This is a genomic window from Ancylomarina sp. YFZ004, from assembly GCF_054254355.1.
On the sequence record NZ_JBTCHQ010000009.1, the window covers coordinates 57,672 to 115,342 of the forward strand.

45 protein-coding genes, 4 tRNA genes and 1 riboswitch (2 of these 50 cut by a window edge) are annotated in these 57,671 nt (G+C 35.4%); of the genes, 27 read left to right on the top strand and 22 right to left on the bottom strand.

What is annotated here, in order from left to right:
* The 3 genes from ACXR6G_RS14185 to ACXR6G_RS14195 all read right to left on the bottom strand — a co-directional run.
* Positions 1-849 carry the 5' portion of a PSP1 domain-containing protein gene (locus tag ACXR6G_RS14185; protein ID WP_458362099.1) on the bottom strand. Its footprint begins 303 nt before the window's first position, so 849 of the gene's 1,152 nt are visible here — the first part of the coding sequence; its start codon is at positions 847-849; its stop codon lies off the left edge, out of view.
* A gap of 338 nt (positions 850-1,187) precedes the next feature.
* Positions 1,188-2,312: a DNA polymerase III subunit gene (locus tag ACXR6G_RS14190; RefSeq protein WP_458362100.1), complete on the bottom strand. Its 1,125-nt coding sequence runs from the start codon at positions 2,310-2,312 to the stop codon at positions 1,188-1,190.
* Positions 2,313-2,546: 234 nt separating this feature from the next.
* Complete coding sequence (locus tag ACXR6G_RS14195; RefSeq protein ID WP_458362101.1) at positions 2,547-2,981, bottom strand: NfeD family protein; 435 nt, start codon at positions 2,979-2,981, stop codon at positions 2,547-2,549.
* A 426-nt stretch (positions 2,982-3,407) separates the two neighbouring features.
* On the opposite strand from ACXR6G_RS14195, the gene ACXR6G_RS14200 reads away from it, so the two are divergent.
* Genes ACXR6G_RS14200 through ACXR6G_RS14225 form a run of 6 tightly spaced genes read left to right on the top strand, consistent with a single transcriptional unit; the run spans position 3,408 to position 9,962 of the window.
* Entirely contained in the window at positions 3,408-4,622 is a 1,215-nt protein-coding gene (locus tag ACXR6G_RS14200; RefSeq protein WP_458362102.1) for an acyl-CoA dehydrogenase family protein, read from the top strand.
* An 18-nt stretch (positions 4,623-4,640) separates the two neighbouring features.
* Positions 4,641-5,633 (top strand): isopentenyl-diphosphate delta-isomerase, encoded by a 993-nt coding sequence (locus ACXR6G_RS14205; RefSeq protein WP_458362103.1) that lies wholly within the window; start codon positions 4,641-4,643, stop codon positions 5,631-5,633.
* Positions 5,634-5,675: 42 nt separating this feature from the next.
* On the top strand, positions 5,676-7,001 hold the full coding sequence (locus ACXR6G_RS14210; RefSeq protein ID WP_458362104.1) for a hydroxymethylglutaryl-CoA reductase, degradative: 1,326 nt from the start codon (positions 5,676-5,678) through the stop codon (positions 6,999-7,001).
* Positions 7,002-7,008: 7 nt separating this feature from the next.
* Complete coding sequence (locus tag ACXR6G_RS14215) at positions 7,009-7,944, top strand: GYDIA family GHMP kinase (protein ID WP_458362105.1); 936 nt, start codon at positions 7,009-7,011, stop codon at positions 7,942-7,944.
* 17 nt (positions 7,945-7,961) lie between these two features.
* Positions 7,962-8,999: a diphosphomevalonate/mevalonate 3,5-bisphosphate decarboxylase family protein gene (locus ACXR6G_RS14220; RefSeq protein ID WP_458362106.1), complete on the top strand. Its 1,038-nt coding sequence runs from the start codon at positions 7,962-7,964 to the stop codon at positions 8,997-8,999.
* A gap of 9 nt (positions 9,000-9,008) precedes the next feature.
* Entirely contained in the window at positions 9,009-9,962 is a 954-nt protein-coding gene (locus ACXR6G_RS14225; RefSeq protein ID WP_458362107.1) for a GHMP family kinase ATP-binding protein, read from the top strand.
* 79 nt (positions 9,963-10,041) lie between these two features.
* Here ACXR6G_RS14225 and ACXR6G_RS14230 read toward each other — a convergent pair whose 3' ends face one another.
* The 3 genes from ACXR6G_RS14230 to ACXR6G_RS14240 form a co-directional block, all read right to left on the bottom strand.
* On the bottom strand, positions 10,042-10,422 hold the full coding sequence (locus tag ACXR6G_RS14230; protein ID WP_458362108.1) for a hypothetical protein: 381 nt from the start codon (positions 10,420-10,422) through the stop codon (positions 10,042-10,044).
* A gap of 170 nt (positions 10,423-10,592) precedes the next feature.
* Entirely contained in the window at positions 10,593-11,447 is an 855-nt protein-coding gene (locus ACXR6G_RS14235; protein WP_458362109.1) for a Cbp1 family collagen-binding glycoprotein adhesin, read from the bottom strand.
* Positions 11,448-11,774: 327 nt separating this feature from the next.
* The gene (locus ACXR6G_RS14240) at positions 11,775-12,629 is read right to left on the bottom strand and encodes a Cbp1 family collagen-binding glycoprotein adhesin (protein ID WP_458362110.1); all 855 of its coding nucleotides are present in this window, start codon (positions 12,627-12,629) and stop codon (positions 11,775-11,777) included.
* A gap of 298 nt (positions 12,630-12,927) precedes the next feature.
* On the opposite strand from ACXR6G_RS14240, the gene ACXR6G_RS14245 reads away from it, so the two are divergent.
* Positions 12,928-15,465, top strand: coding sequence for an ATP-binding protein (locus tag ACXR6G_RS14245; protein ID WP_458362111.1), 2,538 nt, complete (start codon positions 12,928-12,930; stop codon positions 15,463-15,465).
* A 6-nt stretch (positions 15,466-15,471) separates the two neighbouring features.
* On the opposite strand, the gene ACXR6G_RS14250 is transcribed toward ACXR6G_RS14245, so the two are convergent.
* The 3 genes from ACXR6G_RS14250 to ACXR6G_RS14260 form a co-directional block, all read right to left on the bottom strand.
* Positions 15,472-15,711, bottom strand: coding sequence for a hypothetical protein (locus ACXR6G_RS14250; protein ID WP_458362112.1), 240 nt, complete (start codon positions 15,709-15,711; stop codon positions 15,472-15,474).
* Positions 15,712-15,737: 26 nt separating this feature from the next.
* The gene (locus ACXR6G_RS14255) at positions 15,738-17,063 is read right to left on the bottom strand and encodes a sigma-54-dependent transcriptional regulator (RefSeq protein WP_458362113.1); all 1,326 of its coding nucleotides are present in this window, start codon (positions 17,061-17,063) and stop codon (positions 15,738-15,740) included.
* 239 nt (positions 17,064-17,302) lie between these two features.
* Positions 17,303-17,498: riboswitch (cobalamin riboswitch) on the bottom strand.
* Positions 17,499-17,542: 44 nt separating this feature from the next.
* On the bottom strand, positions 17,543-19,918 hold the full coding sequence (locus ACXR6G_RS14260; RefSeq protein ID WP_458362114.1) for a transglycosylase domain-containing protein: 2,376 nt from the start codon (positions 19,916-19,918) through the stop codon (positions 17,543-17,545).
* Between the two features lie 219 nt (positions 19,919-20,137).
* Here ACXR6G_RS14260 and topA point away from each other — a divergent pair, with 219 nt between their 5' ends.
* The 6 genes from topA (at position 20,138) to porN (ending at position 28,661) form a co-directional block, all read left to right on the top strand.
* Positions 20,138-22,567 (top strand): type I DNA topoisomerase, encoded by a 2,430-nt coding sequence (gene topA, locus ACXR6G_RS14265; protein ID WP_458362115.1) that lies wholly within the window; start codon positions 20,138-20,140, stop codon positions 22,565-22,567.
* A 257-nt stretch (positions 22,568-22,824) separates the two neighbouring features.
* Positions 22,825-23,742, top strand: coding sequence for a PorP/SprF family type IX secretion system membrane protein (locus ACXR6G_RS14270; protein WP_458362116.1), 918 nt, complete (start codon positions 22,825-22,827; stop codon positions 23,740-23,742).
* Positions 23,743-23,787: 45 nt separating this feature from the next.
* Entirely contained in the window at positions 23,788-25,122 is a 1,335-nt protein-coding gene (porK, locus tag ACXR6G_RS14275; RefSeq protein WP_458362117.1) for a T9SS ring complex lipoprotein PorK/GldK, read from the top strand.
* Between the two features lie 31 nt (positions 25,123-25,153).
* Entirely contained in the window at positions 25,154-26,101 is a 948-nt protein-coding gene (gene porL / locus ACXR6G_RS14280) for a type IX secretion system motor protein PorL/GldL (protein ID WP_458362118.1), read from the top strand.
* A gap of 30 nt (positions 26,102-26,131) precedes the next feature.
* Positions 26,132-27,685, top strand: a complete 1,554-nt coding sequence (gene porM, locus ACXR6G_RS14285; protein ID WP_458362119.1) for a type IX secretion system motor protein PorM/GldM — start codon at positions 26,132-26,134, stop codon at positions 27,683-27,685.
* 127 nt (positions 27,686-27,812) lie between these two features.
* Positions 27,813-28,661 carry a type IX secretion system ring subunit PorN/GldN gene (porN, locus tag ACXR6G_RS14290; protein WP_458362120.1) on the top strand — a complete coding sequence of 283 codons (849 nt, stop codon included), beginning with the start codon at positions 27,813-27,815 and terminating at the stop codon, positions 28,659-28,661.
* Between the two features lie 45 nt (positions 28,662-28,706).
* On the opposite strand, the gene ACXR6G_RS14295 is transcribed toward porN, so the two are convergent.
* Entirely contained in the window at positions 28,707-29,789 is a 1,083-nt protein-coding gene (locus ACXR6G_RS14295) for a mannose-1-phosphate guanylyltransferase (RefSeq protein ID WP_458362121.1), read from the bottom strand.
* Positions 29,790-29,966: 177 nt separating this feature from the next.
* Between ACXR6G_RS14295 and ACXR6G_RS14300 the strand changes: the two genes are divergently transcribed.
* From ACXR6G_RS14300 to ACXR6G_RS14345, 10 genes are all read left to right on the top strand, one after another.
* Positions 29,967-30,707 (top strand): MlaE family ABC transporter permease, encoded by a 741-nt coding sequence (locus ACXR6G_RS14300; RefSeq protein WP_458362122.1) that lies wholly within the window; start codon positions 29,967-29,969, stop codon positions 30,705-30,707.
* Positions 30,704-31,456: an ABC transporter ATP-binding protein gene (locus tag ACXR6G_RS14305; RefSeq protein WP_458362123.1), complete on the top strand. Its 753-nt coding sequence runs from the start codon at positions 30,704-30,706 to the stop codon at positions 31,454-31,456. The genes ACXR6G_RS14300 and ACXR6G_RS14305 overlap by 4 nt, the downstream gene beginning before the upstream one ends.
* A 105-nt stretch (positions 31,457-31,561) precedes the next feature.
* Positions 31,562-32,464: a DUF4296 domain-containing protein gene (locus ACXR6G_RS14310; protein WP_458362124.1), complete on the top strand. Its 903-nt coding sequence runs from the start codon at positions 31,562-31,564 to the stop codon at positions 32,462-32,464.
* Complete coding sequence (locus ACXR6G_RS14315; protein WP_458362125.1) at positions 32,464-33,207, top strand: amidohydrolase family protein; 744 nt, start codon at positions 32,464-32,466, stop codon at positions 33,205-33,207. Before ACXR6G_RS14310 ends, ACXR6G_RS14315 begins: the two co-directional genes overlap by 1 nt.
* Positions 33,208-33,412: 205 nt before the next feature.
* A complete protein-coding gene (porW, locus tag ACXR6G_RS14320; RefSeq protein ID WP_458362126.1) occupies positions 33,413-36,976 on the top strand; it encodes a type IX secretion system periplasmic lipoprotein PorW/SprE in 3,564 nt (1,187 codons plus the stop codon).
* 160 nt (positions 36,977-37,136) lie between these two features.
* Positions 37,137-38,696: a T9SS response regulator signal transducer PorX gene (porX, locus tag ACXR6G_RS14325; protein WP_458362127.1), complete on the top strand. Its 1,560-nt coding sequence runs from the start codon at positions 37,137-37,139 to the stop codon at positions 38,694-38,696.
* A gap of 41 nt (positions 38,697-38,737) precedes the next feature.
* The gene (tsaE, locus tag ACXR6G_RS14330; protein ID WP_458362128.1) at positions 38,738-39,160 is read left to right on the top strand and encodes a tRNA (adenosine(37)-N6)-threonylcarbamoyltransferase complex ATPase subunit type 1 TsaE; all 423 of its coding nucleotides are present in this window, start codon (positions 38,738-38,740) and stop codon (positions 39,158-39,160) included.
* A gap of 115 nt (positions 39,161-39,275) precedes the next feature.
* The gene (locus ACXR6G_RS14335; protein WP_458362129.1) at positions 39,276-40,499 is read left to right on the top strand and encodes an alanine dehydrogenase; all 1,224 of its coding nucleotides are present in this window, start codon (positions 39,276-39,278) and stop codon (positions 40,497-40,499) included.
* Between the two features lie 250 nt (positions 40,500-40,749).
* Entirely contained in the window at positions 40,750-42,657 is a 1,908-nt protein-coding gene (locus ACXR6G_RS14340) for a tetratricopeptide repeat-containing sensor histidine kinase (RefSeq protein ID WP_458362130.1), read from the top strand.
* 12 nt (positions 42,658-42,669) lie between these two features.
* Positions 42,670-44,559 (top strand): tetratricopeptide repeat-containing sensor histidine kinase, encoded by a 1,890-nt coding sequence (locus ACXR6G_RS14345; protein WP_458362131.1) that lies wholly within the window; start codon positions 42,670-42,672, stop codon positions 44,557-44,559.
* Between the two features lie 83 nt (positions 44,560-44,642).
* Here ACXR6G_RS14345 and sucD read toward each other — a convergent pair whose 3' ends face one another.
* Entirely contained in the window at positions 44,643-45,518 is an 876-nt protein-coding gene (sucD, locus tag ACXR6G_RS14350) for a succinate--CoA ligase subunit alpha (RefSeq protein ID WP_458362132.1), read from the bottom strand.
* 54 nt (positions 45,519-45,572) lie between these two features.
* Positions 45,573-46,745, bottom strand: coding sequence for an ADP-forming succinate--CoA ligase subunit beta (gene sucC / locus ACXR6G_RS14355; RefSeq protein WP_458362133.1), 1,173 nt, complete (start codon positions 46,743-46,745; stop codon positions 45,573-45,575).
* 284 nt (positions 46,746-47,029) lie between these two features.
* Between sucC and ACXR6G_RS14360 the strand changes: the two genes are divergently transcribed.
* Positions 47,030-47,473, top strand: coding sequence for a hypothetical protein (locus ACXR6G_RS14360; RefSeq protein ID WP_458362134.1), 444 nt, complete (start codon positions 47,030-47,032; stop codon positions 47,471-47,473).
* A 526-nt stretch (positions 47,474-47,999) separates the two neighbouring features.
* On the opposite strand, the gene metK is transcribed toward ACXR6G_RS14360, so the two are convergent.
* Together metK and gldA are read right to left on the bottom strand one after the other, a co-directional pair.
* Positions 48,000-49,256: a methionine adenosyltransferase gene (gene metK, locus ACXR6G_RS14365; protein WP_458362135.1), complete on the bottom strand. Its 1,257-nt coding sequence runs from the start codon at positions 49,254-49,256 to the stop codon at positions 48,000-48,002.
* A gap of 436 nt (positions 49,257-49,692) precedes the next feature.
* Positions 49,693-50,592 (bottom strand): gliding motility-associated ABC transporter ATP-binding subunit GldA, encoded by a 900-nt coding sequence (gene gldA, locus ACXR6G_RS14370; protein WP_458362136.1) that lies wholly within the window; start codon positions 50,590-50,592, stop codon positions 49,693-49,695.
* Positions 50,593-50,853: 261 nt separating this feature from the next.
* Between gldA and ACXR6G_RS14375 the strand changes: the two genes are divergently transcribed.
* Both ACXR6G_RS14375 and ACXR6G_RS14380 read left to right on the top strand, forming a co-directional pair.
* A complete protein-coding gene (locus ACXR6G_RS14375) occupies positions 50,854-52,809 on the top strand; it encodes a flavodoxin-dependent (E)-4-hydroxy-3-methylbut-2-enyl-diphosphate synthase (protein ID WP_458362137.1) in 1,956 nt (651 codons plus the stop codon).
* Positions 52,810-52,947: 138 nt separating this feature from the next.
* Complete coding sequence (locus tag ACXR6G_RS14380) at positions 52,948-53,733, top strand: hypothetical protein (RefSeq protein ID WP_458362138.1); 786 nt, start codon at positions 52,948-52,950, stop codon at positions 53,731-53,733.
* A 7-nt stretch (positions 53,734-53,740) separates the two neighbouring features.
* On the opposite strand, the gene ACXR6G_RS14385 is transcribed toward ACXR6G_RS14380, so the two are convergent.
* A complete protein-coding gene (locus tag ACXR6G_RS14385) occupies positions 53,741-54,373 on the bottom strand; it encodes an HAD family hydrolase (RefSeq protein ID WP_458362139.1) in 633 nt (210 codons plus the stop codon).
* 98 nt (positions 54,374-54,471) lie between these two features.
* Between ACXR6G_RS14385 and ACXR6G_RS14390 the strand changes: the two genes are divergently transcribed.
* Positions 54,472-54,545: transfer RNA gene (locus tag ACXR6G_RS14390), tRNA-Ile, on the top strand.
* Positions 54,546-54,728: 183 nt separating this feature from the next.
* Here the strand turns inward: ACXR6G_RS14390 and ACXR6G_RS14395 are convergent.
* The 7 genes from ACXR6G_RS14395 to ACXR6G_RS14425 form a co-directional block, all read right to left on the bottom strand.
* Positions 54,729-55,751, bottom strand: a complete 1,023-nt coding sequence (locus ACXR6G_RS14395) for a DUF6588 family protein (RefSeq protein ID WP_458362140.1) — start codon at positions 55,749-55,751, stop codon at positions 54,729-54,731.
* A 239-nt stretch (positions 55,752-55,990) separates the two neighbouring features.
* Entirely contained in the window at positions 55,991-56,242 is a 252-nt protein-coding gene (locus ACXR6G_RS14400) for a GIY-YIG nuclease family protein (protein WP_458362141.1), read from the bottom strand.
* Between the two features lie 235 nt (positions 56,243-56,477).
* Positions 56,478-56,729, bottom strand: a complete 252-nt coding sequence (locus ACXR6G_RS14405; protein WP_458362142.1) for a GIY-YIG nuclease family protein — start codon at positions 56,727-56,729, stop codon at positions 56,478-56,480.
* 182 nt (positions 56,730-56,911) lie between these two features.
* Positions 56,912-56,984: transfer RNA gene (locus ACXR6G_RS14410), tRNA-Met, on the bottom strand.
* Positions 56,985-57,041: 57 nt separating this feature from the next.
* Positions 57,042-57,114, bottom strand: a tRNA-Met gene (locus ACXR6G_RS14415).
* Between the two features lie 52 nt (positions 57,115-57,166).
* A tRNA-Met gene (locus tag ACXR6G_RS14420) sits at positions 57,167-57,239 on the bottom strand.
* A gap of 252 nt (positions 57,240-57,491) precedes the next feature.
* Positions 57,492-57,671, bottom strand: the 3' end of a protein-coding gene (locus ACXR6G_RS14425; protein WP_458362143.1) for a hypothetical protein. Its footprint extends 3,264 nt past the window's final position; 180 of the gene's 3,444 nt are visible here — the last part of the coding sequence; the start codon falls outside the window, past its right edge — the gene reads right to left on this strand; the stop codon is at positions 57,492-57,494.

Here is a 57,671-nt window from a genome sequence, read left to right on the forward strand (position 1 = left end):
GTAAGCAGTACCGTCATTACATTCCAAAGGAACGTTTGTTGCTGGAAAATCCTTACGTGCATCGATGTAAACATCCATTTCGTAATTCAAGCAACACTTTAGTTTCCCGCATTGGCCAGCTAGCTTTTGAGGGTTTAAAGATATTTCTTGATAACGAGCTGCATTGGTTGTAACTGAGACAAAATTGGTAATCCAGGTAGCACAACACAATTCTCTTCCACAAGGGCCAATTCCACCAATACGCCCAGCTTCCTGACGTGCACCAATCTGGCGCATTTCAATTCGAATTCTAAATTCTTCGGCTAAAACTTTAATAAGTTGACGGAAATCAACTCGTTCATCGGCAATATAATAGAAAATGGCTTTGGTCTTATCACCCTGATATTCAACATCACCAATTTTCATATTCAACTGTAGTTCAGCTGAGATTTGGCGAGCCTTAATCATGGTTCTATGCTCAAGAGCGATGGCTTCATGCCACTTTTCTATATCAACAGGTTTGGCTATACGGTAAACTTTTTTTGCTTCGTAAGTTTTAGGATCGAGCTTTTGTCTTTTCATTTGCTCCACCACTAAATCACCAGTTAGTGAAACAATACCAATATCATGTCCGGGAGATGCTTCAACAGCAATTATATCGCCACGCTTCAGTCTTATTTTATTATTGTTTGAATAAAATCCTTTACGTGTATTCTTAAATTTAACTTCTATAATATCGGGACATAAAGCGCTTTCAGGAACATCACCTAACCAGTCGTAAACATCAAGTTTACCTGCCAAAAGGCGGTTGTCTGTTTTACCTTTCGAGCAACCTCCACATTTCCCTTTTGGTTCCTTTTCTTCTATCATATGTGTATATATTGAGTGCAGAAACTCATTAAAGCACGGTGTTATGTACTCAAATGGCTTGCTTCATCTTTGTATAGGGTTCGAATAATTGTCGAACTGAAAATTCTACAATCGTGTCTGCAAAATTAGCTAATAAAATGGGACATCTGTCAGATATACTGAGAGTCTATACCAAAAATAACTCCTAAAGTTAATTAATTTTTTAAAGGACTGTAGAATCAGGAAGAATATATGGAAAATGAACTTCTTATTATGATGATTATCTGATTAAAAGAACCTTGGGTGACTTTAGGATATGTACTATTTTATTAGATCGCCTTTTTATTATTTTAATGATGTTAGGGGCGTAATAATTTAACCCAGCGTAAACTTAAATCCAGGAAAATGATTTTTGCATTACCATTTCGTTCAATATCATTATAAGCTTTGGTTAGTTCATCAGCAATTGGCCAAACATTATCTTCGTTGATGAAGGGTGAGAAGCGTTGAGAAAAATTCATTTCCTCCCCATTTAGGAAAACCATTTCCTCTTGCTTCAGGTTTAGAATGAAGTTTTCACGAATCATCTTCAGACAGTACTGAAGAAAACTCTTTTGTCTTTCACGACCAATTGCACTAATTTCTTCAGCCCAAGTCATCAGGTCAAGCACATTTCGTGCATAACAAATACGCATAATGCTTACAAAACGATCGAAGTTAAAGGCATTTTCATCGGAATTCTTAATTAGGATTCGTGCCTTTCGGTAACTTCCTTCTGCTAATCGAACCAGGTTATTCAATTCGGTGTCCGATAAATTGTACTCCGTTTTGATAGCTAGGCTAAGTGCGTCCTTTTCTATCCTAGGAATTTTCATCATTTGAGCTCTTGAACGAATGGTCTGAAGGATTCGGTTAGGTTCTTCTGAAACCAGAAAGAATATGGTTTTAGTCGGCGGCTCTTCAATCAGCTTTAGAAGTTTATTGGCACAAGAGATATGCATTTTCTCTGGTAACCAGATAATCATAATTTTGTAATCCGATTCATAGGTCTTAAGATTCAGTTTTTTAAGAATCTCACTACTCTCATTCGAGTAGATCATACCCTGAGCATTTTCTACACCAAGGTTAGCATACCAATCATTAAGATCGAAATAAGGATTGCTTAGAACCTGTTTCCTCCAGTTTTGTATATATGTATCACTAACTGGATTACTGGCGCCTTTACCTTTTACAACAGGAAAAACAAAGTGTAAATCTGGATGAACGAGTTTTTGATATTTCTTGCAAGATGCACATTGCCCACATGAATCATTGGCTTGTTTGTTTTGGCACGAAACATATTGAGCAAAAGCAATAGCCATTGCTAATTTGCCTACACCTTTTTCACCAACAATAAGTTGCGCATGACTCACTCTATTAGCGTTTACCGTTTGAATAAAGCGAGACTTCGTAGCCTCTTGTCCAATAATATCTTTAAACTGCATGTATTTTAGTTTGAATCGTTAAGCCAGTGATCGTGACATTTTCAAATAGATATCAAAGGTAAAAAAAATAGAGCTTGTTCGGATATGTTTTTTCAGTGATAAATAAGCATTAGATGATTCATTGTTTGCTTAGGAAATGAAAAAATAAAAGGCCGAACAAAATGCTCGACCTTTTTTTCAATATATGAGGGGTTAGGGTTATTTCATACTGGAAGTAAATACAAGTTCAATCATTTATTTTACAGTTAATATGATACTATCATAACTTACTACGGTAACAATTTGTCCCTTTGAAATTGCTTTTCCATCAAAAGAGACCGCTTTCCAGTTGTCACCATCAACTTCTACACGACCGGTTATTTTAGTTGAATCAACAGTTTCAACAACTCTTGCTTTCTTACCTAGTAAAGCATCAGCATTTGTTGAGACATAATCTTTAGCTTTAAAAATGAACTTCTTTGCGAAAGGTCGAATGAAAATGAGGTTTAGTAAAGTAAATCCAGCAAAAAGTAAAAGTTGCTGAGTGACATTTAAGCCGAAATACGCGCCTACTCCTGTTACTAAAGCTCCAACTCCAATACAAACAGCAATAAAGCTTGTCATGAATATTTCAATCATAAAAAGGAGTACTGCCGCTAGTAACCAAATATGCCAAATCTCAAATTCCATAGTGAATATCTTTAATTATATGTAAATTTAGATTATACAGTTAATAAAAACTACTGTCAAATCTGTCAAGTTTATCTGAATTGCTGTGTGTCCCATTTTTACTGACATTTCAGCTTTAGTACGAATTGAATTTGAAGGTGTAATAATTCCTTTTTTGTTTTTTTTATTTTCGATTTACTGTTAATAAATCGAATTGTCCATTGAGGATGTTTAATAGAATTAAGTTTCAAGAATATTGATTTAAGCCTATTCGATGGAATGAGGCTATAGATTTAAGTCAAATGTTCAAAGTTTAGTTCCTTCCCAATAGAGCTTATTTTTATCAAAATTAATTCTAAATAATTTTTAGAGATAGAGGATTTTATATAGGTTTGCTAATTAAAAGACCTTCGAGTCTGTTATTGAATAAAAAGAGCAAAACAATTTATGAATCCTTACACAAACAAAGAACACGAAGAACTTAGATTTAGAGTTAGAGGATTTGCTGAAACGGAAGTGAAAGTTTTGGCTGCAGAATTAGATGAAAAAGAAGAATTCAGTTCGCATTTGACCCAAAGAATGGGAGATTTGGGACTTTTTGGAATTTATCTTCCACAGGAATATGGTGGACAAGGAAAGGATTATTTATCACTACTAATTGCAGTTGAAGAACTGGCTCGTGTTGATGCTTCACAAGCTTCAACTCTTGCAGCACATAATTCTTTAGGCATTGGGCCTATTTTTTATTTTGGGTCAGAAGAGCAGAAATATAAATATTTGCCTCAATTATGTACCGGTAAACATGTTTGGGCTTTCGGTTTAACTGAAGCCAATGCCGGTTCTGACTCAAGAGGAACACAGAGTAAGGCTGAATTAATCAATGAAAATTGGATTATAAATGGATCTAAGAAATTTATTTCTAACGGTTCTTCAGAATCTTCACTAGGCGTTACGCTTCAGGTAATCACAGATAAGGAAGATGGTAAAAAGGAATTATCTGTTATCTTAGTTGATCGGAATACACTCGGATTTAAGACTCATCCTATGAAAGGGAAAATGATGTGGCGAGCTTCTGATACGGCTGATTTGACCTTTGAAGATAGCCAAGTGCCTAAAGAAAATCTATTAGGTGAGCTGGGACAGGGAGCTAAAATTATGCTTAAGACTCTTGATTCAGGTCGTTTGACCATTGCAGCAATGGCACTAGGCTTAGCGCAAGGAGCATACGAAGAATCTCTAAAATACGCTGAGCAACGTGAACAGTTTGGTAAGCCTATTGTGAAATTTCAGGCCATCGCTTTTAAGTTGGCTGATATGGCAACAAAAATTGAAGCGGCAAGAGCTTTATTGTATCAGGCCTGCTGGTTGAAAGATAATGGGCATGAGTTTGGAAAACAATCGGCAATGGCAAAGCTTTACTGTTCGGAAATAGCAAGAGAGGTAGCCAACGAAGCGGTTCAAATTCATGGAGCACACGGTCTTTTGAAATCTTCGATTGTAGAAAGGTTCTATAGAGACCAGCGTATTCTGGAAATTGGAGAAGGAACCTCTGAGATACTTCGATTAGTTATCTCGAGACATATAACGAGTGAAAAGGACAATAAAATAAAATCTAAGGAGTCTGACGATAAAGCTAAACTGGCTTTTTGTGAAACTTCATAACTGAATACAAATAAACGAATGACTGACAGAAAACGAGACCATATTGATTTGGCTTTCCGTTCGCATATGGAAAATGCTTTGGCTGATAAGCGGTTTTATTACGAACCTCTTTTAAGTGCTCATCCTGACAAGGAGCTAAAACCTTTTGAGTTCTTGGGCAAGCAATTGCGAACACCAATTTGGGTTTCGAGCATGACTGGCGGAACAGAAAAAGCTGCTAAGATCAATTTGAATTTGGCTCGTGCTTGTTCTCAATTCGGAATGGGAATGGGTTTGGGCTCATGTCGTTCTTTACTCGACAGTAAGTCTCATTTTGCAGATTTCGATATGCGTGCTGTCATTGGCGATGATTTACCTCTGTATGCCAATCTCGGTATTTGTCAAATTGAGACATTGATAAAAGATAAGGCTCTTGATAAAGTTGAGGCTATGCTCCTTAATTTACGAGCTGATGGTTTAATCGTTCATATCAACCCGATGCAGGAGAGTATGCAGCCGGAGGGAGACTTATTGCAACGTTCTCCTATAGAAACGATACAGGAGTTGATGGAGGAGATTAAAGTGCCTCTTATCGTAAAAGAGGTCGGTCAGGGAATGGGACCCAGAAGTATAGAGGCTCTTATGAAACTACCTATTCAAGCTTTGGAATTTGGAGCTTTTGGTGGAACTAATTTTGCAAAGATAGAGTTGATGCGTCATCCTGAAAAGGCAGGACAGGTGTTGGACGCTTTGAGTGAAATTGGACATAATGCTGAAGAGATGCTCGAATGGGCAAACGATATTTATGAGAATAGTAAAAAGATTCAGTGTAAAGAATTGATCATTTCAGGAGGTATTACCTCTTGTTTGGATGGCTATTACCTAATGAAGAAAAGTAAGATGCCTGCGATTTATGGTCAGGCTTCGGCTTTACTAAAATATGCTCAAGCTGAGTATGTCGAACTCGAATCTTATATCGAGAGCCAGATAAAAGGTCTTCAACTAGCTGAGGCTTATTTGGATCTTAGATAGTGAGAGATGATTGAGAATTTAGTGTATTAAATTAATATCCTTATGGACAATAAGATAATAAAAGGTTTTTCGAAGCTTTCACGTCTTGAGAAGTTGAAATACTTGGGTGAGATTAGTGGGAAAGGTGAGCAGATTGAAGCTGATTTGGATTATTTCAGATTGAATGATCTCGAGCAACAGAATTTGTTGGATGAGATTAGTGAGAATACCTTATCAAATTTCTTTTTACCCTTTGGAATCGCACCTAATTTTGTGATCAATAATAAGGTGTATCATTTACCGATGGTAACTGAAGAGAGCTCTGTGATTGCAGCAGCTTCACGCTCGGCAAAGTTTTGGGCAGAGCGTGGTGGTTTTCATGCCAAGATTGTTTCTGTTGAAAAAACGGGTCAGGTTCACTTCATGTGGAATGGTAAAAGCGATCGTTTAAAGCAAGCTTTTTCTGAGTTGAAGAAAGAGTTGATGTGCGCAACACACGCTCTTACAACCAATATGCGACGTCGTGGCGGAGGAATTCTCGACTTGTCTTTAATTGATATGAGTCACGAACTGGAGAACTATCACCAATTGCATGTGAGTTTTGATACGCTTGATGCTATGGGGGCTAATTTCATCAACTCATGTTTGGAGATGATGGCCAGAACACTGGAAACTTTCATTCAGAGCCAAGACGATTGGACTAAGGAAGAACGTGAGTGTGAGATTGTGATGTCCATTTTATCTAACTACACGCCTGACTGCCTTGTGGAATGTTGGATTGAGTGTGATATAAATGAATTAGATGGTGTTTTTGAAGGAATGACTGGTGAAGTTTTTGCCAACAAATTTTTAAAGGCAACTCAAATTGCTGAACTCGATGTTTACCGAGCATGTACACACAATAAAGGGATTATGAATGGTGTTGATGCGGTGGTATTGGCAACAGGAAATGACTTTAGAGCCGTTGAAGCGAATGCTCATGTTTGGGCATCGCAAACAGGAAAATATAAGAGCTTGACCAAGGCTGATATTAATAATGGACGATTTAGATATGAACTGAAATTACCGCTTGCTTTAGGTACGGTTGGTGGTTTAACGAAACTTCATCCTCTAGCGAAACTAGGATTAGAACTTCTGGGCGATCCTTCAGCCAAAGAGTTAATGATGATGACAGCTGCTTCAGGTTTAGCAAATAATTTTGGAGCCATCCGCTCACTGGTAACAACAGGAATCCAACATGGGCATATGAAAATGCATTTGTCAAACTTGCTGAATACTTTTAATGCGAATAAGGCTGAAAAGTTGATGGCTAAAACCAAATTTGCTGAAACAACCGTGAGTTATAGCGAAGTTGAGAATTTTTTAAATACCATTAGAAACACAAAATAAATAGGATTTGGAACAAGCACAGTTTTTTTATTCGAATGGGAAACTCCTGATAACAGCTGAGTATTTGGTGCTTAAAGGTGCCTTGTCTTTGGCAGTTCCAACGCAGTATGGTCAATCGCTAGCTGTTTATCCCAAAACAGATAAGGGGATGACCTGGCAAGCTTTTGAGAATGATAAGAAATGGTTGAATTTTCAACTTTCATTGGATGAAATAACAAATCCGATACAAGAATTACCATCTGAAAAAACCTTTATTGCTGAGCTTTTGAATCAGGCTTTAATTCTAAATCCTAATTTAATAAATGGTTCAGCTTTTCGATTTGAAACCCATCTGAATTTTAATCGAAATTGGGGTTTGGGTTCTAGTTCTACCTTGATAAACAATGTGGCACAATGGGCTCAAATAGATGCTTTTGATCTGCTCAATAGAGTTTCAAAAGGATCGGGATACGATGTGGCCTGTGCACAGAATGACACACCCATACTTTTTCAAAGACTAAAGAAAAAGATTTGGACTGAAGCCTGTATTTTTTCACCTGAATTTAAAGATCAGATTTACTTTCTGTATCTGGGAAAAAAACAAAAGACAGAGAATGAAGTCAGGCGATTTTTAACTCAAAAGAAGGATTACGCTCAAGAGGTTCAAGAAATATCAAGCTTATCATTACATCTATTAGATGCTGAAATAGCAATTGACTTCGATAAGATAATTGAGGAACACGAAGCGATTACCTCAAATATATTAGGAATTCCAAGCATAAAGAAACTCGCTTTTTCTGATTTTGAAGGATCCATAAAATCCTTAGGTGCTTGGGGTGGTGATTTTGCAATGGTCCGTAGCGATTGGGATATAAAAACATTAACAAACTATTTTCGATTGAAAGGCCTAAATACACTTATCCCATGGGATAATATGGTGCTCGAAGATGAAGGTGATTTGTAAATAAGAAATTGAGAAGAATGGAAAATACGATCATATGGGAAAGTCCATCTAATATAGCTTTGGTTAAATATTGGGGGAAAATGGGTGTGCAATTACCTTGCAATCCTTCTTTAAGCATGAGTTTAAACGCATCAGTTTCTCGTTTCGAACTCACTTATTCTCCGAAGAAAGCGGGTGAGAAAGATCTCATCTATCTTTTCGAAGGGAAAGAGAATAAAACTTTTGAAGAGAAATTGAGTAAATTCATTGATTCAGTTTCAAATGATTTACCATGTTTGACTAAATACCAACTTGAGATTTCGAGTTCTAATACCTTTCCACATTCAGCTGGTATTGCAAGTTCAGCCTCTGCAATGAGTGCTTTGGCTTTGTGCCTTTGTAGCATGCAAGAGGCCATTGATGAGATGGAGACGCCTCGTGATTTCTTCCTTCAAAAAGCTAGTCGAATTGCTCGTTTAGGTTCAGGAAGTGCATCTCGATCAGTGTTTGGTCAGTATGCCATTTGGGGTGATATGGAAGGCTATACAGAGAGCTCTAATTATTTTGCCATCCCTTTTAAAGGAACGATTCATCCAACTTTTCAGGATTTGCAGGATACGATTCTGATGATTGATTCATCTGCCAAAAATGTTTCGAGTACGGCAGGTCATGCACTGATGAAAGATCATCCATATTCTGATGCTCGTTTTCAGCAAGCACGTTTGAACATTTCAGAATTAATACAAGTCCTGGAGCAAGGCGATTTCAATAAGTTTACTGGTATTGTAGAAAATGAGGCGCTTAGTTTACATGGGTTGATGATGAGTTCAAATCCATCGTATACTTTATTAAAACCTAATACTCTAATCGCTATAGAGCGTATTAAAAATTTTAGGGAACAAACTCAAATTCCACTTTGCTTTACATTGGATGCTGGGCCTAATATTCATCTCTTGTATCCAAAGGCTAACGAAAATATCATTCAGAACTTTATTAAGCAAGAATTGATTGAGCTTTTGGAAGATGGAAAATATATACAGGATGGTATGGGGAACGGACCTAAGAGAATTAAATAAGACATTGTAATGAATCATAGACCCGAACAATATTACGCTAAAATTTTACTCTTTGGGGAGTACGCCGTTCTATTTAATTCCATGGGATTGAGTATTCCGTATACCCATTTCAAGGGAGAGTTGAGTTTTATCGATGAGAATAAATATACCGATAGACTTTTTGCTCGCCGATCGAATCTTGAGCTTCAAAAATTCTGTGCATATATTGAAGAGAAAGAGCTTGATAGTTTTATTCAGATAGAAGCCTTAAATAAAGATGTTGCAAAAGGTTTATATTTTGAATCGAGTATTCCTGAGAGTTATGGATTAGGGAGCTCAGGTGCCTTATGTGCGGCTATTTATAAAAAATATGCAATTCAGGCTATTCCCAATAATCGAATTATTAGAACTGAGCAGATTACCGAATTGAAAACTTTATTTTCTCAATTGGAATCGGGGTTTCACGGGCAAAGTTCGGGTTTAGATCCTTTGAATTCTTATCTAAAACTGCCGCTTCTGATTCACAATTCTAAGAAAATTGAATTAGTGACACTGCCAGGTCGTAAGTTTGGTCAGGATAGTGCTATTTTCTTGGTTGATACCGATAAACAAGGGAATACAGCACCATTGGTTAAGGCTTTTCTTAAATCTTGCGAAGAGGAAGAATATTCAGAACAGATCAAACAGGAATTTATTCCACTTAATAACAATTGTATTCAAGAACTAATAAAAGGCGAGTCTACGCCTTTCTTTAATAATGTTGCTAAGCTATCTAGCTTTCAGTTACAACATTTCAGATCGATGATTCCAGATGAATTCCTTTCCGTTTGGGAGCTTGGTCTCGAAAATAAGATGTTCTCGCTTAAACTTTGTGGTTCTGGAGGCGGAGGTTTTCTATTGGGATTCACACAAAATTATAGCCAAACACAAGAGCTTCTTAAGAGTAAAGGACACAAAATTGTTACGGTTTATCAGAACAATTAGAGTATCTGTTATTCTAAAAAAAACAAATCCCGATCTGCTAATGCAAATCGGGATTTGTTTTGTGAAGTTATTTCCTGAATTATTTCAAGTTTGCCTTTCTTCTACGTTGTGCTTTGAAATAAAGAAATTGAGCTCGCAAACTGTATATTCCTCCTGCAATTACGAAAAGGAAAATGATTTGTTTGCGTCCCAGGCTAAATTCAGTAGCAAAGCCTTTTGATAGCATGAAAACTGACATGCCTACAAGAAGAAGTGTTAAAACACCTGCTAAGTGACCAATTACTGAATTCTCATTTTTAATACCATTAGTAAAAGAGAACAGAATTAGTCCAAATACAGCTGGGATTAGAGCTGTGAACTGCATGTCTCCTAGTTCTACATACCTCATTATAAAGCCAAATGATCCGAGTAAGATAAGTAGTAGAGCGTAAAATTTATTGATATTATGTGCTTTGTTCATAATTGAATGCTTTTATTTATTTAGAATAAATAAAAATACTAAATAATTCAATTAATACAACAACGGATCTCGTATTTGTGAATTGAGATTACCAAAGGCTTAAAAATAAGAAAGGCTGTTCGTAATGAACAGCCTTTCTTGGACAACCTTAAAACTCAACCATGAATTGATTATCGAGCCTTAACTACTAGGAATTTTGAAGACTTCCAAAATTCGTCAGCATTAGTAATGGTAATACCTTTACCTTCTTCAAACTTATAAGAGCTTGCAGAGTGAACAGTAACCATAGTAATCTTCTTTCCTTCAACAGGAATCAAAGTAGTCTCAGTGATATCAATTTTCTTAAATTCTTTTGTATCTGCATTCTCGTTTAAAACAGTAGCAGCACCGATTCCGATAAAACCAGCTTTCTTAGCGATAACATTCTTAGCTTTTAGCTCAGAAGTAGAACCTACTACATAATAAGCAGTGTTCATTGAATTTGTTCTTTCGCTAATAGTTTTAGCTTGATCAGCATTTTCTGTAGTCAACTCGTTAACTGCAGTATCTAATTTAGTAACGTCAGCGTTTAATCCTTCAACTTTAACGTTAAGGTTAGCAATTTGCTCTTTCATAGCTGCGATATCAACTTCTTTCTGAGCAACATCAGCTTTCAAACGATTAGTTAATTTTCTCAATTTAGAGTTTTGGTACCAGCTGCTCTTAAGTTTCTTGTCTAACTCAGCAATTTTAGCTTTGTTCTGCTCAAGTAAGTTGTTGATAGCAGTGATGTTTTTTGAGATTTTTTGTTTTTGAGATTTTGTAGGAGTCTCAGAAGCAACAGCTACAATATTTTCTTTTTCTTTAATGATCTCAAGATTCTCTTCAATAGAGTTTAAAGTAGAGACGAACTCATTAATAGAAACTTCTTTCTGCTTAAGAGTTTCAGTAAGTTGTACTTTATCAGCTTTTAGTTGTTCAAGTTCCTTTTGGTTACAAGAAGCAAAAAAAGTTAAGATCAATAATGCAATAATAATACGTTTCATAGTCATGTTCTAATTATACAATATTCAAAATAAATTCAAGTTTGTATAGTATAAATACTGTGCCAGAAATAAATTTTGAAAAATTATGTTTTAAAATTTACGATAAAAGCCACTGCTTGTAGGCTTTGTGTGGTGTATGTTGTTTTTGTTGGAATAACCAAGGTTCTACTTGTTTAATAAAACTGTGGAATATTTCCCCACTGGTGTGGTGTGATTACTCAATTATGTAACACATTTGCTTTACTAAACGAAGAATATATGTTAGGAGAGATGAAAGACCATCTTATGGAATGGCCTTTCTTTAATACACTTTTCAGTAGGGTTTGATTATCGAACTTTAACAACCAGGTATTTTGAGCTTTTCCAAAATTGTTCAGCATCAATAATTGCTAATCCTTTTCCCACTTCAAATTTAAATGAGTTTAGTGGATGAGTTGTAACAAGTTCAACTTTTTCACCTGTAATAGGGATTAATGCTGTTTCTCTAATATCAATTTGTTTGAACTCTTTTGAATCAAAATTTTCGTTTAAAACAGTAGCTGAGCCAATGCCAATAATACCACCTCTTTTAGTAATGATTTGTTTCAATTTTAACTCTGAACTAGAACCAATGACGTAATAAGCGGTGTTCAAATTATTTGTTTTTTCTTCAATCGTTTTTGCACTCTCAGCATTCTGAGCACTCAAATCAGTAACTGATGTATTCAAATTTTCAACTTCAGTCGTTAAACCATCAACTTTAATATCCAAATCAGCAATCTGCTCTTTTAGAATAATAATATCAGCTTCCTTTTTTGCGATATCAGTTTTCAAACGAGTTGTTAACTTTCTAAGCTTCGAATTTTGATACCAACTGTTTTTAAGTTTTTTATCTAATTCAGCAACTTTTAAACGATTTTGCTCAAGAATATTATTGATAGAATTAAGTGTACTTGAAATTTTTTGTTTTTGAGATTTGTCAGGATTTTCAGAATTTACAAGAACAATTTTTTCTTTCTCTTTAATAATATCAAGGTTTTCTTCTATCGAATTTAGAGTTGCTACAAAATCATTAATGGCAACCTCTTTCTGATTGGCTACGTTTGTAAGTTGTAGATTATCTTCTTTAAGTTGTTTGATCTCTTTTTGGTTACAAGCAACAAAAAATGGAAGGATTAATAGGGCAAAAATAATACGTTTCATATTTTTCTATTCTTTAGTTATGTGATTCTAGTTTAATTCTTGATACCTGTATTGTAAATACTGTGCCAAAAGAAATTTGCTTATCTTATTTTGCACCATCAATACTGTAAATTGCTTAAAATGTGGCAGATGAGATTTTAATGAAGTGATTTAACTTCCACTTTGAGTCTTGAACTTAGATTTGAATTGGGGAATTATTAGCCAGAACTGAGTGAGAAATCCTCAATTGTAGAATTTTAACATCGGTTTATATATAAAATCCTCTAAATTTGTATTTTACAAACATTTCGAACCTCATATGGTAAAAAATAAAGATCAACACATCAAAGTAAAAGTGATTGCAGGTTATCTTGTATTACTAGTAACGATAGTTAGTGCTGGGTTTATTGGTCACTCAAGCTATAAAAGGTTGATGAATTCAGTTTCTCAACTCTCCAAGCCTGATGCTGAAATTTCTCGTATGAACCACCTTCTTACGGATCTTTCTGAAGCTGAAAATCATATTCGAATTTATTCTTTGACTAAGAAAGATCAGTATTTGAATTTGTTTGTAAAAAAGGTTGAGTCTATTAAATATGATCTGGATTCTTTGCGTTCAAGTAATATTAAGAATGCACATTCAATCCAAATGATTGATTCGATGATCTTTTTGATTGATGTTCGTTCCAAAAAATTAAATGCTTTTGCTCGAATAAAAAAGGTTAAGGAGAGTATAAATTATACCGAACAAGCTTTAAAAGAATTGAGTGATGCCTCAAATTATTCTCGAGCAGAGCTTGAGAACTCTATAACCAAGCGGACTATTGTTGATACAATAATGAAAACCAAGAAAAAGGTAGAAGAACCTAAAAGTTTCCTTGGAATTAAATTTGGAAAGAAAAAAGAATCCGAGTACGAGGTTGTTGATCGTGTGATTGAGCGTCAAGAGGTGGGTATTGATAGTAGTTTTATCTTAAAGCAAGATAGCCTTTTCAATAGTTTTAAGGAAGAATTAGAGTCATCTCGTAGGAAAGAGCAAAAGGCTCGTGAAAGATTAATGCATGAGGAACTCAAATTAGTTGATGAAAACTCTATCATATTACAGAAGATAAAAAAGCTACTAACTGAGCTTGAACAGCAACAAATCAGAGATATTACACAAAAGGTTACCCAAACCGAGCAGTTAGCTAAAGACTCCATTATACTCATTACCATCGTTATTATTGTTGGGTTTATTTTTGGTGTATTATTCATCCTTTTTACCCTGCTCGATCTTTCAAAATCAGATTATCTAAAAAAACAACTTATCCTTGCCAAAGGCAAAGCTGAGGAATTAGCTAAGGTGAAAGAAGAATTTTTAGCATCGATGAGTCATGAGATTAGAACACCATTAAATGCTTTGATTGGTTTTTCCCGCCAGCTTGAAAAAACCGAAATGAATACTGAGCAAACAAAGTATGTTGAGGTGATAGAGAACTCTTCAAATCATCTTTTAGGTTTGGTTAATGATATTTTAGATTTAGCGAAAATTGAAGCTGGTAAACTAGTGATCGAAAAGCAGAGTTTTGAACCAAAGAAATTGATTCATGAGGTTTTCAATCTGCTAAGCGAAACGGCTAATAAGAAGAACTTAGAATTTTCATGGACTTACGAAGGTGAAGATCAATATTATTTTGAAAGTGATCCTTTTCGTTTAAAACAGATTCTACTGAATCTTGGTTCCAATGCCATTAAGTTTACAGAAAAAGGTGCTGTAAGTATAAAGGCTGTTATGGAAACAAATGCAGATAAAAACATTCTTAAAGTAAGCTTAATGGATACTGGGATTGGTATCTCTTCAGATAAATTAGAACATGTGTTTGAAGATTTCAGTCAGGCAGAATCGTTCTCTGCAAGAAAATATGGTGGAACTGGATTGGGCTTATCAATTAGTCGTCGATTAGCTAGAATGTTAGGTGGCGATTTAAGTGTCAGCAGTGAATTGGATAAAGGATCTGAGTTTTGTTTAAATCTTCCAATTGTAAAAGGAAATGTAATAGGTGAAGAGTCTGTATTGAAGGTGATAAATGTAGTGCCCGACGCATTGAAGCAAAAAAGAATATTGGTGGCTGAAGATGATGAATACAGTTCTCTTTTGCTGCAAACAATTTTTAAAGGTTGGAATCTAAATGCAAACTTTGTTGACAATGGTTTGAAGGCTCTTGAAAGCATGAAAGATACCAAGTATGATATCTTATTAACCGATATTCATATGCCTGAAATGGGAGGTGTGGATCTTTGTAAGCATATTCGAACCAAGCTAAAATTAGATATGCCTATTATTGCTCTAACAGCGAATGTCCGTCAAGTAGATTTAAATAAATACATCAAAGAAGGCATGTCAGCTTACTTATTGAAGCCTTTTGAAGAAGATACATTACTTCAAATCCTGTGTGAGCAATTGAATCTCGAAGTTGAAATAAGCCCAATAGAGGAAGTAAAATCAATATATGAAACCAATCATCTATTATTTGAATTATCTGAGATAGAGAAATTCACTGGGGGGGATAAAGGCATAGTTAATCAGGTCTTGACTAGTTTCGTTCGAATAGCTAAAGAAAGTTTGCAGCTCCTAAAGGAAGCAAGTAAAGAAGAAAATCATACTCAGTTAGGCGAAATAGCCCATAGAATGTTGAGCTCTTATCGTCAACTTGGAATAGTTTCAGCAAGCGAGATTTTGATAGAATTAGAAAAAATGATTCATCAAAATCCTGATGAGCTAATGAATCTTGATGAGGTGAACAGTTTTATCGATAAACTAGATGAAATATCAAATCAAGTTTTTGAACAAATTGAAGACTTGCAAAAGAACTCTTGATCAATTTTATAGTTTTCCTCCTAAAAACATTCTGAAATATTTCGTGTGTGAGTAGAATGGAATATAGAAATCCCAACTTGATTTTTTGGTTAGGTAGGTCAAGAACAAACCATCAATTAGAGGTCTGAAGAATAAAAAATAGACTATCATGAATTGACTAATGTCGAATTCGGGTTTGTAGATAAGAATGAATGGAGCACAAACCGTAAGGTAATAAATTGTATAATCTAGGAATTTTCTTGTCATTCTTTGTTAAGATTTTAAAGGTGAAATCAGCCCTCAATACCGTATTGCTTCATTTTAGTATAAAGTGTTTTTCTATCGATATTGAGTAAGCGAGCTGCCTTCGATTTATTGTTGTTGACTTCTCTCAAAATATCTATAATTTTATCTCTTTCTGTTGAAGCCTGAATGAGTTTCAGATCTGTTGTATTATCAGATAGGGTAGTGGTCTCCTGATAGTGGAGGATTTCTGTAGGTAAGGCAGATGTTTCAACACGATCCCCTGTACTTAAAAGTAAGGCTCTTCTGATCACATTTCTAAGTTCTCTTAAATTTCCAGGCCAGCTGTAATCTTTTAACTTTTGAATAAATTCATCAGAAAAATTATTGATGTTCTTATTGAGTTCCTTATTGGATAGGCTTAGAAAATTATCAGCAAATAATTTGATATCTTCTTTTCTATCACGAAGAGCTGGAACCGAAATTTTGAATTCGTTTAACCGGTGATATAAATCTTCTCTGAAATTAGCCTTATTAACCTCTTTAATTAGATCTTCATTAGTGGCAACGAGGATTCTAACATCGGTATCAATATCATTATTACTGCCAAGCTGTCGGATTTTTCTTTCTTGAATAGCTCTTAATAGTTTGATCTGGATTTCGTAGGATAAATTTCCAATTTCATCCAGGAAGAGTGTTCCTCCTTTGGCAAATTCGAACTGACCTTTTTTATCACTAATAGCACCCGTAAATGAGCCTTTATTGTGACCGAAAAGTTCACTGCCGGCTAATTCATTCGACAATGCACCACAATCTACTGCTACGAAATTTTTATTCTTTCGGGCACTGGCCTCATGAATTCTACGTGCAACAATTTCTTTCCCTGTTCCACTTTCACCCTCAATAATTACAGACATATCAGTAGGAGCAACCAGACTTATATACTGATCTATTTGAACTGAATTCGGGCTTTTACCACGGATAAATTCAATTTTCTTCGTTTTATCAACAGTTTTAGATTTTGCTATTGCAGAATTGATAAGTACGAGTATTTCTTCAGGATTGAGAGGTTTTGTTATGTATTCGTAAGCTCCTAGTTTAATAGCATTCACGGCTGTTCGAATTTCAGCATAAGATGTCATGATGATGACGGGCATGTGAGGATTCAAACTCTTTATCTGCTTGAGAAGATCAAGACCATTGATATCTGGTAAGCGGAAATCACTAATAACTAAATTCGGCTTAAAACTGCTAAATTTTTTTAATCCTTCATTGGCAGAAAAGGCGATATCTGATTCGAAACCTTTCTTATTAAGTAGGCCTTGAAGCATGATACAGATCGTAGGATCATCGTCTATAATGAGGATTTTATTCATAATGAGCTTATCGGGATGCTAAACTGTGAAAGTCAATTTAAACAAAATTAATTAAAAAGCTTTGATGGAATACTATGAGTTTGAAAAAAAAACAAAGGATTGTAAGCTTGCTATCGCAATTTTACAATCCTTTTAACAGTTACTTATGAATTTTCACGAGCAATCTATGGCAAAGATCAACTCTGCTTGCGTCAAAAAAGTGAAAGGTTACAGAGACTTTCTGCTTTTCTTACCCGAAAGCTAAACTCATGATTAAGGCAGGTCTTCTGGCTTTTCTCAATTTTGAACACCTTCCCGTTTGATAGAAACAGTGGTCTTTCGTTCAAAATACAGATTCGAAAAATTTCGAATCGAGAATTACAGCTGCGGGGACAGCTCCTGTTTTTAACAGGATTCCCTATTATTCCTTTCGGAACCCAAATCGTTCTGCAAGTTTAATCAAAAATTGATCATTTGCCAATATTACCAGATGACTGATTTTAAAAGAAATCTTCTTCTTCACTTTCGATTAAACCTTTATTCCTGGGATTTGCGGATTGTGTGTTACAATCCAAATCAATATTGAAGCCTTCTGGCTTTTCAAATTTGCCTTTTGATATATTTAAAGATTCATCAGCATATACTTTTTGCATATATAGTGCCCAAATAGGTAAAGCCATATTGGCTCCTTGTCCCAGTCGAATACCTTCGAAGTGGATGGCTCTGTCTTCAGCACCAACCCAAACACCAGAAACAAGGTTGGGTGTAACTCCCATAAACCAACCATCAGAATGGTTTTGAGTGGTTCCGGTTTTCCCCCCAATAGCGTTGCGAAGGTTGTATTTCCATCCCAGTCGCCCACCTGTTCCTTGCTTCACTACACCTTGGAGTAGGTTGGTCATTAAATAAGCTGTTTTAGCACTCATCACCTCATGCTTTTGTGGGATAGAGCGAGCAACTTCGTTTCCTTTACTATCTTCAATTCTTGAAATAAAACGAGGTTTAATGTAAACACCTTTGTTGGCATAAGTTCCATAGGCTCCGACCATTTCTCTAACCGTAATTTCTGATGTGCCTAGGAATATTGATGGTACAGGATCAATTCGACTGATAATACCCATTTTTTTAGCCATATCGACTATGGTTTGAGGTTTGAATTGTTTCAAGACCCAGCCAGAGATATTATTTACAGAATGGGCCAATCCCCATTTAAGTGTCACCATTTCTCCCGTTCGAGCACTGGTTGAATTTCTAGATGTCCATGTTGTTCCGTTACCCAAATCAAAAGTCGGTGCAATATTTGGAACCTTATCGCATGGTGTTAATCCTTCTTGCATGGCAACCGTATATAGGAATGGTTTAATGATAGAACCAACTTGACGTTTACCAACATTTACCATATCGTACATAAAGTGTTTGTAGTTTGGTCCACCCACGTAGGCTCTAACCTCACCTGTTTGTGGAACCATTGACATAAAACCAGCACGAAGAAACCCTTTATAATAAAGCATAGAATCGTTAGGTGATAATAGGGTATCACGTTCTCCCTTCCAAGTGAAAATTCTCATTGGGGTCGGTGTTTCAAAAATACTTTTTATAGAATCAAGAGAAATATCTTTGTCCTTTAAAACACGATATCTTTCACTTCTTTTCATCGATAGGTATAAGTTCTTTTCTACGGCTTCATCGTCCAAATCATTTGAAAATGGAGGGTTTTTGTGATATTTCTTCTCTCTGTCGAAAGCTGACTGTAAATCAAGCCCTAAATGTTCTCTGACGGCTTGCTCTGCATATTTCTGCATACGAGAATCAAGCGTCGTATATATTTTTAGACCATCCCTATAAATATTATAGAATTCACCATCTGCTTTTTTATTTTTATTGCACCATCCAAAAAATGGGTTGTTCTTCCACTGAAGGGAATCTTCAATAAATCGTTGTTTATTCCAGGAAGGATATCTGCTTTCGACAGGTTTTCTTGCTGTAAGGCTTGTTCTTAGATACTCTCTAAAGTAAGTTGCGCTGCCTCTTTTATGGTCAACCTTTTGGTAATCCAGGTTAAGAGGTAAAAGCTTTAGTGAATCGTATTGCTGTTGCTCAAGATAATTGTATTTTACCATTTGACTGAGCACAGTATTTCGTCTATCTCGTGTCAATTCTGGTCGTCGCAGTGGGTTGTAATATGAAGAGTTCTTAGCCATTCCAACTAACATAGCTGATTGTTCAATGCTTAATGAATCTGGAGTTGTATTAAAATAAACACGAGCAGCCGACTTAATTCCTATAGCTTGATTTAAAAAGTCATACTTATTTAAATACATGGTCAGAATTTCCTCTTTGGTATAGCTGCGTTCAAGTTTAACGCTGATAACCCATTCGCGAAATTTTCGAAACACCATATCAAATTTGCTACTGAAGCGCTCTCTTGGAAAAAGCATTTTAGCCAATTGTTGCGAAAGTGTACTTCCTCCTCCAGCATTTTTGTTGGCGGTAACCAATCCTTTAGCAACACGAGCAAGACCAATTAAATCAATCCCTGAGTGGTCGTAGTATCTAACATCTTCGGTTGCCACTAAAGCATGAACCATATCAGGAGATAAATCCCCGTATTTTACGAAACTTCTGTTTTGGAAATAGAATTTTCCAAGAAGAACCTTATCTGCAGAATAAATTTCGGTAGCCAAACTATTTTTTGGGTTTTCAAGCTCCTCGAAACTAGGCATAAATCCAAAGTTTCCATTTGATATACCCATAAATAAAAAGATTACACCTAAAACTACTAGAGAAAACATAGTCCAGAATGCAATGATATATTTTTTAAAATTTTTAGATCCTTTAATTTTGTTGTCTGTATTGTTAAGATCTGACTCAGTCATATTATCTAAAATTAATTGTTGTTCGGCTTTGTTTGTATGCAATTGGTTCGTAAAAATAGTAAATAAAACAACAAATCTTATGAGTTAGTTTTACTTCAAAATAAGACACCTAAAATGAATTGTTTTGAAAATTAGTATCATAAAATTTGGAACTTAGGGTTCATATGTTTTTACTTTGCACAAAATTTTAGAGCACGATTTTCCATAAATATTGATGCGATGGTAGAGAATTTAGTTATTGTTGAGTCCCCTGCAAAGGCAAAAACAATTGAGAAGTTTTTAGGTGATAGTTTTCTTGTGAAGTCCAGTTTTGGGCATATCCGAGATCTTGACAAGAAAGATTTTGGTATTGATATTAAGAATAACTTTACGCCTAAATATGTTGTTTCGACGGACAAAAAGAAAGTTGTAACAGAACTAAAGAAGTTGGCGAAGGAAGCAAAAACGGTTTGGATAGCTTCCGATGAGGACCGCGAGGGAGAAGCAATTGCTTGGCATTTGTTTGAGGAACTTAAATTAAAGAAAGAAAATACAAAACGTATTGTTTTTCATGAAATTACAAAAGATGCGATTCTGAATGCCGTGGAGAATCCACGTCAAATAGATGAGAATTTGGTAAATGCTCAACAGGCTCGTCGAATTCTTGATAGACTAGTTGGTTTTGAGATTTCACCTGTCTTGTGGAAAAAGGTAAAACCTTCTTTATCAGCTGGACGTGTACAGTCAGTGGCTGTTCGTTTGACTGTTGAAAGAGAACGTGAGATCATTGCTTTTGAATCGAAATCATTCTATAAAGTTGTGGCTCATTTCTTGGTCGTAGACAAAGATGGTTCAAATAAAATATTGAAATCTGAGCTGCCAAAACGTTTCGATACAAAGGAAGAAACACTCCTGTTTTTGAAGTCATGTAAAAATGCAGAATATCATATCAATGATGTTGTGAAGAAGCCATCTGTAAGAAAGCCGGCTGCACCTTTTACAACTTCAACTCTGCAGCAGGAAGCAAGTAGAAAACTAGGGTTTTCAGTTTCTCAAACGATGACAGTTGCTCAGCGTTTGTACGAGGCTGGACATATTACCTATATGAGAACAGACTCGGTAAACTTGTCTGAGACAGCTTTAAAGACAGCTAAAGAAGAAATTACTCGTTCGCATGGTGCAGACTATGTGAAGATTAGAAAATATAGTACAAAGAGTAAAGGTGCTCAAGAGGCTCACGAGGCCATTCGTCCAACATATCTTAATAAGGATCGTGTAGAAGGTGAATCAAATGAGAAGCGTCTTTACGATTTGATTTGGAAACGTACTATTGCTTCTCAAATGAGCGATGCTTTGCTCGAGAAGACAAATATCAAAATCAGTATTTCAACAAATGAACAAAAATTTGTTGCGACTGGCGAGATGATTAAATTCGAAGGTTTCCTTAAGGTTTATCTGGAATCGACTGACGATGAGGAGCAAAAACAGGAACAATCCCTTCTTCCACAAGTTAATGTTGGTGATAAGTTAGAAAGTGATTTCATTAAAGCGATTCAGAATTTCACTCATCGTCCTCCACGATTTACCGAGGCAAGCTTGGTTAAGAAGCTTGAAGAACTGGGAATTGGTAGACCATCTACATATGCGCCTACAATTACTACAGTTCAGAATAGAGGATATGTAATTAAAGAATCACGTGATGGTGTTCAACGTCAGTACGAGGTTTTAAATTTGATCGACAACTCGATTGAAGAAGAGGTGAAAAGCCAAATGACTGGAGCAGAGAACAAGAAATTGTTCCCTTCGGATATTGGAATGGTTGTTACCGATTTTCTGGTTAAACATTTCTCAAATATCATGAACTACAACTTTACAGCTGATGTAGAGAAGGAATTTGATGAAATTGCTTTAGGTAACTCAATCTGGTATGAAATGCTTGGGAAGTTTTATTTCCCTTTCCATGAAAATGTTGAGAAAACACTTGAAACATCTGAACGTTCTACAGGAGAAAGGATTCTTGGAGAAGATCCAAAAACAGGCAAAGTTATTCTTGTTCGTATCGGGCGTTATGGGCCAATGGCTCAGCTTGGTGAAAGTGCTGAGGGAGATGAAGAAAAACCAAAATTTGCTAGTTTAAGAACAGGACAGCATCTGGAAACAATTACCATAGAAGAAGCTATTGATTTATTTAAGTTGCCTAGAGATTTAGGGCTTTATGAAGATAAAAAAGTTATTGTCGCAATTGGGCGTTTTGGACCCTATGTTCGTCACGATAGTAAATTCTCATCACTAGAGAAGGATGTTGATGATCCAATGACTATAGATTTGGAGAGAGCAATTGTCTTAATTGAAGAAAAACGTGAGAAGGATCGTTTGAAGCACATTAAGTCTTTCGAAGAAGATGTTGAACTTCAGATTTTGAACGGCCGTTGGGGACCATATATAGCTTATCAAAAAGAAAATTACAGATTGGCTAAGGATACTGATCCAACATCTCTTTCTTATAAAGATTGTTTAAAAATAATTAAGGATACGCCTCAGAAGAAGAAAAAAACAACTGCGGCAAATAAAACAACTGCAGTAAAGAAGAAAGCTCCAGCTAAGAAAAAAGCGACTGCTAAAAAAACGACCGCAACTAAGAAGAAAACTGTTGCCAAGAAGAAAGAATAAATTTTTATTCAAATATTGAATAGCTTAAGAATTCAACGATATATTTCGTTGGATTCTTTTTTTTTGTATTATATTGACAAGCAAATACGAAGAATTTAAAGAAAATTGTATTTTTATATTTAGCTTGTTTGCATGTAAAATATGTGTTTTGTTTGACTAATGCAGTCTCTACTTTGATGAAGCTTGTTTTAGATGGATATTATTACTTACTTTACAACAACCAGATTATCATTAGTACAAAATCTGTTTTTATTTTTATGAGAAAAATATTTTTCATCATATTGGCTGTCGGGATAAGCTTTATGTCTAAAGCTCAGCAAGATCCTCAGTTCAGTCAAAACATGTATAACTTACTCACTTTTAATCCTGCATTTGCAGGAGTTGGTGATGGAATGACAGGATCTATTATCAACCGCCAGCAATGGATAGGCTTTGATGATGCGCCTGTGTCTACGGCTTTTAACGGAAACATTCCATTAAAAATCGGGAATAAAATGCATGGTTTGGGTTTAACAGTAATGAGCGATAAGTTAGGTGTTGAGAACAAAACCAATATAAAATTTCAATATGCTTATCAATTTAAAATATTTAATGGTATTTTGAATGCAGGTTTAAGTGTTGGATTACAGAATAATGCTTTGAAAGGACAGTGGATAGCGTTGGATGATGGAGATGATCTTTTAACTGGAGGAAGCATTGATGCAAGTAAAATGGTTTTTGATGCAGGTTTAGGCTTTTATTATAGAAGTAAAACATTATATTTAGGTGTATCAACAACTCATATCAATAAGCCAAACGTGGCTTACAATGAAAGTATTGAGACCTATTTATATAGACATTATTACTTTATGGGGGGATATAAGCATGCTTTAACCCACCAGATTGATATTATACCGTCGTTTTTTGTTAAAACAGATGCGATAAGTACACAATATGATATCAATACGAATGTTGTGTACAATAAAAAATACCGTGGTGGCGTTTCCTATAGAGTAGACGACGCTTTTGTTTTTTTAGTCGGAATATTATTAAAGAATGGTTTAGATATTGGTGTCGCTTATGATGTTTCAGTATCAGATATTAAGAAGCCTTCTTTAGAATTTATGTTGGCTTATCATTTTACACCAAGTCTAATTAAGCGAAAGCAGAAATATAAGAGTATTCGCTTTTTGTAGAAGAAAATGTATTAAAAATCAGTGTATAGCACGAATCATAGAGTTATGAATAAATTTGTTGTTTTTATCGGAGTTGTTTTTCTATTAGCATTGTCTAGTTGCAGTCGTAGAAACGAAGGTGGCGAATTGGTAGGAGCTTCTCAAAGAGGGAAATATATGGAACCTATTCCTCATGGTATGGTTCTTATTCCTAGTGGAAGTTTTACACAAGGAATTAATGATCAGGATGCAACCTGGGCATTAAATTCACAATCGAAGCGTGTCTCTATCGGGGCTTTCTGGATGGATGAAACTGAGATTACAAATAATGAGTATCGTCAGTTTGTTGAGTGGGTACGTGACTCAATAGCTAGAACCAAATTAGGTGAACAATTTGAAGAATACTTGAATACTGAAGATGAGAATGGAAATCTTATTGAACCTCCAACACTGAATTGGAATAAAGAAATTGAGTGGGATAATGAGGAATATTCTGAACTTCTTGAAGAAATGTATGTCCCTGAACACGAAAGATTCTCTAGCAGAAAAGAAATTGATGCTAGAAAACTAAACTTTTCTTTTCAATGGGTAGATTTTAAACAAGCTGCTCGTTTATCAAACCGTTATAACAACGAAACAGGTGAATACGAAGGACTAGTTGATGATTATCAGGGTGGACGAAAGAGCATTGAAGATAGATCATCTTTCATTATTAAAGAGAGATTGAATATTTACCCAGATACTTTAAGCTGGATTCACGATTTCACATATTCTTACAATGAGCCCTTGGCAGAGCAATATTTCTGGCATCCATCATTCGATGATTATCCTGTTGTAGGTGTGAGTTGGAAACAAGCTCGTGCATTTTGTCGTTGGAGAACAGAATTCCACAATTCTGCACTAAGAAAATATGGAAAATATTCCGTACCAGAATACCGTTTACCAACAGAGACAGAGTGGGAGTACGCTGCTCGAGGGGGTATTTCTCTAAACCTATACCCATGGGGAGGTGATTATACACGTAATGATAAGGGATGCTTTCTGGCTAATTTTAAGCCATTAAGAGGAAGCTATGCTGATGATGGTGGCCATGTTACTTTACCTGTTGGAACCTATGAGGCGAATGGTTATGGCCTTTACGATATGGCTGGTAATGTTGCTGAGTGGACATCTGCTGTTTATGCAGAGTCAGCATATAGCTTTACGCACGATATGAATCCAAACTATCAGTATAATGCACTACCAAGTGATCCTCCAGCTTTAAAAAGAAAAGTTGTAAGAGGTGGTTCATGGAAAGATGTTGGCTACTTCCTTCAATGTGGAGTTTCTAGTTACGAATATCAAGATACGGCTAAATCATTTATTGGATTTAGATGTGTTCGAACTCGTCATATCAAATAATTGAAACTAATAATATCCTAAATAAGTTATTATGAATATTACCGAATTAGTCGAATCTCCTAGGTGGAAAAGATTTATGGGTTATGTGTACGGTTGGGGTGCATCTGTTGTACTCTTGGGTGCACTTTTCAAAATCCAACACTGGGCACATGCAGGTACCTTACTAACTGTGGGTATGCTTACCGAGGTGATCATCTTTTTCTTTTCAGCTTTTGAACCACCACATGAAGAGCCAGATTGGAGTTTGGTTTATCCTGAATTGATTGGTTTGGATCCTAGAGAACGAGCAGGTGGTCTTCAGGTTGAAGGTTTAGACGAATTACAATCATTCCTAGAGAATGTGAGTATTGATTCAAATAAATTAACAAATTTAAGTCAAGGTTTAGGTAAGCTTTCTGATGCTGCAGAGCGTATTTCAGATATGTCAGAAGCTGCTGTAGCCACTGAGGGATATATTGAAACATTAAGAAATGCGAGTGAATCTGTAAGCGTTCTTTCCGAATCGTATAATTCGTCTTCTCAAAATATATCTGAATCGGCGACACAATTGAGTCAATCATACAGCCAATTGGCATCTAATGTTTCAAGTAACGGTCAAGAATTCTCTGATAAAGTTCAAGAATCAGGTGATAAGTTATTGAACACCTACGATGAATTTAAGTCTAGTTTAAACGGCAACTTCACACATATCTCTGAGAGTGGTCAGAATTATGCAGCGTCTATGTCGAGTTTGAATGAAAAACTTTCTTCTCTAAATTCTGTGTTTGAATTGCAATTGAAGCATTCTAATGATCAAATAGATGAAGGACGAAGAGTTCAAGAAAATTTCAATGAAATTGTTGAGAACCTTAATGTGACTCTTGATAACACAAAGGTATATCGTCAAGAAACTGAGGCATTGAATGAACGTTTATCTGCATTGAATTCAGTGTACGGTAATATGTTGAGTGCTTTGGATATTAGTAAGAATAAAAATTAATACTGACTAAGTTTTCTATTTTAAGCTAATATGGGAGCATCGAATTGTAAAGAAACACCAAGGCAGAAAATGATCGGAATGATGTATTTATTCCTGACTGCAATGTTGGCTATAAATGTATCTAACGAAGTATTAGATGCTTTTACTATAATTGATAATGGTTTAGCACAAACTGTTCGAACTTTTGAAGAAAAGAATCAAATTATATACAATGATTTCGAACAAGCATTAAGTGCTAATACCAATAAAGTACAGAAGTCATATGACAAGGCGATTGGAATTCGATCTATGTCAGATGAATTGTGTGATGAGTTACAGAATTATAAGGTAAAGCTCGTTAAAATAGCAGATGGCCCAGAAGGTCGTATCGATTCTATTCAAAAGAAGGATAATATTGATGTTGCTGCTCAGGTAATGATTGTGGGTGGTGAAGGAAAGGAGCTGAAGAAGCGAATCTCAGATTATAGAGAGCATATTCTAGGATTTATCCCTGTAAAGGATAGTACATTTTCTCATGCAATTGCTGAGACCTTAAATACTGATGATCCACCAAAGAAAAAAGCTGATGATCCTGATTATTCTTGGGAGTCTTTACAGTTTGCTCATATCCCTTTGGTTGGTGCAGTCACTCTTTTATCAAAGCTTCAAACGGATATTAGATCAGTTGAATCGGATGCTGTGAAATATTTGTTTAACCAGATTGAGGCAGAATCTTTTCCTTTTAATAAGTTGAAGGCAGAAGTTATTTCTAAATCGAATTTTGTATTTAAAGGTGATACTTACGAGGCTCAGGTTTTTTTGGCTGCAATTGATACCACTCAGAATCCTAGGATTACTTTAAATAGTGGTGGTGAAATCAAAAAATTTGATGCGAATTCTGGGCGAGGTATTTATACCCGAAAAGAAACTGAATTAGGACAGAAATCATGGGGTGGTGTTGTTTATTATACGACACCATCAGGAGAGACTAAAGATTTTCCATTCGAAGCTGAATATATTGTTAGTGAGCCTCAGGTTGTTGTTTCACCAACTAAAATGAATGTATTCTATGCTGGTGTTGATAATCCTGTTAGAGTATCAGCTCCTGGTTTTACAATGGATAATATAAGAGCTACTGTAGATAATGGTAAGCTTATTAAAAAAGGAAAAGGTTATATTGCTCTTCCTAAAGTGGTAGGAAAACTAGCAAATGTGTTGGTTGAAGGGAGAATGGATGGAAAGTGGCGTACACTTAAATCAGTTGAGTTTAGAGTAAAGCCAATTCCAGATCCTGTTGCGATGGTAGCAGGTAAAAATGGAGGTTTAATCAATAAGAATCTATTGGCGATGCAGACTGGTGTTGATGCCGTTATGGATAATTTTGATTTTGACTTAAAATTCAAGATTAAGAGTTTTACGGTTTCAACACAGGTTAAAGGATTTACAAGAGATGAAAAATCAAAATCTGATTATTTTACGCCAGCTCAGACTAAGTTGCTGAAAGGTTTAAGAAAGAATAGGAAAGTTTATATAGAGGATATTAAGGCTGTTGGACCGGATGGTTCAATTCGTAATCTTCCTGCAATATCGTTTAGAATTAAGTAATTCTTAACGTGAGATTTTAAGTATTATCGGTTTATTCAAAATGTCTAAACTGAGTTAATGTAGAATTAGATAGCTTACTCGCATTATAATGAGTAGCAATCGGCCCCAGACATAAAATTATTTACGGATGAAAAAGATTATATTTTTATTAGTCGGTTTAATCATAATGGGAAGCTTTTCTCAATCAAAAGCACAGACAACTCCTACTAGTATCTATTCTAAGGATCATACTAAGAATGAGAGACCCATTCCATATGCTCACATACGTGAGTCGGATGTTATTTTCTCTAAATTAGTTTGGCGTGTTATTAATCTGCGCGAAAAGATGAATCAGCCTATGTATTATCCTACTGTACCGATGGATGATCGATACAGTTTGATTGACCTTTTTATGTTTGGTATTGAAAATGAAGGTTTGACAGCTTATGATACTGAAGATGACGAATTTACAACGCCACTTACTATTGAGGATATTCGAGATAAATTTGGAGCAGGCGTAGATACCGTTAGACAACAGAACAGAGAAACAGGTTTGATGGAAACTAAGATTGTTCCTAAAACAATGTCTACTAATGAGGTAACCAAATACTTGGTAAAGGAACAGTGGTTATTCGATAAGCAGAGTTCAACTTTACAAGTCCGAATTATTGGTTTATGCCCTATTCGTGAGTACGTAAAAGATGGTGATTCTGAACTTGATGGTTTACGTAAAAAGAAAATGTTCTGGATTTTCTTCCCAGAGGCTAGACAATTGTTAGCAACTCACGAGGTATTTAATCCATTTAACGATGCACGAAGATTCTCTTACGATGACTTGTTTATGAAGAGACGTTTCTCTAGTTATATTACACAAGTTTCGAATGTTCATGATAACCGTCCAATTGAATCTTATACCGTAGGTCTTCAAACCATGTTGGAATCAGAAAAGATTAAGAACGATCTCTTAAATATGGAACATGATTTTTGGGAGTATTAAGATATTTTAAAACAAAAAAAAGGAGCCTTTAGGCTCCTTTTTTTTTTAGATGAATTTTTTATTTTTTGAAATTTTAATGTCACCGACAAATGTTTTAATGTCCTGTTCATTTTCCTTTTTGCAAATGAGTAGTGTGTCTTTACTATCAACAATGATGTAATCATTCATTCCCTGAACGACTACAAGTTTTCCTTTGGGAACATTAATTAAGCAGTTTTCAGAATCGTAAATCATGACATGATCACCTTGTACTGCATTTCCAGATTCATCTTTGTTTGATCTATCGTAAAGTGATCTCCATGTTCCCAGGTCAGACCAACCGAAGTCAGCACAGAATACATAGACCTTATCCGATTTTTCTAGTATGCCATAATCAATTGATATGTTTGGGCATTCTGGATATATTTTATCGATAAACCTCTTTTCTGAAGCTTTATCTGTCATGTTCTCTCCTTGAGCAAAAAGGCTATCTACATCAGGTAGGAAAGTTTTAAAAGCGTCATTTATTGCAGAAAGTGACCAAATAAAAATTCCTGAGTTCCAGAAAAAATCTCCAGATTTCATAAAGATTTTAGCCAGATCTAAATTTGGTTTTTCGGTAAAGGTTTTAACCTTTGAAATGCCAAGATCTTCGGTGTTATTTTCTACTTGTATATAGCCATAACCGGTTTCTGGTCGATTGGGCTTTAAACCAAGTGTCAGTAGCTTATTTGTATCCTTCACGTAGTCTAATCCTTCAGTTATCACATTAATAAATTCGATTTCGTTAGTGATGATATGATCTGCAGGTGAAATAATAATACGAGCATTCTCATCTCGTTGTTTTATTTTATAATTGGCATAGGCAATGCAAGGAGCCGTATTTCGCATGATAGGCTCTAGAAGAACTTGCTCAGGTTTTAGCTTCGGAAGCTGTTCCAGAACGATATCTTTGTATTGTTCGTTGGTAACGATATAGTAGTTTTCAGCAGGACAAACAGAACTGAATCGCTCAAAAGCCATTTGAATAAGTGTTTTTCCAGTCCCTAAGATGTCAAGAAATTGTTTCGGACTTTTTTGTTTACTTAGTGGCCAAAATCGGGAACCGATACCACCTGCCATTATGACGCAGTAAATATTTGAATTCATCGTTGAGTGTGTTAAATAACTAAGTTGTGATTAATAAACACAATTGCTTTCTCTAAAATTACGCATTCAATTATTGATATCAAAAATAGATTTGAATGTTTTCTGGTGTTTGGCTTTTTATCATTCTAGGTGGTAATTAAGGGATAATTGTTACTTTTATCATAAAATGTAAACCTTATGAGTTTTATTGAAAGTATAGGGCAATATATTCTTTTTCTGAATAGAGTTTTCTCTAAACCAGAAAGAGGGCGCGTGTTTTTTGCTCAAATTATCAAAGAGATATATAAACTTGGTGTTAATTCTGTTGGCATTGTGGTTATTATTTCTGTGTTTATGGGAGCTGTAATCAGCCTCCAAACGGCCTATAATTTGGTGAACCCTTTATTACCAGACTATCTGGTCGGTTACACAACTCGTGAATCGATGATACTTGAATTTTCGTCCACAATAGTAGGTCTGATATTAGCAGGAAAGGTTGGTTCTAATATTGCTTCTGAAATTGGATCTATGCGAGTTACCGAACAGGTTGATGCTTTAGAAATAATGGGTGTGAATTCGGCAAGTTATCTGGTTCTACCTAAAATTATAGCAGCCGTATTTATTAACCCATTTCTATATGTATTAAGTGTTTTTGTTGGAATTATGGGAGGTTTGTTAGCCAGTTATATGGCCGATACAGTTAGTGTTCCCGATTTTATATATGGTGTTCAGTTTGGGCTTATCCCTTACTATTTAACTTATTCATTGATTAAAACTTTAGTCTTTGCATTTATCATCACCTCAGTACCATCTTTCTATGGTTATTATGTATCAGGAGGAGCTTTAGAGGTTGGTAGAGCGAGTACTAAGGCCGTTGTAAATAGCAGCATCCTTATTTTGTTAGCAAACTTGATTCTTACTCAAATTTTATTGAAATGATAGAACTGAAGAACGTCAATAAATCCTTTGGTGACTTAGATGTATTGAAGGATATATCGATTCAATTTGAGGCTGGTAAAACGAATTTAATTATTGGACAAAGTGGTTCAGGAAAAACTGTTTTATTGAAATCAATCATTGGCTTGCATGAAATCGATAATGGCCATATTTTTTATAACAATCGCGACTTTACGAATATGAACTTCAATGAAAAGAAGCTTATTCGGAAAGAAATGGGAATGGTTTTTCAAGGAGGAGCGCTTTTCGATTCTTTATCTGTTGAGGATAATGTTCGATTTCCACTTGATATGTTCTCTGATATGAACGAAGATGATAAAAGAGAACGAGTGAGTTTTTGTCTAGATCGAGTAGATATAAAGAAGGCTCATAAACTATACCCAGCTGAGATTAGTGGAGGGATGCAAAAGCGGGTTGCCATTGCCAGAGCCATTGCTCTTAATCCAAGTTATTTGTTTTGTGATGAGCCTAATTCGGGTCTCGATCCAGTTACAGCTATTGTGATTGATAAGTTAATTCAAGAGATCACCAAGGAATTCGAGATGACAACGATTATCAATACGCATGATATGAATTCTGTGATGGAGATAGGCGAGAAGATTCTTTTTATAAATAAAGGCGTGAAAGCCTGGGAGGGTTCAAGCGATGAAATTTTCGATACAGAGAACCAATCTTTAAATAATTTTGTATTTGCATCTAATCTTTTTAAAAAGATAAAGAAGGAGCTTTAGTTAATAACTTATATCTGGCAGAATTGCTTCGATTTAAATATTTTAAACAAGTTTCTATGAACTGATTTTTTATCTTTGTCCAAGATAAATTCTGTACTGCATATTATGAATAAACAATCAATAATTCTGCTTCTTGCAACGCTACTTTTATTCTCTTGTTCTAAAGAAGAGGAGAAAACGTATTTGTCAAAGGATGATTTTACTCGAATTCTATTTGACATTCACTTAACTGATGGTGTACTAACCTCAAAGAATATTGTCTCTCGAGGTAAAGAGTATCGCCCGAGTTTTTATTATAATTCGATCTACAAAAAATACAATATCTCGCCAGCTCAGTTTGATTCTTGTGTGAGTTTTTATGCTCAGAATTCTGATTTATATGATAAGATTTATGAGAGGGTAATTGATTCTCTAAATCGTATGGAAACGCAGTTTCGTATAGCTTTGAAAGATTCTTTAGTTGTTCGCGATACCGTGAATTTATGGAAAGGAAGAAGACATTTGTTTTTAGCTCGTGGTCGTCTTGAGGATCTTAGTTTTTCAATTCCTGTTACAGAAACAGGAATTTATACAATTCGAGCCACAGTGAAACGATTCAAGGATGATCAAAGTGAGAAACCATTCTTAAAGGCATATTTCTTGAAAGAAGATTCTCTGAAACAAAGCGAACGACTTCATTTTGATTCTATTCCTATAGATCGATCAGAGGACTTTGTTAAATACGAAACTCAATTGGAGTACTCTGATTCTACTTTTAAAGAGTTAAGAGGCAGTATAATTGCTTGGAGTAATTTGGATAGTAATTTCACTCAGCATATTGAACTGAAAGATATCATGATCTTTAATCCTCAAATAAAGCGTGATTCTATAGGGCTGGATTCAATCGTAAGAATGCAACGATTTGGAAGAAAAGAGTTCGATAGGTATGAAGAATTGGAAGCACCTAGGAAGTTACAAAAAAGGGATATGCCAAGGGAAATTCTAGATAAAGAAGATTTGAAGAAGTAATGAGAAAAATTTCAGCCACTTATATCATCAGTAACGCAGGAACTCCATTGAAGAATGGAATCTTAGTTTTGAATGACGATGATTCTGTTTCTGAACTAATTGATAGAAAAGGGTCAGTTAAAGAAATACAAGATTTAGAATACTATAGTGGTGTTCTTGTGCCTGGTTTTGTTGATGTTTTCACTTTTTTGTCATGGCCTGATATGCATACGGATTTGATCAATTCTAGTGACCTTTCTGAATTATCATTGGGAGAACCTGCCGATGCTCAGATAATACAGAAGGCTATTAACCATTTGGAAGCTTATGGAACCAAAGGAGCAGCCGATTTTTTCCCGACTATGAAAAGTCATGATCTTAAATTGAATTCGAAACTGAGTATTAGGGATATATCTGAAATGAATATAAGTAAGATGTTTCCAGAATTCCCAACTTCAGTTTTGGGTCGATTGTTCTGTAACAATATTTCCTCAGAGAAAGCGTTCTGTATAGGGACAGGTAGTTTAAAAAGTCATCTTAAATTATCAGTTTTTGAAGAGCTTAAGTATTTACAAACGACTATAGGTGATTTAAGTTTAGAGCAACAAATCAAATGGGCATGTTTAAATGGTGCTACTGCTTTAGGTCTCGATCATTTAGGCAGTTTTAAAGTAGGTAAAAAACCTGGCGTTAATTTGATTACAAATCTTGATTACGATCATTTCTGTTTAAAACCAGATAGTAAACTTAAGGTGATTATATAGAGGAGCTCATTGTTTCGTAATCTTTAATATTGGAGACTCTCATAAGATATAAACCTGCTTAATGAATTCTGATATACTTAAGGCTATATAAAAATTAGTTTATAAGGCTGATAGCTAACTAATCTATTTGTATATTGTTTCGTATTTTAAAACAGATTATTGAGGTCTCTGAACCTTTAGTATTTCCCACAAAAATAGAATTGCTTTGAATAAAAGAAAGTTAAATATTGCAATTTTGAGTCTAGCGATTGTACTCTTTTCAATTGCTTGCTCCAACCAAAAAAACACCTTTGTGAGTCGTAAGTTCCACGCTCTTACTACACATTATAATGTATTCTTTAACGGAAAGGAAAGCCTAAAGGCTGGAAAAAAGAAGATTGAGAATGGTATTGAATACAATTATACCAAGATCCTACCCGTTTTTGATTATCAGGATATTAACGCACGAGCTATAGCTGCTGGTGATATAGATAATGCCATTGATAAAGCTACCAAGGCTATAAAATTGCATTCGATTACTAGAAAACCTAAACGTAAAAAAGTAAAACAATCTGATAAGTATAAGGAATTTCGTAAGAAAAAAGAATTTAATAGTTGGATAGAGGATTGTTACTTACTACTTGGTAGAGGTCAGTTTTATAAAGCAGATTATAGAACAGCCGAAAAAGTTCTGGAACAAGGCTTGAAAGATTTCCCAAAATCGAAAATAAAGCATTTGTTTCAGATTGAATTAGCCAGATGTCAAATCGATCAGGAGAATTATTCAGGAGCGATTGCTTTGCTTGAAGAGGTGAGTGCTTTACCTAAATTATCTAAAAAAAACAGATTGGAAATTGCAGCACTTTTTGCTGATATCAGTATTCGAGAGAAAGATTACCTGGCTGCGATCTCGAACCTACGCTCTGCAATTCAGTTGCAAAGTACGAAACATGTTAAAGCGAAGTACTATTATATTTTAGGTCAGTTGTACCTTAAATTAGATCAATCTGACAATGCTTCCGATGCTTTTCTACGCTTAATAAAATTGCATTCTACTTATGAGATGGCTTTTAATGCTAAAATATCGCAGGCGCTAACATACTCAGGTTCTGGTAATGGCCCTGAAATTCGTAGGCAGCTAAATAAGATGCTTAAGGATCAGAAGAATGCTGATTACAGAGATCAGATTTATTATGCTTTAGCAGAAATGGATATGATTGATGGAGATAAAAATACAGCTATCGAGAATTATTGGAATTCGACTAAAGAAAGTGTCGCCAACGATAATCAAAAGGCAATATCATTCATCAAGTTAGCCGATAATTACTTTGCAGATCTGAATTATCAAAAAGCTCAGATCTGTTATGATAGTTCAATGGTTTACCTGGATCAGAATTATCCGAATTATATGAACATATCACTTAGAGTGGGTAATTTGACCAATCTGGTAAACAATCTAAATATTATCGAAAGAGAAGATAGTTTACAGAGAGTGGCAGGTATGAGTGAGAAAGAAAGAGATTTCTTGATAGGTGGCTTAATAGAAAAAGAACTAGAAAAAGAAGAAGCTAAAAGGCTAGCTGAAGCTGAGAATAGAGCTGATAAAACGTTCTTTACTCAGAATAATATGGTTGGAAATTTTAACTCCAATAATTCAACTCAGACACAAGGGAATTGGTATTTCTATAACCCTACAACAGTTGGGCTAGGTAAATCTGAATTTCAACGTAAATGGGGAAGAAGAAAACTCTCGGATAACTGGAGGCGAAAGAACAAATCAATTGCTACAGGTGATAATTTAGATGTTGATATTATTGATGAAGATGGAGATACAAAAGTTATTGTCGATAAAGGGGATCGTAAGAATAAATCGTACTATTTAGTTGATTTACCATTGACAGATGAATTATTAGAGAAATCGAATCAAGAAATAATGGAGGCCTTACACGAGGCATCATTTGTATACTCAGAACGATTGGCTGATAGAGCTAAAGCCATTGAAATTATGGAAGTTTTGCTAAAACGCTTCCCTAATAATCCTTATTTGTTATCTGCTTATTACCAATGCTACTCCTTGTATAAGCAAGGAAATGAATTTACTAAATCAGAATATTATAAAAATAAAATTCTTACCGAATTTGCTGATACAGATTATGCAAAAGCAATAAATGATCCGAATTATTGGGCAAAAATTGAAGCTCAAAATAGGGAGGCTGAATCTTTGTATCTAACTGCCTATGACTCTTTTCAGAATTTCTATTATGAGCAGGTTGTTCGTATTTGCGAACAAGGTTTAAAGAAATATCCTGATTCGAAATTAGAATCAAATTACTTATTCTTAAGAGCATTGTCTATAGGACGAACACAAAGTGTAGAAGATTTTAAAACAGTTCTTCAAGAGCTTCTTGATTCAAAACCAAGCCCTGAAATTGAAGAAGTATCTCGTGGTATTTTGAGTACTCTAAATGCAGGATCTGTTCCTGTACAGTATTCTCAGGAAGATATGAATAGGGCGCGACAAAATCGTTTGTTGATTAACTGGAGAATTGAAGATCAGTTGGCACTTGATATGAAAAATGGGGATAAATATGGATCAGATATAGAAAAAGAATATTTCAAATTCATACCTGACGAAGAGCACTACTTTGTTCTGTTATTCAAGAGAAGAGCAGTCGATCCTAATAAAACGATGTTCAATATTGATCGTTATAACAGAGCTGAGAATAAAAGAAGCTTAAGAACTGATCGCTTATCATTGAATAAAAATGAGGTTATTATTTTGGTTAAAGGGCTTAAGAATAAAGACGAAGCTTTTAATTATTTTAATCAAATTATTGCATCAGATAAAGCTTATAGAGGTTTGGAAAATGTGCCTTATAAAAACTTCTTAATATCGGTATCAAACTTTGAAACAATGAAAAAGGAAGAACTCATAGATGAATATTTGAGTTTTTATAAGAAGCATTATTATCAGAAGAAAGCGGCATTGATAAAGCAAGAGGGGGAATTGATTGATGCAGAAACAAGTGATCAGAATTTTGAAATTGACTCAAAGGATAATCACCGCTTCATTCTATTAGTGCCTTCACGTAAGGTAAATGTGATAGACTTAAAGAATGATGTTTTTAATCATGATAAGGATTTTCGTGCTATAAAAGAACAATACGATGAAACTCATCATATGGTGATTGTCAATAATCTAGGTTCACAGGATTCAGCAATGGATTATTTTAATCAAATTACAAAAGATAAAAAGGTGTTTGATCAGCTAGCTCAAATCGATTACGAGAGCTTTGTGATTGGTGAGAAGAACTTTATGAAGTTTTTTGTGAATAGAAGTTTGAATAAATATCTATCTTTTTTTAGTGAGAACTACATTCAAAAGGCAATCAAAAAGCAAGAGGATAAACCGAAAGTCGTCGAAACTGATAATGGACCTTACCAATATAATGCTAACCTAGCTCACGATTTTGTTCTAATCTTTAAAAAAGAAGGTGTTAATGGCAAAGCTGTTGAAAATGGGATTAAGAAATACAATACAAAAACTTTAAAAACAGAACTTTTATCACTTGATGAAGAGCGTAATATGATTGTTGTTTCTAATATGAGAAATAAGAAACAAGCGATGATGTATTTCCGAGCTATCATATCCAATAGAAATTTGTTTGATAAGATTGAAAAATCAGGATATCGAAATTTTATTATATCGAAGGATAATTTTGAAATGTTCAAAAATTTGACTGATACTGATGAGTATTTGAAGTTTTTTAGCAAACGCTATTTAAATTAAGCTTTCTTAATGCTTTTGTTGAAATATATTGTGGGGTAGGAACGTTACTAATGAAGTAGGACAGGTTGGGGAATTGAAAGCATAAAGAATCTTGTTACTACGATGAATATTAAAGGTAATATTACAATTACCAATTGTAGAACATTAAAAAGATTTGTACGTGAAAGCAATTAAGATACTTTGGGTCGACGATGAGATAGATTTATTAAAACCACATATTATTTTCCTTGAGGGAAAAGATTATATCGTAGAAACCTGCAACAATGCCCCAGAGGCAATAGATATGGTTCGCAATACCCATTATGACTTGGTTTTGTTGGATGAAAATATGCCTGGTATGTCAGGCTTGGAAGCCTTGTCTGAAATAAAGGCGATTGATCTGACCCTTCCCATTGTCATGATAACAAAGAGTGAGGAAGAAGATATTATGGACGAGGCAATTGGAGGTCATATTAGTGACTATCTGATAAAACCCGTAAATCCGAAGCAAATTCTTCTTAGCATCAAGAAAAATACAGATAAAAGGCGATTAGTATCTGAAAAAACCACCTCTGCTTATCAGTCCAGATTCTCACAATTGGGAATGGAAATAAATGATTGCAGAAGTTTTGACGATTGGAAACAAGTCTACAAAAAACTGGTTTTCTGGGAACTTGAATTGGCTGGAATTGAAGATTCTGGTATGGATGAGGTACTCAAGATGCAGAAATCCGAAGCCAACAATTTATTCGCTCGCTATATAAAGAAAAACTATCTGGATTGGATGAATTCCGATACCATAGATAAGCCTTTATTTTCGCACAATGTTTTTAAGAAAAAGGTTTTTCCGCTCTTAGATAAAGGGGATAAGGTTGTTTTTATTTTGATCGATAATTTACGTGTGGATCAGTGGCAAATCTTGTATCCAATTATTAGTGAGTATTTTGTAATGAAGGATGATGATATGTATTGTTCTATCTTACCTACTGCTACGCAATATGCGCGGAATGCAATGTTTTCAGGCTTGATGCCATTAGATATTCAAAAGCAATACCCTGCACTGTGGATTAATGATGATGAAGATAGCAGTAAAAATTTACATGAAGAGGAACTCATAGGATTGCATTTAAAGCGAAAGTTTAAAGATGTTAAATTTAATTATGAGAAGGTTAGTTCTAAAAAATCAGGAGCCAAAATTCTCGATAATTTAAGCACACTTTTGAATTCTCAGTTGAATGTCTTTGTTTATAATTTTGTGGATATGCTATCTCATGCACGTACCGAAAGTGAGATGATTCGTGAATTGGCAAATGATGAGGCAGCCTATCGTTCGTTGACCGCTTCCTGGTTTGAACATTCTCAATTACTAGAACTAATTAAGAAATTATCGGAGCAAAATATTAAGCTTGTTATCTCAACAGATCATGGTGCTATTCGAGTACAGAATTCTGTAAAAGTGATTGGTGATAGACAGACGAATACCAATTTAAGATATAAGCAAGGTAAAAATTTGAATTACAACCCCAAACACGTTTTTGAAGTTACCAAACCCTCAGAGGCTCATTTACCACAGATGAATATGAGTTCTTCTTACATCTTCGCCACAGGAGAGGATTTCTTGGCTTATCCGAACAATTATAATTACTACAGTTCATATTATAAAAATACATTTCAGCATGGAGGCATTTCGATAGAAGAAATGTTAATTCCTTTAATAACTTTAAGCCCTAGGAAAAAGTAAATGCTTTTTCTACAATTGTATTACGATTTGTATAAGTGAAAATGAATGAATTAAGAATAAAAAGGATTGAAGATATCAATTCTGTAGCGAAGCAGTTTATCGAATTGGTGGGAGAACGCCGTGTATTTGCTATGTATGGGGCTATGGGAGTTGGTAAAACGACCTTTGTAAAAGCTGTTTGTGAAGAGCTAGGTGTTGAGGACACAATTACGAGCCCAACTTTTGCTATTGTAAACGAATACCATACGCCGAAAGATAAGATTGTTTATCATTTCGATTTTTATAGAATAGAAGATGTTCAAGAGGCTTATGATTTTGGCTACGAAGACTATTTTTATAGTAAAGCGATGTGTTTTATAGAATGGCCAGAGCGTATAGAATCTATCTTACCTTCAGATGTTATCAATTTAAATTTCACTGAAAAAGAAGACGGAACTCGAACAATTCAAATTGAAATGAATTAGTATTCCGTCATTTTAATTCATTCTTATTTCTATAAATTATCAAAATCTCTTAGGCTCTGAAAAAAAACTGTAACTTGTATTTTTAAAGAAGACACTAATGGTATAAATGACGATTATGGCAAATTTGAGTGATACCCCTAAAAATTTCCCTATTGGTTATGAATTTTATCATCCAAAGGAGAGACTTTTAGAAATAGAGAAGAGTAGGAAGAGGTTGGTCATTGGTCTTCCTCGTGAGGATTATAGAGGTGAAAATCGAATTTGTTTGACACCACTAACCGTTGAGATGTTAGTTAATAACGGACACGAAATTCTAATTGAAGAAGGAGCTGGACTTGCTTCGAATTATACTGATAGGGAATATAGTGAGAATGGAGCTTTAATTGTTAAAACAAAAGAAGAGATATACCAATGTGATGTTGTTTTACAGATTTCGCCTCTATCATCTGACGAGATAGATATGCTTAAGGGAAATCAAATTATCATGTCGGCACTTCAAGTACATTGCCAATGTGCTGAAGATATCAGGAAATTAATGCAGAAAAAAGTCACTGCAATTGCTTTTGAGTATTTGAAAGATAGAGATAACCATTTTCCTGTTGTTCGTTCCATGAGTGAAATTGCTGGGATATCAGCCGTTATGATTGCTGGTGAATATTTGAGCAAAGGTAAAGGTGGCAAAGGAGTCCTTTTAGGTGGTGTAACGGGAGTTTCTCCAACCGAGGTTATTATACTTGGAGCAGGTACAGTAGCAGAATATGCAGGAAGAGCTGCTATGGGGCTTGGAGCAAGTATTAAAGTCTTTGATAACTCTATGTATCGCTTACGACGTTTGGAAGACCATTTAGGACAGCGCGTACACACATCAACTTTCCACCCTTATGTTTTAACAAAAGCTCTAAAATCTGCCGATGTTGTTATTGGGGCACTTCGTTACGAAGGTAATCAGCCAGGAACACTTGTTACCGAGGATATGGTTAAAGAAATGAAAGAAGGCTCTGTTATCATTGACCTGAGTATTGATCAAGGTGGGTGCTTTGAGACTTCGGAGATGACAACTCATGAAAATCCCGTTTTCCGAAAGCATGGTGTAATTCATTATTGTGTACCTAACCTAGCCTCTCATGTTAGTAGAACGGCATCCTTGGCCATGAGTAATATTTGTGCTCCTTTATTATTACATATTGCTAATAATGGAGGCTTACATCAATTCTTAAAAACGGATATGGGATTACGAAATGGAACTTATATCTATAGAGGTATATTAACCAATCAGCGTTTAGGAGATTGTGTTGGCATCTTGGCTAAAGATATTAACCTATTTTTTGCATCTATGTAATTTGGATTCAAATAAGATTTCATCTTTAATATGTAAATAAAGGTGAGCTACAAGTCTGTTTGTCTGGAACATATAATTGTTAAATGTATTTATTATTTAAGGCTTACTTTTACAGAGTAAGCCTTTTGTGTTTTGAAAATTAGATATTTCGGGCTAGACTTGTTTGAAATATAAGTGAATTCTAATTGAATCTTAAGTTTTGTTTCTCAAGAGTTTTACCTTATTTTGTCCTTATAAATAAGCCTGTAATATGACAAAAACTCTACTCACCCTATTTCTCATATTTAATTCTTTCATATTGGTTTTGAATGCTCAAAACCAGAAAGATGAATCAGATATTAACATACATGAACAAATTATCTCTAATCTAATTGAATCTTCAATTAGTAATAGAGCTACGGATAAGAATTTAAGTGTAGAAATCTGTGAGAAGGCAATTAAGTTAGCAGAAAAAGAACAAACTGATTCTCTATTGGCTTTAGCCTATAAAACTCAGGGGATTAACTACTATATTTTGAGTGAGGATGACTCCAGTAGTCTTTATTATGAAAAAGCTTTAGTCAAATTTAAAGAAATTGGAAACTTGATTCAAGCAGGTAAAGTTTTGGGGAATATAGGTCTTATTTACAATAGAAGAAGTGAATATACTAAGGCTAAAGAGTACTATTTAAAAGAAATTGAGCTTTTTTCGAAAATCAATCACACAGAAGGCCTTACATCCATCTATATAAATATGGGTAATATATCTGTTAAATTGGATGATTTTCCCAGAGCTGAACAATATTTTTCTTCTGGTTTAAAACTTGCATTGCAAACCAATAATTTAGGAGACCAAACTAATGCGCTTAATAACTTAGGAGTTATTTATGAAAGTCAGAATAAGTTTCAGGAAGCTTTGGACGCTTATGAAAAATCTTTGAAAATTGTTCTTAACTCAGGGAATAGTAAAATGGAGAGTACGCTCTATTTAAATATAGGTTTGATTTACCGAAAAGTTAAAGATTACGAGCAAGCGGAATCATATTTAAAGAAGAGTTTTGATATACGTAAGCTAAGAGGAAACTATGAGGAACTTCTATACGTTTATTACGAGATGTTTGAACTTGCTCTTGCTAAAAAGGAATTTGGAAAAGCAAAGCAGTATGCAGGAACCATGCAGGATTTTGCAGAGATGAATGACGATTCGGTATGGATGAGTGAAATTTTTCGTGCTTATTACAATCTATACAAAGAGACTCGTGATTATAAGTTAGCCTTAGAATCTTTTGAGAATCATAGACAATTAGGAGATTCAATTCAAGAAGTTCTTAATGCTGAGAAATACAATGGGTTGATGGTTAAGTATGATATGGATCATACTAGACAGAGGATGGAGTTGATGACTCAAAAATCACAAATTCAGAGCTTGGAAATAGGAAAGAAGAATGCCTGGTTGGTTGCAATGCTCGTAATCATGCTACTGGGTGTTATTGCAATCGTGGTTTCATTCAGAATTAATAAACTGAAAGCTGAGCATAAGTTAATGAATCTAGATCAGAAGGTTTTGCTTTCACAAATGAATCCTCATTTCTTATTTAATGCTTTAACGGCGGTTCAGTGTTTAGTATTGGATAATGAGAAAGATAAGGCTAATCTTTATTTGTCTGAGCTAGGGAGTCTGGTTCGCAGTGTCTTAGAGGATTCTAGAAAAGAAAATATTAGCTTGAGGAAAGAACTCGATACACTTGAAATGTATATTGATCTGCAAAAATTACGTTTTGATTTTAATATCGATTTTCGTTTTGAGATTGATGAAAAAATCGACCTTGAGGAGCTGAATATTCCTCCAATGTTAACTCAGCCTTTTATCGAAAATGCTCTTGTTCATGCAAATCTACAGCAAGTTAAGAATCCCGAAATTCTCATAAAATTAGAGCTTATAGATGATGCTTTTGTAATATTCAGTATACAGGATAATGGTATTGGAATTGAAGAAGGGAAGAAGCAGTCTTTAATGAAAGATAAGAAGTCTTTGGCTATGCAAATTGCTCGAGATCGTATTCAAATCTATAATTATAACTCGAAATTTCAGATGAAGCTTGATGTTATTGATTTGAAATATGTGGATGAAAATAAACAAGGAACACTAGCGCGTTTTACTATTCCAACTCAGGCCTAACGAATCTCCATCATGAGGAAATTTATATTATTAAGTATTGCATGCCTTGCTATAAGCTTCAATCTTATGGGAAGTATTTTTTCTAGAGATAGTTTAAATACAAAGCCAGAGAATTATAATCAGCTTCTCGATTCTATAAAGAGAATGAAGACTTTAAGGGATTCATCTTATATAGTAAGTGCTGATTATGGAAAAAAGATCATTAATTTAGTAAAGAAAACTGAATATCCAAATTTAATTGGACAGGTTGAGAAGCAGCAAGGAACTACATTCATGTATCAAGGTCTACTTGATTCAGCATTATTTCATTACAATAAAGCGCTGGTCGAGTTTAAACAATCAAATCAAAATATTGATGTCGGTAAGGTGCTTAATAATATTGCGATAGTTTATAGAAGGCAGAACAAACAAGATCTAGCTCTGGAAAATTATCTGGCAGCAATTGATATTTATAAACCAGAGAATTATTTAGAAGGGATTGCTGGTATTTATTTTAATGTTGGAAGTGTGTATCATAGTTTGAATAATTACGATCAAACACTCCGATATTATACATTGGCTTTATCAATGTTTTTAAAACAAGAACCTAGTTTTCGTCTTGCTAGGGTTTATGGAAACTTGGGTGACTTATATTTAGACTTGAAACAATACAACAAAAGTATAGAATATCTTAATAAAGCTCTTGAATTAAATGAGAAGTATGATTCACCGAATGAACGAGCAATTATCCTGCTGAATTTTGGTCAAGTTGCATTCTATAAGAAAGAGTTTGCAAAGGCTCTCGTTTATTATGAAGAATGTGAGCAAGTCCGAATTAATTCGAATGAACGTTGGGGATTACCAAAAAATTATAGATATACAGCGCAATGCTTGGCTGAAATTGATAGGTTTGATGAGGCTTTTGTTAAGCTTAAGGAGGCTGAGAAAGTCTGTGAAGAATATGGCCTTTATGAAGATCTTATACAAAATTACGCTTTAGAATCGAGTATTTATGAAGATATAAATGAGACAGGATTAGCATTTGAATATTATAAGAAAATGACAGCTTTGTCAGATTCTTTAAACATTGACGTTGGTATAGGTAAATACAATGAACTTAAAGTTGCACACAATCTAAATTTAAAAGAAAAAGAGCTTGCCATCAAAGACCTCGACCTGAGTCGAAAGAATATACTTCTTCTATCGCTTATCGGGTTTATTATACTTGCTACGGCTTTTGTTCTTTTTTATCTGAGATCGAGATCTTATCGGAATAAACTTAAGACCCTTTCTTTAGAACAGAAAGTGCGTTTGAGTCAGATGAATCCACATTTTCTTTTTAACTCACTTTCGGTAATTCAAGATTTCATATTAGGTAATGAAAATGATAAGGCATTTAAGTATATGTCGAAACTTTCAGGTTTGGTTCGTGGTGTTTTGGAGAATTCAACTCACGAGTTTATTACGGTACGAGAAGAGCTGGATATTTTAACTGCTTATGTGGAGTTGCAGAATCTCAGATTCGGTAATAGTATTTCTTATCGCTTTGATATTGATTCTGATATTAATTTAGATGAAATTCGAATCCCACCAATGTTGGCACAACCTATTATTGAGAATGCTCTGATTCATGGAGAACTCAGAAATAACCCTAAAGCTGAAATTAAAATTTGTTTGATCAAGAATAAGGATAATAATAGTATTGATTTTACTGTAGAGGATAATGGTATTGGCATTTTGAAGGGCAAAAGTCAAAATCGTGTTCATAAATCAATGGCAACAGAAATATTGAAGGACAGAGTGAGGATTTATAACTATTATTCTAAGAGTGACTTAAGTATCGTTGTGACAGATCTTAAAACATTGAATGAAGATTTACATGGCACTCGAGTTCATTTTAGTATTCCTCTTAGTAGTAATTAGATTTTGTATTGGTTTGAATTGATTTCATAAAAAAAGCCGCTCTTTAATAGAACGGCTTTTAGTATTATTATAAGCTTTGATAATTATCCTAGAACTTCTTTCATTTTGTTTCCAATATCAGCAGGAGACTTCACAACGTGAATACCTGCAGCGGCAAGCGCTTTCATTTTCTCGGCAGCTGTTCCTTTTCCACCAGCGATAATGGCACCAGCATGTCCCATACGTTTACCTTCAGGAGCTGTTTGACCAGCAATAAAAGCAACGACAGGTTTTTTCACGTGCTTAGCAATATAGGCCGCAGCAGTTTCTTCATCCGAACCACCAATTTCACCGATAAGCACGATAGCCTCAGTATCAGGATCCTCATTTAAAAGCTTAACGGCATCGATATGCTTAGTTCCAATAATTGGGTCACCACCAATACCAATAGCAGTAGATTGACCGAAACCAGCATTACCTAGTTGGTGAACTGCCTCGTAAGTTAGAGTTCCTGAACGTGAGATGATACCAATCTTACCTGGTTTATGAATGAAACCTGGCATGATACCAATTTTCGCTACACCTGGTGTAATAACTCCTGGACAGTTTGGACCAATCAATGTTGTCTTAGGACGCTTTGAAAGGAACTCGTGAACATCTACCATATCAAGAGTAGGAATACCCTCGGTGATACATACTACAAGCTCAATACCCGCATCAGCAGCTTCCATAATCGCATCAGCAGCAAATGCTGGTGGAACGAAAATAACCGAAGCGTTAGCACCAGCAATTTTCACAGCATCCTTTACTGTATCGAAAACGGGTACGCTATCCATAAACATTTGTCCACCTTTACCTGGTGTTACACCGGCAACCACGTTGGTTCCATATTCAATCATTTGTTGGGTATGAAATCCCCCTTCTGTACCAGTAATTCCCTGAACCACTAGTCTTGTATCTTTATTTACTAATACACTCATTGTGTCGATTGTTTTAATAGTGATGGATCATCAAACTTGATCCTTTTCTAATACTTATTTACCTACTATTTGTCCCAAAGTGGCAACAACTTTCTCTGCAGAATCTTTAAGCTCTGTGGCAGCAATAATATTCATTCCTGATTCTTCAAGAAGTCTTTTACCTTCTACGGCGTTGGTTCCTTGTAATCGAACCACAATAGGTACTTGAGTATTGATATTTTTGATGGCTTGAATAACGCCATTGGCAACACGATCGCAACGAACGATACCGCCAAAAATATTAATTAAAACAGCCTTTACATTTTTATCTGAAAGGATGATACGGAAACCTTGTTCTACGGTTTCAGCAGAAGCCGATCCTCCTACATCAAGGAAGTTAGCAGGCTCACCACCCGTTAGTTTAATAATATCCATGGTTCCCATAGCCAAACCAGCACCATTTACCATACAGCCAATGTTACCATCTAGTTTGATATAGTTAAGACCCGATTTGTCAGCCTCAATTTCCAATGGCTCTTCTTCGTCAAGATCGCGAAGTGGAGTCAGTGTCTTCTGACGGTACATAGCGTTATTATCGAAATCTGCCTTAGCATCCAATGCGATAACATCACCTTCTTGGGTTACAACTAATGGGTTAATTTCGAATAGAGAAGCATCTGTTCCCATATATGCTTTGTAAAGGGCAAGGAAGAATTTCACTCCATTTTTAAATGCAGCTCCCGTTAATCCTAAAGCGAATGCCATTTCTCTTGCTTGGAAAGCTTGTAAACCTACTGAAGCATCAACACCAACCTTAACGATTTTCTCAGGTGTTTCCTCAGCAACTTTCTCAATCTCCATACCACCTTCAGTAGAAACCATAAAGGTTACTTTCGATGTGGCACGATCAAGAACGATACCCGCATAATACTCATGCTTGATATTTGAAGCAGCTTCAATCCAGACTTTCTTTACCAATCGGCCTTCGGGGCCTGTTTGGTGTGTAATTAGAGTCATACCTAGAATATCACTAGCGTACTGACTGACATCTTTAGCTGTTGGTGCAAATTTAACACCTCCGCCTTTACCGCGGCCTCCAGCGTGAATTTGTGCTTTAACAACAACAGGCAATCCAATTTCTTGAGCTGCTTGCTCAGCTTCTTTTACTGTAGAAGCAATTTTCCCTTGGGGAACAGGTACACCAAAAGATTTTAGGATCTCTTTGGCTTGGTATTCATGAATCTTCATGGGCTAAAAATTATAGTGGCTTAGTTAGATTAACTCGTTTAAAACACAATTTTATGTTGTTTAAAACAAGCTTTGTTTTTTTAACGAACCTAAATATATAAATAACTGAATGAATATAAAAAGATGAAAGGTCTTTTTTCGGACTTCTTTGTCTTTTATATTAAAAAGCTTGACTAGTAGTCGTTTGATAAACTATTGGGTGTAATTTATAATACAGAACTTAATCTTGACTCAATTTTTGAATATCTTAGTAAACATTTTAAAATTTATTAGACGAGTCCCCTATGGAGAATTTAGAAACACAAGAATCAGAAAACAGGAACGAATTGGTATTGGAAATTCAAGCAGAAGTTTTTCTACGTGAAACCCGAAAGTGGGCCAAGTTTTTGTCTATTGTTGGCTTTATATTTATTGCAGCACTAGCTTCTATTGGGATATTTGCAGCTTCGAGTATGATGAGTGCCTATACAGCATTCCCAGTGGGAGGTCTTGCCTTCTTTTATCTGATTATTCTGGGGCTTTATTTTTTTCCTCTTTATTATCTTTTAAAATTTGCCAATACAGCCAAGGAGGCTTTAAATTCTCGAAACACACAAACTTTAACTGAGTCGATGAAATATATCAAATCACATTATAAGTTTGTAGGTATTCTTACTATTGTGATGCTGGCCTTATACCCAATCGGAATTATTATTGCAATAATCGTTGGAGCAAATCAAGGTTTTTAAATTATCTACACGACATATTAAAAGCTCTCTTTCTGCCTAAGTGGATAGGGAGTGTTTTATTCTACAGGATTCTCAGCTTGTCACTTAAAGGATGTTAAAGAATACTAAACAGTCGCTGAAGTCATTCATTTTTTATAGTTTTAGAGTACAGTTAATTGTAGTGCTAATCCTACTAAATTCGATATTATGGTATTAACAATAAAGATAGTTTCTATACTTGCCTCTCTCATTGGTGCGATTCTAATTTCCGATCTTGTTAAAGTTAAACGAGTGCCGATAAAAGTTAGAGCAGATTCTGATAGGAGAGTCAGATAAAATGATCCAAGCATAAAAAAGAGAGTGCCCTTATTAATTTATGGGTCTCGTCATGCTCTGACTATCTGCAAATGTCAGGTTATGACTAAAGCTTATGGCTTGAAGTGTATTGAGAGCCTCAACAAAAAAGTGAGACCCTCAAAATAATTAAATACAAAAAGAGAGTATCCGTAATGGATACTCTCTTTTCATATATTTAAATCGGTAGGGATTAAAGCTTAAAAGCTTCTTTCACTTTCTCGATATAATCTAGTTTTTCCCAAGTGAACAGTTCTACTTCAAGTACCAAATCTTCGAAATAAGGAGAAGCGAATGTTTTCACTACAGTGCGAGGCGTACGTCCCATATGACCATAGGCAGCAGTTTCCTCATAAATAGGGTTACGTAGTTTAAGGCGTTGCTCGATAGCAGCAGGGCGAAGGTCAAAAATCTCAGCAATCTTATCAGCGATTTCACCATTGCTAAGCTCAATATTCTTTTTGCCATAAGTATCAACAAAGATACCTACAGGCTGTGCTACACCAATTGCATATGACAATTGAACCAAAATCTCGTCAGCTACACCAGCAGCTACCAAGTTCTTTGCAATATGACGAGCTGCATAGGCTGCAGAACGGTCTACCTTCGAAGGATCTTTACCAGAGAAAGCACCACCACCGTGGGCACCTTTTCCACCGTAAGTATCAACAATAATCTTACGACCTGTAAGACCCGTATCACCATGAGGACCACCAATTACAAACTTACCTGTTGGGTTCACATGAAGAATAAAATCAGCATCGAAAAAAGCTTGAATACGCGCAGGCAACATTTTAATCACACGAGGGATTAGGATATTGCGAACATCGTCCTTGATTTTAGCTAACATCGTCTCATCATCAGGACCAAAATCGTCGTGCTGAGTTGAAACCACAATGGTGTGTACTCTTTCGATGGTATCATCGTCAGCATACTGGATAGTCACCTGTGATTTTGAATCGGGACGCAAGTAGGTCATTTCTTTTTCCTCGCGACGAATCGCAGCCATCTCAATTAATAAACGGTGAGATAACTCAAGAGACAAAGGTATATAGTCGTCAGTTTCTTTGCTGGCATAACCAAACATCATTCCCTGATCACCTGCTCCCTGGCTCATTGGATCTTCACGATCTACACCACGGTTGATATCGTCTGATTGCTCATGAATAGCCGTTAATACACCACAAGATGTACCATCGAACTGGTATTCGCTTTTGGTATAACCAATACGATTGATTACCTGGCGAGCCACATCTTGAGCATCGATATAGGTTTTGGTTTTTACTTCACCTGCTAAGATAACTTGTCCTGTTGTTACCATAGTTTCGCAAGCGACTTTCGAGTTTGGATCGAAAGCTAAAAATTTGTCCAATAAAGCATCTGAAATTTGATCAGCAACTTTATCTGGATGTCCTTCTGAAACGGATTCAGATGTAAATAAATATCCCATAACATTTTAATGTTTAGAGTACTTAAAAGTGTCTAAAGGTTAAAGTCCTAGGACTTCAGATAATTAAGCCTTTTAAAAGTACCTTTCATAAATAAAATATACGGGAAAGCATTGGTTGTGTAATGTACAGAAAATGTAATAGGGTAAGTATTACCATTTAGCATTTTTTTCTGTGGTCGCAATCAGCCAAATCTTTCCACTTAATTTGCTGCAAAGGAAAGCAAAGTTTCGGAAACAAACAAGCTTACTAAGACTGCTTCTTCCTAAGAATATAAAGGACTTAGGTTAAAAAAGACTAAAATCTCTTTATTGTGGGCTTAACTACTTGAGATTTCTTTATTCTTTCCGCTCAAAACATAAAATAGATGACTTCTCCCTTTCGGGACTATGAGAGAGGGGGTATTGACGAATCATTGTTTTATGAAAAAGTCCTTTATTATTGAGTCAATTCATGGAAAATAGATTCAAGATTACGTTCCTGAGATTTCATTTCGATGAGGATTAAGTTGTTGTTCACAGCCATTTTGAAAATCTGCTCGCGTATATCGGTTTTTGCTGATATCTGGTAACGATTATTTGATAAGGTTTCGATATGATTTACGCTTGCAATGCTCCTGAAATATTCTACAGATACAGGGCTGGTAAACTGCAAATCGAGTACATGTGATTCCTTAATGTTATTGATCGAACTTGAAGATTGATCGGCAACTAGTTGTCCCTTGTTTATTATCAGGACACGCTCACATATAGCTTCAGCTTCCTGCATGATATGAGTAGATAGCATCACAGTTTTTTCTTTTCCTATATTTTGAATAAGCTGGCGCACTTCAACCAATTGATTGGGATCAAGGCCTGTAGTTGGTTCGTCCAGAATCAGCACCTTTGGATCATGAATTAGAGCCTGAGCCAATCCAACTCTTTGGCGGTATCCTTTGGATAGGGCGCCTATTTTTTTCTTTTGCTCCAAGCCTAAACCTGTAAGCTCAATCATTTCGTCAACTCTTTTCTTCTTGTTTTTGCCTAGCTTGTAAATACCTGCTACATACTCCAAGTATTCTTTTACATACAGATCCAAATAAAGAGGGTTGTGTTCAGGTAAGTAACCAATCTGTTTGCGAATTTCCAAAGAATGCTCGAGCACATTTAAACCATTTACAAAGACATCCCCAGAGCTTTGAGGAAGAAAACCCGTAATAATTTTCATCATGGTTGATTTTCCAGCTCCATTAGGTCCCAAGAAACCGACAACTTCAGCATCCGAAATTTCAAAACTTAAAGCATCTAAAGCTTTCTGTTTGCCATAAAATTTACTGACTTCTTTAACTTGTATTGACATGGATTTTCTTTGTTTTTCCCGCAGATTACTCAGATAATCGCAGATCTTAAATAAGTTTCAACTTAATTTATATAAAACTAGGCTTGATAACCAATTCCCTACTCATTTGAAATTCAAATTTAAGAATTTATAGCTTACATTTGTACATCAAATAGAATCATACTAAGATTTATCAATATCAAATAGCCTACAGCGTTATATCCATTTAGATAGACTTTATCGCTTGGGTTATAAGAAATAGCTGTTTATAATATAAAGTCCATGACAATTTCGAAACTCAATACATTCTGTAAAGATCTATTTAACTATTCACGACGTTTATCTTCCGAAACTAAAATTGGAAGAACGCCTCTTGGTTCTCAACATCCTATTCGTGTGCAGTCGATGACGAATACAGATACTAATAATATTGAAGCTAGTATTGAGCAATCCATCAGAATGATAGAGTCGGGTGCAGAGTATGTGAGATTGACCACACAGGGAACAAAAGAAGCTGATAATCTTAAACATATCAAAGCGGGTTTGTTGGAGAAAGGCTATGAAACACCATTGGTTGCTGATATTCATTTTAATCCAGCAGCTGCGACTATTGCAGCTCAGTATGTGGAAAAAATACGTGTAAACCCGGGTAACTTTGTTGACAAAAAGGTGGATCTGAAAGGTTCGGAATACTCTGAAGAAATGTATCAGGAAGGCTTGAAGAAGATTCATACCAAGTTTATTCCATTGATTAATGTTTGTAAAGAGAATAAAACGGCTATTCGTATTGGAACGAATCATGGTTCACTCTCAGATCGAATTATGAGTCGCTATGGTGATACGCCACGCGGCATGGTTGAGGCGACACTTGAGTTTCTTCGGATTTGTAAGGAGGAACGTTTCAATGATGTTGCGATCTCAATTAAATCGAGTAACACAGTGATGATGGTGAAGACCGTTCGTTTACTTGTGAGTGAAATGAATAAGGAAGAGCTTTATTTTCCATTACACTTGGGTGTAACCGAAGCTGGAGAAGGTGAGGATGGACGAATTAAATCGGCAGTTGGAACGGGAGCTTTACTAAATGATGGTTTAGGTGATACGATCCGTATTTCATTGACTGAAGATCCTGAAATTGAATCGCCAGTTGGTCAGAAAATGGTGGATTATATTTTGGAGAAAGAAGGACATTGCCCAATTGAATCTCCTATTGTGTCAGGTATTAACTTATGTGATTTTTATAAGCGATCGAGCAAGGAAGTGGCTAATATTGGTGGTAGAAAACAGATTGTTGTTATTGCCGATTTTAGTCTGGAAAAACATTTTAGCAGCGATTTACCTGAACATATAGGCTATAAAAAGAATATGGAAAGTTTGCAGTGGGAGAAATGTGATTTGGCTGCTGATTTTATATATACAAATAGCGTTGATCCTTCAATCAAAGATTTCCCTAAAGAACTGGGATTTATTGTCGATTCAGTATGTTGGGAAGATGCTTATGAGTTTTCAGAAAAGGTTCATCCCTTATTTTCAGCAGAGATTTTTCTTCATGACAACTTAAGTTCTTTTGGATCAGATATTCATTTTGTAAGCTGTGAGTATGCTGATCTAACAGAAGAATTCATTAGTAGGCTTAAAGCCAATCCCAAATCTGTTCTTATTTGCCAATCGAAGCATCAAAATGTTTTTGCTGAGCAACGCGCTTTTGTTTTTAAACTTATTCAATTCAATTGTAAGGCACCAGTCATTTTCCATCGTTTATTTCAAGAGAATGAGTTGGAAGATTTGCAACTAAAATCTGCTTGCGATTTAGGTTCTTTATTCATCGATGGATTAGGGAATGGTATTTGCTTAAACAATACAGGAAATATTTCTCGTGAGGAAGTGAATGCTGCTGCTTTCGGTATTTTGCAGGCGGCTAGAGTCCGTACATCTAAAACAGAGTTTATCTCATGCCCGGGATGTGGTCGTACCTTATTTAATCTGCAGGATGTGGTTAGCGAGGTGAAAAAGAAGTTTGCACACTTGTCTCACCTTAAAATCGGAGTTATGGGATGTATCGTGAATGGCCCTGGAGAGATGGGGGATGTGGACTACGGTTATGTGGGTGCTGGTGCTGGAAGAGTGTCATTATACAAATCTCAAGAATTGATAAAGAAGAATATTTTAAGTGAAGACGCTATTGATGAATTGATTCTAATCATCAAAGAAAATGGTGATTGGGTGGATGCTAAATAGCAATATGTAAAATAAGTATTTTTAAGAGGCTGTTCATATATCTAATTTTCTTATATTGAATTGATTATTTGAGTTTCAAAGAATCGTTTTGATCTTGAATTTTAACAACCGATTTTTTTTTAAACAGGACTAAAGAATATGAATTTCAGATTTCTATTTGTTATTTTTCTATTTATATCGAGTATAGCTTCATCTCAAGAACTCAATATTAAAGGTGTTTTTACGGGATCGAATATCTATATTATGAATCCTTTTGCCAAAGTGGGGGATCGTTTTACCATTGAATCTATTTCTATCAACGATAAGGTATATACGGAAGATATGAAGTCGAGTGCCTTTGAAATTGATTTAACTCATATGGGTTTTAAACTTGGTGAAGATCTACGGTTTTGTATCAAATACAAAGATTCAATTACACCTTCTATTATTAATATGGAGGCTATTCAGGCTGTTAGTTCTTTCGAAATGAAAAAGGCATCTATCGATAAAGATCTATTCCTGAATTGGAAGTGTTCAAATGAAAAAGGATCTCTTCCTTTTAGCGTTCAACAATACCGTTGGGATAAATGGGTTACTGTAGGGCAATTGAGAGGCGTTGGGACTTATGGAGTCAATCATTATAGGATAAAAGTACCGATTCATTCTGGAGAGAATATGTTTCGTATTCACCAGGTTGATTATACCGAAAAGGACAATTATTCGGATACGATTCAATTCAATTCTAAAATTACACCAGTCACATTGGTGAATAAAAAAGTGACATCGAAGCTGATGTTTTCAGCTCCGACTCAGTTTCAAATTTTTGATTTATTTGGCAATCTTATTTTCGATGGTTTTGGAAAAGAAGTGCGTTTCGATGACTTGATTCCAGGAAAATACTATGTGAATTACGACAATACCATTGGTGAATTTATCAAAGAATAGGTTCCATTTAATTCTTCACGAAGAGATCAAGAATACTTTCTCCATTTTCAAGATCGAGATGATGTGCAATCATGCCTACAGCGCGTGCAGCTTCCACATTAGAGTACATATCATCTATAAATAAGGTTTCTTCAGCTTTAAGGTTTTCGGCTCTTAAAAGTTCATTATAGATGCTTGTGTCGGGCTTGCGTAGTCCCATATCATGCGAATAATAGTCCCTTTCAAAACATTCGGATAATTCCACACCGTGGGTATCTTTTACTAGTTTGGTATAATATTCCCAATGAATGATATTGGTATTACTAAGCAAATAAACTTTATGTGCCTTTTTAAGCTCTTGCAATAAGGCTAATCTCTCGTAAGGGAAATCGAGCAACATGGCGCTCCATGCCTGATCAATCTGCTGGTCGCTAACTTCAGCATCGATATATTGACGAATTTCGTTTCGGAAGTCCTCAGGACTTAACTCTCCCTTTTCAAGACGATCGAACAGACCATCTTTTCTATATTCATGTTGAATTCTATTTGTATCCGTCAAACCAATCGCTTTAAACTGATTAACAGAATTTTCGGGATTGATATTGAGCAGAACTCCGCCTAAATCGAAGACTATATTGGGAATTGATGAAAAATTAGGCATAATTATTTCTAAATATTGTTGAATTATTCAATGCAAATATGTAACATTGCAGTCGCAAAACAAAGGTAATGAAATACTTTTACCGTCTTGTTTTTGTCGGGCCTATAGCTCAGCTGGTTAGAGCACCTGACTCATAATCAGGGGGTCCATGGTTCAAGCCCATGTGGGCCCACCCCCAATAAAAGCAGTTACACTTTGTGTAGCTGCTTTTTGCTTTTTATCCCTAGCCATATTTAATATTGAAACTTTCTATTCGTAATCCTGTTTTTAAGATCAGAAATAGGAGGGTGAAAAAGAGAATGACCTTATTAAAGGACACTCTCTTAGTTCTTTATTATGAATCCTTAAATGAATTTTACCTGAAACTGAAAGCTATACCACCTGTAAAGGTGTTGTATTCTTGCATAGTGTAATCAGCAAAGATTTTAAAGAAGCCAAGGTTTAAACGGGTACCCAAAGTGGCTCTGACACCACTAGCATCAAATTCAACGGATACTGGATCTGTTAATGTTTTATAATCAAATGTTGTTCCAGAATTGACATCTGTATATTCTAGTTCGTAAGTTCCTTTTATATCCACATCCATTTTAGCTGTATTGTATCCAAGGGCTCCATAAAACTCTATCAGTTTTAAATTAACAGAGGCAATGGCCTGAATGGTATAAGCGTTGGTAGAGAATTCCAATTTTTGTCCAGATCCATTAAAATCGGATTCTCCTTGAATATCATATTCAGCTGTTAAGTTTGTGAATGCAACAAGGGCAGAAATGCTAAAAGGTGTTTTGTTTATCTTCAGTATTTTGCTTAGGTTTTTCTGTAAACCTACTCCAATCATACCTACTTCAATATCTGAAGTTCCTACTTTAGGTAAATATCTGAATTTAAGATCTGCATCTATTACTGGAATACCAATGCCTAGCTGAACAGTAAAAGAGGGAACGGCACTCATTGGCAAATCCTCACCTATTCCATCAGGGATTTCAAAATTGGCCAAATCGAAAGAACCACCTTCAGTTTCAATTCTTGATTGAAGGACTGTGGTGTTTTCCCCGCCAAATAAGGTCTGTATTTTATTTGGACCACTTACCAAACTAAGGTTTTTATAGTCAGATGCAACAAAATTAAAGGCTTCGTCTTTACCAGGAACCTGAGCTAGATTTGCTACGAAAGTAATATCAAAGCCAAATTTCTTATGCGTTCTTGCAGTTGTGTACCAGCCACTATTTAAGCCATACATAAAGCCTTTGGCAACAGGATTCACATAGTTTTCTGTCAGTTTTGAAGCGTCTTCTGTACCAGATAAAAGAAACTGTTCAATGTCCTGAGATTTTCCTAAAAATGGAATCAATAAAAAAAGAAGTAGAATAAACTTTTTCATAGGGGTAGATTTAGAATGAATATTCAACGAACAGCTAATTATTAGTTATTAAATTCACTTTTCTCAAGATAAAGGAAAAAATAGAAGTAGCCAAATCATTTTCTTGGAATAGCTTATGAGTTAAGTGTAAAAGTGTTAGGATTTTAGGTCATGAAAAAGCTCTTAATTTTCGTTAAAAGCTTCTCTCGAGTAGGGAACTCGACTCTCACTTGTCCGCCTTAGGCGGATAGGAGACATGGTTAATGTTTTGCAATAATCTCTTTTCGTATCCATTCTCTACCTTTTGCCCCTTTGAGCTGTTTCTCTCGATCTAAAGCTTCTCTTTTCGAATCGAATTCTTCGGTATAAGCGATCTCCCATGGACGGAATTTGATTGTCCACCCTTTTGTTCCAAGTTCGTTATGCGATTTAAAACGAGCCTCAATATTTGAAGTACACCCGATGTAAATCTTGTCAAATTTCTTTGAGTATAGAATGTAACCAGTTTGCATAGCGGAAATAATGTACAAAAAAGCTGTGAATTGTGTTTTAATATATTTCAGGAGTGATGAGTACTCGACTTGAACTTGTCCGCCCTAGGCGGATATGAACCCAACGATATTTTAGTTGAAATTTATTTGTAGAATTTAGGGCACAAAAAAAGCTCCTAACTTTCGTTAAGAGCTTCTCTCGAGTAGCGGGGACCAGACTCGACTGTTGTCCGCCTAAGGCGGATAGGAGCCATGGTTAATGTTTTGCAATAATCTCTTTTCGTATCCACTCCCTTCCTTTTCCACCTTTGAGTTGTTTCTCCCGATCTAAAGCTTCTCTTTTTGAATTGAATTCTTCGATATAAACAATCTCCCATGGACGGAATTTTATTGTCCAGCCTTTTGTTCCAAGTTCGTTATGAGATTTAAAACGAGCCTCAATATTTGAAGTACACCCGATGTAAATCTTGTCAAATTTATTTGAGTATAGAATGTAAACAGTTTGCATAGCGGAAATAAGGTACAAAAAAGCTGTGAACTGTGTGTAAATATATTTCAGGAGTGATGGGAGCTCGTCTCTAATTTGTCCGCCTAAGGCGGATATGAGTCCAACGGTATTTTAGTTGAAATATTTAGGAGACTTTAGGGCACAAAAAAAGCTCCTAACTTTCGTTAAGAGCTTCTCTCGAGTAGCGGGGACCAGACTCGAACTGATGACCTTTGGGTTATGAGCCCAACGAGCTACCAACTGCTCCACCCCGCAATATATTTTAAATAAGTTTATTTCGACGAAAACGAATCCTCGAAAGGATTCTATAAGTAGCGGGGACCAGACTCGAACTGATGACCTTTGGGTTATGAGCCCAACGAGCTACCAACTGCTCCACCCCGCAATATATTTTCAGTATGTTTTCGTCGAAAAAGAAATTCCGTTGAATTTCTAAGTAGCGGGGACCAGACTCGAACTGATGACCTTTGGGTTATGAGCCCAACGAGCTACCAACTGCTCCACCCCGCAATATATTTTTAGATTGGTATCTTTCTTTATTTGCGATTGCAAAGATACGCGCTTTTTAAACTAATGCAAGGCAATCCATGCTTTTTTTTGAGAATATCAATAATCTCTGTCTGCTGTGTGGGGCTTGAAAGGTAGAGGAATTGCTGCTGATTTATTCAAATGGATTCTCATCGTTCATTGAATCATTGCGTTGAAGTTTCTTTGGTAAAAAACGATCAGTTGAATAATGGCTATTTGTCTCAAAAAAAAAATTTAGAAATAAGCTCTTAATTCTACACTTCCCACATGAATTGCAGCATTTTCCTCTGCTTTTCGTCCTCTGTAGTTGATATTCATCTGAAATGTTTTCGATAATTGTTGCTGATAATTTAGATGCCAGGTCATATTATTTCCCGGTAAAAAGCCTTCGAGCATTTCGTAGGCAATTGAGCT

Excerpts from the sequence above, each read along its gene's own strand:
- ACXR6G_RS14190 (WP_458362100.1), bottom strand. The coding sequence starts at position 2,312 with ATGCAGTTTAAAGATATTATTGGACAAGAGGCTACGAAGTCTCGCTTT.
- ACXR6G_RS14195 (WP_458362101.1), bottom strand. The coding sequence starts at position 2,981 with ATGGAATTTGAGATTTGGCATATTTGGTTACTAGCGGCAGTACTCCTT.
- ACXR6G_RS14200 (WP_458362102.1), top strand. The coding sequence starts at position 3,408 with ATGAATCCTTACACAAACAAAGAACACGAAGAACTTAGATTTAGAGTT.
- ACXR6G_RS14205 (WP_458362103.1), top strand. The coding sequence starts at position 4,641 with ATGACTGACAGAAAACGAGACCATATTGATTTGGCTTTCCGTTCGCAT.
- ACXR6G_RS14210 (WP_458362104.1), top strand. The coding sequence starts at position 5,676 with ATGGACAATAAGATAATAAAAGGTTTTTCGAAGCTTTCACGTCTTGAG.
- ACXR6G_RS14220 (WP_458362106.1), top strand. The coding sequence starts at position 7,962 with ATGGAAAATACGATCATATGGGAAAGTCCATCTAATATAGCTTTGGTT.
- ACXR6G_RS14225 (WP_458362107.1), top strand. The coding sequence starts at position 9,009 with ATGAATCATAGACCCGAACAATATTACGCTAAAATTTTACTCTTTGGG.
- ACXR6G_RS14230 (WP_458362108.1), bottom strand. The coding sequence starts at position 10,422 with ATGAACAAAGCACATAATATCAATAAATTTTACGCTCTACTACTTATC.
- ACXR6G_RS14235 (WP_458362109.1), bottom strand. The coding sequence starts at position 11,447 with ATGAAACGTATTATTATTGCATTATTGATCTTAACTTTTTTTGCTTCT.
- ACXR6G_RS14240 (WP_458362110.1), bottom strand. The coding sequence starts at position 12,629 with ATGAAACGTATTATTTTTGCCCTATTAATCCTTCCATTTTTTGTTGCT.
- ACXR6G_RS14245 (WP_458362111.1), top strand. The coding sequence starts at position 12,928 with ATGGTAAAAAATAAAGATCAACACATCAAAGTAAAAGTGATTGCAGGT.
- ACXR6G_RS14250 (WP_458362112.1), bottom strand. The coding sequence starts at position 15,711 with ATGACAAGAAAATTCCTAGATTATACAATTTATTACCTTACGGTTTGT.
- ACXR6G_RS14255 (WP_458362113.1), bottom strand. The coding sequence starts at position 17,063 with ATGAATAAAATCCTCATTATAGACGATGATCCTACGATCTGTATCATG.
- ACXR6G_RS14260 (WP_458362114.1), bottom strand. The coding sequence starts at position 19,918 with ATGACTGAGTCAGATCTTAACAATACAGACAACAAAATTAAAGGATCT.
- topA (WP_458362115.1), top strand. The coding sequence starts at position 20,138 with ATGGTAGAGAATTTAGTTATTGTTGAGTCCCCTGCAAAGGCAAAAACA.
- ACXR6G_RS14270 (WP_458362116.1), top strand. The coding sequence starts at position 22,825 with ATGAGAAAAATATTTTTCATCATATTGGCTGTCGGGATAAGCTTTATG.
- porK (WP_458362117.1), top strand. The coding sequence starts at position 23,788 with ATGAATAAATTTGTTGTTTTTATCGGAGTTGTTTTTCTATTAGCATTG.
- porL (WP_458362118.1), top strand. The coding sequence starts at position 25,154 with ATGAATATTACCGAATTAGTCGAATCTCCTAGGTGGAAAAGATTTATG.
- porM (WP_458362119.1), top strand. The coding sequence starts at position 26,132 with ATGGGAGCATCGAATTGTAAAGAAACACCAAGGCAGAAAATGATCGGA.
- porN (WP_458362120.1), top strand. The coding sequence starts at position 27,813 with ATGAAAAAGATTATATTTTTATTAGTCGGTTTAATCATAATGGGAAGC.
- ACXR6G_RS14295 (WP_458362121.1), bottom strand. The coding sequence starts at position 29,789 with ATGAATTCAAATATTTACTGCGTCATAATGGCAGGTGGTATCGGTTCC.
- ACXR6G_RS14300 (WP_458362122.1), top strand. The coding sequence starts at position 29,967 with ATGAGTTTTATTGAAAGTATAGGGCAATATATTCTTTTTCTGAATAGA.
- ACXR6G_RS14305 (WP_458362123.1), top strand. The coding sequence starts at position 30,704 with ATGATAGAACTGAAGAACGTCAATAAATCCTTTGGTGACTTAGATGTA.
- ACXR6G_RS14310 (WP_458362124.1), top strand. The coding sequence starts at position 31,562 with ATGAATAAACAATCAATAATTCTGCTTCTTGCAACGCTACTTTTATTC.
- ACXR6G_RS14315 (WP_458362125.1), top strand. The coding sequence starts at position 32,464 with ATGAGAAAAATTTCAGCCACTTATATCATCAGTAACGCAGGAACTCCA.
- tsaE (WP_458362128.1), top strand. The coding sequence starts at position 38,738 with ATGAATGAATTAAGAATAAAAAGGATTGAAGATATCAATTCTGTAGCG.
- ACXR6G_RS14335 (WP_458362129.1), top strand. The coding sequence starts at position 39,276 with ATGGCAAATTTGAGTGATACCCCTAAAAATTTCCCTATTGGTTATGAA.
- ACXR6G_RS14340 (WP_458362130.1), top strand. The coding sequence starts at position 40,750 with ATGACAAAAACTCTACTCACCCTATTTCTCATATTTAATTCTTTCATA.
- ACXR6G_RS14345 (WP_458362131.1), top strand. The coding sequence starts at position 42,670 with ATGAGGAAATTTATATTATTAAGTATTGCATGCCTTGCTATAAGCTTC.
- sucD (WP_458362132.1), bottom strand. The coding sequence starts at position 45,518 with ATGAGTGTATTAGTAAATAAAGATACAAGACTAGTGGTTCAGGGAATT.
- sucC (WP_458362133.1), bottom strand. The coding sequence starts at position 46,745 with ATGAAGATTCATGAATACCAAGCCAAAGAGATCCTAAAATCTTTTGGT.
- ACXR6G_RS14360 (WP_458362134.1), top strand. The coding sequence starts at position 47,030 with ATGGAGAATTTAGAAACACAAGAATCAGAAAACAGGAACGAATTGGTA.
- metK (WP_458362135.1), bottom strand. The coding sequence starts at position 49,256 with ATGGGATATTTATTTACATCTGAATCCGTTTCAGAAGGACATCCAGAT.
- gldA (WP_458362136.1), bottom strand. The coding sequence starts at position 50,592 with ATGTCAATACAAGTTAAAGAAGTCAGTAAATTTTATGGCAAACAGAAA.
- ACXR6G_RS14375 (WP_458362137.1), top strand. The coding sequence starts at position 50,854 with ATGACAATTTCGAAACTCAATACATTCTGTAAAGATCTATTTAACTAT.
- ACXR6G_RS14380 (WP_458362138.1), top strand. The coding sequence starts at position 52,948 with ATGAATTTCAGATTTCTATTTGTTATTTTTCTATTTATATCGAGTATA.
- ACXR6G_RS14385 (WP_458362139.1), bottom strand. The coding sequence starts at position 54,373 with ATGCCTAATTTTTCATCAATTCCCAATATAGTCTTCGATTTAGGCGGA.
- ACXR6G_RS14395 (WP_458362140.1), bottom strand. The coding sequence starts at position 55,751 with ATGAAAAAGTTTATTCTACTTCTTTTTTTATTGATTCCATTTTTAGGA.
- ACXR6G_RS14400 (WP_458362141.1), bottom strand. The coding sequence starts at position 56,242 with ATGCAAACTGGTTACATTCTATACTCAAAGAAATTTGACAAGATTTAC.
- ACXR6G_RS14405 (WP_458362142.1), bottom strand. The coding sequence starts at position 56,729 with ATGCAAACTGTTTACATTCTATACTCAAATAAATTTGACAAGATTTAC.